We start from the raw sequence: 57,671 nt of genomic DNA, 5'->3' as shown, positions 1-57,671 counted from the left end.
GGTGAGGAGGTCGAGCGCGACGCGCAGCGCAGAGGTGACCATGTGCGGCGCCCGGGCGGACAGTGCGGCGAGGCTGAAGCCACCGATGGAGGCATTGCGCGCGTAGAGCGAAGCGGTAGCCGGTAGCGCACCCAGTTGTGCGCCGGAGGCGTTGCCGAACAGGATGATTCGGCCGCTAGGGGCGAGCAGTTCGAGATCCTGATCCAGGAAGGCGGTGCCCTGAGGGTCCAGCACGACGTCGACGCCTCGATCGCTGAGTTCGGCGTGGACCTGGGCCGCGAAGGTGTCGCCGCGCACGAGTACGTCGGGATAGCCCGCGCGATGCGCGGCCTCGATCCGGGAAGGTGCGCCGACGACGCCGATCAGGCGCGCACCGCTGGTTGCACGTACGACGTCGGCGAAGGCGCGGCCGATCGCGCCGGCGGCGCTGTGCACCAGTACGACGTCAGCGGCGCGGACTCTCGCCAGGTGGTCGTGAAGAAGCACTGCGGTGGTCAGCACCCCGGGTGCGATGACCGCATCAGCGAGGTTCAGCCCGGCGGGAACGGATGCAGTCAACGCGGCATCAGCCGTTGCGACTTCCGCGAGGCCGCCCTCATTGGTCAGCGCGACGACCCGGTCTCCCAGGCGTGGACATGTGACGCCGGGTCCGAGCTCGACACGGTTCCGGAGACTTCGAGGCCCGGGGTGAACGGCCACCTCGGCGCATACCCCGGGTCGCCGCGCCGGGCCATGACGTCCTTGAAATTGATTCCGGCGAAGGCGACCTCGATGGACACCTGCCCCCGGCCGGGCGTCGGGCGGTCGATGTTCGCTACCCGGGTCGCGCTGGTGTCGGGAGCTGGGCGGTCGAACACGAGAGCTTGCACGGCTACCATCTCTTTCGAAGGTCGTCGAAAGTTACGACCAGAGCCTACCTTCGATGACTGTCGAAAGAGAAGTCATGCCCGTCACGCCGCGCCCCCCACTGGTCCACCCCGACATCGACGACGTAGAACTGGTCGCTGTGCTGCACGCGCTGGCCGATCCAACCCGGCTCACGATCGTGCGGACGTTGCGTGGCGAACGGGAACGCGCCTGCGGCACATTCCCCGTTCGCGTCGCGCCCTCGACGCTGAGCCACCACTTCCGAGTGCTGCGGGAAGCCGGCGTCATCCGCCAGCGTGAGGACGGCAACCGCCGTTGGGCGATGCTGCGCTTGGCCGAGCTCGACGCCCGTTTCCCCAGCCTGATCGACATCGTGCTCGCATCGGCCACCAGAGGCTGACCAGCCTTCAGACCATCCGTTCATGTCGCAGACAGGGCGTGCCTTGGCTCCGATGCCCGTCACTGTACGTATGCGGTATACCCGGCCATCGACACGTGACCGGGTCCAACCGAGAGGTGGGGCCCCAACTCGCGAACATCGCAATGGGTGAAATCTCGGTGGCGCCGAACCTCAGCGACACTCGGCGCCGAGACTCGCGGACAAAACCAACCAGGCAACCCATGGTCCGGACCCTGTCCATCCCCACCGACAAGAAGGCCACGCTCGGTCGGCTCTCCCGGCGTCCGGCTCTGTCCGCGAGCCGCCGCTCTACGCCATTCCTCGGCAGGCCGGCGAGGCAGGCTGAGGGTGGGGAGGGCATGAGCGCGGGGGCTTGATTTTGATGTCCGGAACCGACCGCGGACAGTGAAGGGCCGCGGTGATCGTTATGGACGCGCAGCGGCCAGATCACCGTGGCCCGGCCCGCGCGGGAGCATGCGATCTGTACCCCGGCGGATGCGCGTATATCAAGAATTTGATCAAGAAGTTCGACCGCAACCGAAAGCGGCCCGGAAGCGAAAACGCCCGGGCCGCTTCTGCTGAAGATCAGCTGGTTTCGCCGGCGAGGCTGAAGGAGCCGAGGCGGTTGATGGCCAGGACCGTGCAGACCACCACGAAGATCGCGCTCATCACCGCGGCCGTGGTGACGCTGACCTTCGGGTCGAGGAACGTGGCGGGCTGCATCTTGTGGGCGATGGTGATGACGTACTGCTGGATGGACAGCACCCGGGTGCCGCTGAGGAATTTGCCGAGCAGGTTTTCCCAGATCAGGATGTAGACCAGGCCGAGCAGCACCGGGCGGCGGGTGAGCAGGCTGAGCAGCAGGAACAGCGCGGTGTAGGCGAAGGAGCCGACTACCGCGGCGAGGGCCAGGGCGGCGCCCAGTTTGGCGGAGTTGGCCAGCAGGCCGGTGAGGTACAGCGGGATCGCCGACGTCACGGCGGTGGCGAGCACCGCGACGACGAACTTGGCGAGGATGATCTCGCGGCGGGCCAGGGGCTTGGTCAGGATGTGGACCAGGGTGCCGTCGTCGACCTCGGAGCCGAGGACGCCGGTGCCGACGATCAGGGCGATCACCGGGAGGACGACGCCGAAGCCGAGGCCGATGACGACCGGCGAGCCCCAGTTGGTGACGTCGAGGTCGTTGGCCCGGCAGAGCGCCGCCAGGCCGATCAGGAGCAGGGGCAGGGGCAGCAGGAGCAGGGCCCGGCGACGGCCGAAGAGGCCGCGCGCCGTGATCAGGGCGACGGTCGACATCAGGCCTCCAGCAGGTAGGAGAAGACGCTCTCCAGGGACTCGTCGGACGGCACCAGCTGGTGCAGCCGGATTCCCTCGTCGAGGGCGATACGGGGCAGGTTGCGGGTGAAGTCGCCGTAGTCGGAGGCGCGGACGGTGAGCCCGCCGTTCTCGATCTCGATGCCGGCGACGGACTTCTCGGCGATCAGGGCGACCGCGAGGCGCCGGTCGTCGGAGCTGCGCACGGCGAACACGTGCGGCCGGTTCGTCATCAGCCGGCGGATCTTGCGGTAGTCGCCGGAGGCGGCGAGCCGGCCCGCGACGATCACCTGGACCAGCCCGGCGACCTGCTCGACCTCCTCCAGGATGTGCGAGCTGAACAGGATCGTGTGCCCGGTGTCGCCGAGTGAGTGCAGCAGCTGCATCATGTGCATCCGCTGCCGCGGGTCCATGCCGTTGAACGGCTCGTCGAGCAGCAGCACCCGCGGCTCGTGGACGAGGGCGGCGGCCACCCGGGTGCGCTGGCGCATGCCCTTGGAGAAGGTGCCGATCCGGCGGTTCGCCGCGTCGGTCATCTCGACGAGCTCCAGGGCGCGGCGGGCGGCGCCGGCCGGGTCGCGCAGTTTCTGCATCTTGGCGCAGGCCAGCACGAACTGCTCGGCGGTCAGGAAGGAGTGCACCGCCTCGCGCTCGGTGACCAGGCCGAGGTCGCGGTAGACGCCCGGGTTGCGCCAGGTCGGGGTGCCGTCGATGGTGACGGTGCCCTTGGACGGGGCGAGGAAGCCGGCCATCATGTGCAGGATCGTGGTCTTGCCGGCGCCGTTCGGGCCGAGCAGGCCGGTCACGCCGGAGCCGAGCGACATGGTGATGTCGTTGACCGCCACGACGTTGCCGTACCAGCGGGACACGCCCTGCAGGTCGACCACGCCGGGGGTGGCCGCCGCGGCGGGTGCGGCGGGCGCCGTGGGCTGGGTTTCGAGGGTCACAGCGCGGCCACCTTCCGGTAGCGGGCGAGCAGGAGCAGGAGGCAGGCGGCGATCAGGCAGAGCGCCTCGATGCCGTAGATCGGGCCGAACCGCCCGAGATCGAAGTCGATGCTGGTGTCGAACAGCCAGTGGCCGACGCCCGCGATCAGGGTGTTCGGGCTGGCCAGGAACGCCAGCTGCCGGGCGTTGCTGGAGGGCAGGTTGGCCAGCACCCCGACGACCGGGGTGGTCATCAGGAAGACCGCGACGATACCGCCGGCGGCGAACGCCTGCTTGCCGGTGAACGAGGCGATGAGCAGGCCGATGCTGGTGAACAGCAGCGCCCAGAGCAGGCTGTAGCCCCAGCCGGGGAGCAGCTTGAGGACTTCGTGCCAGACCCCGGACATGCCCTTCTTGGTGGTGAAGGCGGAGCCCAGGAACATGATCAGCTGCGGGACGCCGAGCAGCAGCCAGACCGCGGTGACCATGGCCAGGAACTTGGCGAGCACGTAGTCGGCGGCGCGCAGCGGGCGGCTGAAGTACAGCGGCAGGGTGCCCGAGCGGATGTCCCGGGAGACCAGGGCCGGTGCCAGGATCGCGACGAAGAAGATGATCATCCAGCTGAGCTGGTCGTCGAGGTCGGCGTAGCCGAAACTGAACTCGGTCACCTGCGACTTGACCGCGGCGATGATGATCGCGAACAGCAGCGCCACACCGGCGACCATCCACGGAAAGATCTTGGCCTTGGCGGACCGGCCGAACCCGAACGCGGCACGCAGGCCGTGGACGTAGAGTGCCCCGATCCCGGCGGAGCGGCCCAGGCGTGGCCCGGAGTACCGCTGATAGCCGATGTCATGGATGACGCCGGTCTCAGACATCGGCGGTCTCCTTCGCGGTGAAGAGCTCGGCGACACGGTGCCGGCGCTGGTCCAGGCGGTGCAGGTTGAGTTCGAGGTCGGTCACCGCGCGCAGGATCCGGTCGTACGCCTCGTCGGAGTCCATCGGGACGAGCAGCATCCGGTTCTCCCGGGTGACCCGCAGGCCGGCCTCGGTGAGCCGGGCGGCGAGCTGGTCGGTGCCCTCGGTGACCTCGACCGCCAGCACGTCGGAGGCGGCGGTCATCGAGGAGATCCGGTCGGCACGCAGCAGTCGGCCGCCCTGGATGGCGATCAGCGAGTCGCAGATCCGCTCGACCTCGCCGAGTAGGTGCGAGCAGACCACCACGGAGATGCCGAACTCGGTGCCGATCCGGTGGATCAGGGCGAGCATGGCGTCCCGGCCGGCCGGGTCCAGGCCGTTGGTGGGTTCGTCGAGCAGCAGCAGGTCGGGGTCGTGGACCAGCGCCTGGGCCAGCTTGACCCGCTGCTTCATGCCGGTCGAGTAGCCGCCGATCTGCCGGTACCGCTCCTCGTAGAGGCCGACGTGGCGCAGCGCCTCGGAGGCGCGCTCGCGGGCCGCGGTGCGGGGCAGGCCGCTCATCCGGCCGAGGTGGGTGACGAATTCGGCGGCCGACACGTCCGGCGGCAGGCAGTCGTTCTCCGGCATGTAACCGACCCGGGCCCGCACCTTGTCGGTGTCGACGACCGGGTCGATGTCGAAGACGCGAACCGAACCGGCGCTGGGAGTGATCAGGCCGAGCATGATTTTGATGAACGTGCTCTTGCCGGCGCCGTTGGCGCCGACAAGGCCGATGACGCCGGGCTCGACCGAGACGGTCAGGTCGGACAGGGCGGTCACCCCGCCCCCGTACGTCTTGGTGAGCGCTTGAGTAGCGATGATGTTCACGGCCTCAGCCTAGAAACCCATCGCACCCGTGCGGATCCGGAAGGACCCTGAGGCCATCTCAGGGTCCCTCAGCTTGTTCACAGGTTTGTGGAGACCTCAGCGGACCGCGACCTGGAAGACCGGAAGCCGGCCCAGCTTGCGATATTCGCGCAGGGCGGCCGGGGTGCAGTCCACCGACGAGTCCTGGCCCTTCTGGTTGGCCGGTGTCTCGAAGTGCACCATCGCCTTGATCGCCGGGAAATGCCCGATCTGCTGGCCCACCTCGCGGTAGAACGCGGCCATGTGCCCGGGGTGGCGTTTGCTGAACCACACCCCCCACTCGGCGACCATCAGCGGTTTGCGGGGGTGGGCGGCGCGCACCCAGTTGTAGAAGCCGGGCCAGCGCGGCTTGAGCGCGGAGCGCCGGTTGAGCAGCTCGGCGAAGTCGCCGTGGCCGTAACCGGGGTCGCTGTACGAGTACGTGTCGAACCCGATCCAGTCGACCACCGAGTCCCCCGGGTACATGTCGGTGAACCAGCTCTTTGTGGTGTGCGGCACGTACGCCATGTGCACCAGCACGGTGACCACGTTCGTCGCGCCGTGGGCCCGCAGCCGCCGCACCACGTGCCGGAACATCGCCGCGTAGTCCTTCGCGGTGTACCCCGACCCGGGACGTTCCCGGACCTGGTCCTCGGCCTCGTGGTGGATCGCGAAGAAGAACGGCTCCCGGAAGTCGCGGTGCAGGTGCACCGCGAGCTGGTCGAGGAACGCGTCGGTACGCCGGTCGCCGCGCGCGATCGCCGCCCAGGAGGCGCTCTCCGGCTTCCAGTTGAGCAGCAGGATCCGCTTCTTGCCGGGCTGCCGGGCGATCGCGATCTCCTGCGGCGTCGGGAACAGCTGCCGGATCCCGTGGTGGTAGGCGTGGAAGATGGCCTGCTGCCGCCCGGTCTTGCGCTCGAACTCGGCGAGCGCCTCGGCCCCGTGGTCGTCGGTGCGCGCACCGGGCGCCACCCCCCACAGGATGCCGCAGGTGGGCACCAGCAGCCGGCCGGTGGTGCAGGTCCGGTGGACGGCGGCCCGGGCCGGGAAGCTCCCGGTCAGCGGGCTGTCGGCGCCGCTGAGCACGGCCTGGCGGAGCCGGGCGGAGCCGGGCGGCGCGGGGTCGGCCGCGGTGCCGGCCGTCGTGCCCGGGTGTGGGCCGGCCGGTGCGGCGGAGACCACCGGGTCGCCGGCGGGCAGCCGGCCGAGTTGCTCCACGCCGCCGGTCCAGGCCCAGGCCAGAGTGACCGCCACGGCCATCGTGAAGGCGGTGCCGAACGCGGCAGAACGTAAGGTCTGTCTCACAATCGCCCTATATTAGGGGATCCTCCGATAAAGTCCAAAAAGTCAGCAATCATCCGTTAGCGGGTATAGCGGCGGGACAGCGAGATCGTGAGCCCGCCTCGACCGGTTCGAATCGGGCTGCGAAACTGTCACCCAAGTCGGCCGGCAAGGGGATAACAACGGTGAGTGGCTCGGTACTGCCCGAAGACGTCCTCCGGGACGCACCCTCGTTCGCGCCGCGCCCGTACGAGCTGGCCGATCTCGAACTGCTGCTCTCCGGGGCGTACGCGCCGCTGACCGGATTCCTGGTCCGCGCCGACCTGGTCGCGCTGGCCCGCACCGGGCGACTGGCCGACGGCACCCCGTGGCCGGTCGCGGTGACCCTGGAGATCCCGCTCGACCTCGCCGAGCGCCTGAACCCGGCCGACCCGGCACGGCGCACCGTGGTGCTGACCGACCTGGAGGGCGCGCCGATCGCCGCGATCGAGGCGCGCGACGTCTGGCGGATCGCCGACAACCGGTACGGCGTGGGCGGCCCGGTGCAGCGGATGGGCGACGGCGGGCACGGCCCGTTCCAGCGTCTGCGCCGCTCCCCGGCCGAGGTCAAGGCGCTGCTGCCACCGGGCCGGGTGCTCGGCGTGATCGCCGACCGGCCGCTGCACCGCCCGCAGCTCGCCCAGATCGCGCACGCCGCCCGCACCCTCGCGGCCCACCTGCTGATCATGATTCCGGTGAGCGGGCACGGGCCGGACGGCCTACCGCCCGAGGCACTGGTCCGGGCGGTCTTCGCGGCCCGCGACCGGATGCCCCCGGCCACCGTGGTCGCGGTCCCGCTGATGCCGCACGGCGACGAGATGCGCGACGCGCTGCTGCGCTCCCGGGTCGCCGCGGCGTACGGCGTGACCCACGTGCTCTCCACCGGCGAGTCGCTCTCCGGAGCCGGGCTGCGGGTACTGGTGCCGCGCGAACTCGCCTACGACAACCGGGACGGCCAGTGGCGCTGGCGCGACGACATCCCGCCGCGCAACCGCCGGCTGGCGATGACCCCGGACGAGATCGACGACCTGCTGGACCGCGGTTTCCCGCTGCCCGAGTGGCACACCCCGCCGGCGGTCGCCAAGGAACTGGCCCGGGTCCGGCCGCCGCGCCGGCACCGCGGCCTGGTGCTGTTCTTCACCGGCCTGTCCGGCTCCGGCAAGTCGACGATCGCCCGCAACCTGGCCGACGCGCTGCGGGAGACCGGCGAGCGCACGGTCACCCTGCTCGACGGCGACGTGGTGCGCCGGGAGCTGACCGCCGGGCTGGGCTTCAGCAAGGCCGACCGGGACCGCAACGTGCGCCGGATCGGCTGGGTCGCCGCCGAGGTCGGCCGGCACCGCGGGATGGCGGTCGCCTGCCCGATCGCGCCGTACGAGGCGGCCCGCACCGCGGTGCGCCGGATGGCGGCCGAGGCGGGCGCCGGGTTCCTGCTCGTCCACGTGGCCACCCCGCTGGAGGTCTGCGAGCGACGGGACCGTAAGGGCCTGTACGCGCGGGCCCGGGCCGGTCAGCTGCGCGGCATGACCGGGATCGACGACCCGTACGAGGAGCCGCTGGACGCCGAACTGACCATCGACACCAGCACGATGTCGGTGGCCGAAGCGGTCGAGATGGTCCTCGGCTACCTGGTCGAGAACGGCTGGGTGGAGCCCAAGCTGAGCTGACCGGCGTCGCGCCCCTTGCCGCTGACGTCGAGAGCCGCAGAAGACCAGGGCTTCGCCTGGCCTTTCTCGGTCCTCTCGACGTCAGCGGGCGCAATGCGTGGTGGTTTCACCAACCCTGCGAGGCATGGGGTCGAGCTGACCCATCACTCGCGGCTGGGAGTGGGCGTTAGCCCTTGGGGCGAAACGCCCAAAATCCTCCTCGAAAGGCCGCGGAAACCGATGGAAGCGTCACGCCCACCGTCCTCCGATGTCGCGCACTACCTGGGCGCGGTTCGCCGGCACTGGTGGATCGCCCTGGTGGCCACGGCCGCCGGCCTGGGCGTGGGCGCCGCCGTCACGCACTCGCTCCCGCGCGTCTACGAGTCCTCGTCGTCGGTCCTGGTCCAGTCGGTCGACCAGGACGTGAACGCGCAGGGTGGCCGCACCAAGGGCGCGGTCAACCTGGACACCGAGGCCCAGCTGGTCGGTTCCGGCGCGGTCGCCGCCAAGGCCGCCGCGCTGATGCGCACCACGGTGTCGCCGCTGGAGCTGGCGCATTCGGTGTCGGTGCAGGTACCGGCGAACACCACGGTTCTGGTGATCACTTTCCAGGCGGACACCCCGATGAAGGCCCAGGCCGGTTCGCACGCGTTCGCCGAGGCCTACCTGCGCAACCGTGAGGAGACCGCACGCGGCCTGCTGGACAAGCAGATCGCCTCACTGAACCTGAAGGTCAAGCAGCTCACCACGGCGCTCACCGGGATCAACGCCAAGCTGGCCGACGCCCGGCCGGGCAGTTCCGCGGAGAGCAACCTGCAGAGTCTGCGCAGCAACTCGCAGAACCAGCTGAACAGCCTCACCGGCCGGCTCAACGAGCTGACCACCACCACGGTCGGCGCCGGCGCGATCATCAGCGACGCCCGGCTGCCGGACACCCCGTCCAGCCCGAACACGCTGCTGGACATCGCCACCGGCGGAATGATCGGGCTGCTGCTCGGGCTGGCCCTGGCGTACCTGCGGGAGCGGTTCGACCGGCGCCTGGTGACCGCGGCCGACGTGCGTGACCGCGGCCGGGTCGCGGTGCTGGCCACGCTCGACGAGCGGACCACGCCGCACTTCGACGACGTGCTGCAGCCGTACGGGCCGGGCGGCCGCGTCTTCAACCGCCTGCGCAACGAGGTGCTGGCCAGCCTCGACCCGCACGACCGGGTGATCGTGGTGACCGGGACCAGCCGCGGCTCGGCGAGCACGCTGGTCGCGGCGAACCTGGCGGCCGCCCTGGCCCGCACCGGCAGCGACGTGGTGCTGATCGGCGCGCACCTGCCGGACAGCGTGGTGGACGCCGCGCCACTGGCCCGGATGCTCGGGGTCGCCCCGGTGCCCGGCCTGTCCGAGATGCTGGCCGGCCGGGTGTCGCTGAGCCGGGTGCTGCAGCACACCGCCCGGATCCCGGCGCTGCGGGTGATCACCACCGGCGGCGCGGCGACCGCGGCCGGGCTGATCCAGTCGCAGCGGCTGCGCGACACCCTGGAGGCGCTGCGCCGGCAGGGCGGGTACGTGGTGATCGAGGCCCCGTCGACCAGCAGCAGCGCCGACGCGCAGAGCCTGGCCAGCCTCGCCGACGCGGCGATCCTCGCGGTCGAGCTGCGCCGCACCCGCCGGCCGGCCCTGGTCGACGCGACCGAGCAGCTGCAGCGGGTCGGCACCCGGCTGCTCGGCGCGGTGGTGCTGCCCCGGCTCAACGTCAAGCACACCGCCGAGCCGGCCGCCGCGCCCGCGGTGACCCTGCCGCCGACCGGCACCGAGCCGGTCGTCGAGGAGGCCACCCAGCAGCTGTCGGCACTCAAGGACCGCGGTGAGCCGGTCTCGGCCACGGTCCGGCAGCGGCCGGCCGACGGCGACACCGGCGAGCAGACCTCGGTTGTCGAAGGCTCGGGCGCCACGGACGGCGACGAGAAGTGATCACGGTCGTCCCGGCGGCGCCGCCCGCCGGACCGGCCCAGCACCGGGCCGGTAAGGACCTCAGCCTGCCGGCCTGGCCGGTGACCGGGATCCTGCTGCTCTACCCGCTCTGGTGGGCGCTCGGCCTGGGCGTGCTGATCTTCCCGCTGGTCGCCGCGCCGATGCTGTTCCTGCTGATCCGCCGCCGGGCCGCGGGCCGCCCACTGCGCCTGCCACCGGGCTTCACCTGGTGGGTGGTGTTCCTGGTCGCGGTGGTGGTGAGCATCGCCGCACTGGGCGCCGACCCGGCGCAGACCGTGGTCGAGCGGGCCGTCGGCCGGCTGCCCGCGGTGCTCTACAAGCTGGCCATGTACCTCTCGCTGACCGTGCTGCTGGTCTACGCCGGGAACCTGACCGAGCGGGAGCTGCCGCGGCGGCGGATGGTCCGGCTGCTGGCCGGCATGTTCGTGCTGACCGTGCTGGGCGGGCTGCTCGGCATGGTGGCCGGGCACTTCGAGTTCACCTCGCCGGTCGAGTGGCTGCTGCCGCAGGGGGTGCGCAGCAAGGGCTTCGTCCGGTCGCTGGTCCACCCGTACGCCGCGCAGATCATGGACATCGTCGGCGGTGACGCCCCGCGTCCGGCCGCCCCCTGGGGGTACACCAACACCTGGGGCAACAACTTCTGCCTGCTGGTGCCGTGGCTGCTGGTGGCCGCGGCGGCCGCGCGCAGCCGGGGCCGGCGCGCCGTGCTGTGGGTGTTCCTGCTGGTCTCGATCGTGCCGGCGGTCGTCTCGCTGAACCGCGGCCTGTGGATCGGCCTGGGGATCATCGGCGGGTACGCCGCGGTCCGCTACGTGCTGGCCGGCAAGTTGTGGGTGCTCGGCGTGCTGCTGGTGGCGGGCGGGGCGCTCGCGGTGGCGCTGGCGGCCACCCCGCTGGGCACCACCGTGCAGGCCCGGCTGGACAACGGCAAGTCGAACGGGGTCCGCTCGTTCCTGATCGAGCGGGCCATGGCCGGGTTCACCGGTTCGCCGGTGATCGGGTACGGGGGCACCCGCAACACCCTCGGCGGCCGCAACTCGATCACGGTCGGCGAGAGCTCGGAGTGCGAGCGCTGCGGCAACTTCACGATCGGCGGCAACGGGCAGCTGTGGCAGCTGCTGTATTCGCACGGCGCGGTGGGCACCGCGGGCTACCTGGGCTTCTTCGCGTACGGGCTGTGGCGGTTCCGCCGGGACCGGACCCCGATCGGGGTGGCCGGCAGCGCCGCGCTGGTCAGCTCGTTCTCCGCGATGCTCTGGTACAACTCGCTGGTCACCCCCCTGGCTTTCATGGTTCTGGCGTACGCGCTGCTCTGGCGCAACTGGATCGAGGGGAACGACGACAATTGAGTCCGGTCAAAACGGCGCCAGCCGAGCTCACGGCGGGCGACGCCGCACTGCGTACCCAGTATCTGACCGAGGTCATGGCGCTGCTCTATCCGCCGCCGTGCCGCCCCGCCCGCGAGGACGACGGTGCGGGCAACACGATCGTGGAATACCTGGTGGTGCCGAACGCGCACCGCCCCCGCCTGCTGGTGCCGAACACCTCCGCCGCGGTCGCCGCGGCCGCGGTCCGCCGGTACGCCGAGCCGCAGTCCCGGATGGCCCGGTTCAAGCGGGACGCCGTGGTGGCCGCGGTCCGCACCCGGACCGACCGGCTGGTCTTCCGCGACCGGATCCGGGTCTCCGGCCCGGTGTCGGCCAGCATCGACGGCTACCTCAGCGACGCGCTGCGGCGCGACCTGTCGGTCAGCGTCCACATCGGCCCGGCCCGGGCCAACCGCAAACCGGTGCTGCAGTTGCTCACCCCGGACGGCGAGACCTTCGCGTTCGGCAAGATCGGTGCCGGGCCGCTCACCCAGCGCCTGGTCAAGGCGGAGACCGCGGCGCTGAACGCGATCGGCTCCAGCGGACTGACCAAGCTGACCATCCCCCGGGTGATGCACGCCGGGCAGTGGCGCGGCATGCAGGTGCTGGTCCAGTCGGCACTGCCGGTGTGGCTGCCGCGCGCGCCGCTGACCCCGCGCCGGCTCACCGCCGCCATGCTGGACATCGCCGGATGCTGCGGCTACACCACCGGACCGCTGACCCAGAGCTCTTACTGGCACGAGCTGCGGGCCCGGCTGGCCGCGGTCTCCGACCGGGCCGAGGGCGCCGCGCTGTCCGCCGCGGTCGACCTGCTCGCCGCGCACAGCGGCGAGCACACCCTGCGCTACGGCGCCTGGCACGGCGACTGGGCCCCGTGGAACATGGCCAACCTCACCGACGCGCTGCTCGTCTGGGACTGGGAGCGGTTCGCCACCGGGGTTCCGCTCGGCTTCGACGCGGTGCATCACGAGCTGCAGAGACGGATCCAGACCAGCGGTGACGCGCGGGGTGCGGTGGAGGCCACCGTGCGCCGGGCCGACGAGCTGCTCGCGCCGTTCGGGGTGGCCGCGGTGGCCCGCGAGACGACCGCCCTGCTCTACCTGGTCGACCTGGCCGTGCGCTACCTGACCGACCGCCAGGCCGAGGCGGGCGCCCGGCTGGGCGTGCTCGGTACCTGGCTGCTGCCGGTGCTCATCCGGCGTGTTGAGGAGCTGTGATGAACGTCCGCAATCTGCCCGCGCCGATGAAGGCGGTGGTGCACCTGGGCTCCCGCTCGTACGGCCGGCTCACCGCCGACCACCGGATGCTGCCGTCCTTCCTGATCTGCGGCGGGCAGCGGTGCGGCACCACCTCGTTGTACCGGGCGCTGGCCGCACATCCGGTGGTGCTCAAGGCGGTGCTCCACAAGGGCGTGCACTACTTCGACACGTCGTACCACCGCGGGCTCGACTGGTATCGCGCGCATTTCCCGGCGCGGCGGGCGGCCGAGAAGATCGCCGAGCGGTTCGGGGTGCCGGCACAGACCTTCGAGTCCAGTCCGTACTACATGTACCACCCCCAGGCGGTGGCCCGGATCGCGCGGGACCTGCCGTACGCCAGGATCGTGGTTCTGGTGCGCGATCCGGTGGAGCGCGCCTACTCACAGCATCACCACGAGGTGGCGCGGGGTTTCGAGACCGAGCGTGACTTCGGTGCGGCGATGGCGCTGGAGCCGGCCCGCCTGCACCGGCAGGAGGAACGGCTGGCCGACGACCCGGCGTACTACAGCTTCGCGCACCAGCACCACGCCTACCGGGGGCGCGGCGAATACGCCCGGTATCTGAGCGTGATGGCGCAGCACGTCGGCCGGGAACGCATCCACGTGGTGGAGAGCGAACGGTTCTTCAGCGACCCGGAGCCGGTGTACGACGAGGTCTGCCACTTCCTCGGGCTGCCACCGCACCTGGAACGACCGGCCTTCGAGCGGCACAACGCCCGCCCCCGGCAGGCCGACATGGACCCGCAGCTGCGCCGGGAACTGGGCGCCTACTACCAGTCCCACGACGAGGCGCTGGCCGGCTGGCTGGGGCACACGCCGATCTGGCGCCGCGGGTGACGGCCGGCCCGCTGACCGACCCGGCGCCACCGCGGGCCGATCCGGGCCGGGGCACTCGCGGCGCGGCCCGTGGCGGACTCGCCAACATGGCCGGATCGGCACTGGCCGGAGGCGCCGGCGTGATCGTCACCTGGGTGGTGGCGCGTCGCCTCGGCACCGACGAGGCGGGCGCGTTCTTCTCCGCCACCGCAGCGTTCGTGCTGGCCGGCGGGCTGGCCAAGCTGGGCACCAACACCGGGCTGGTCTACTGGCCGGCCCGGTTGCGGGCCACCGGGCGTGCTCACCTGCTCGGCACCTGCCTGCGTACCGGCCTCGTCCCGGTCTTCGTGTTCTCGCTGATCCTCGCGGTGGCGGTGTGGGCCGGCGCGCCGCAGATCGCCCGGGTCACCGCGCACGACTCGGCCGGTGCGTACCTCACCGGTTTGCGGGTGTTGGCCGTCTTCATCCCGCTGCAGGCACTCACCGACGTGCTGCTGACGATCACTCGTGGGTACCGCTCGATGCGCCCCACCGTGCTGCTGGACCGGACGCTGCGCAGCGCACTGCAATTGCTCGGGGTCGGTGCGGCCGGCCTCCTGGCGGCAGCTTCGCTGCCGGTCTTCGCGCTGGCCTGGGCCGCTCCCTACCTCCCGGTGACCCTGTTTGCGGCGTACGCGGTGAGGCGGCTCTACCTGACCGGACGCCCCGCCGCGGCGGCCAGCCGACGGGCCGAACGCCGGCAGCTGCACCGGGAATTCTGGCGGTTCACCGCACCGCGCGCGCTGGCCGCCGTGGCCCAGCTCGCCCTGCAACGGGTCGACGTGCTGCTGGTCGCCGCGCTGGGCGGCCTCGGGCCGGCCGCCGTCTACGCGGTCGCCGGCCGGTTCGTGATCCTGATCCAGTTCGCCAACCAGGGCATCTCCCAGTCCGTGCAGCCCCGGCTGGCCGAGGCGCTGAGCATCGGCGACCGGGACGCCGCGAATCGCCTGTACCAGGTGGCCACCGGCTGGCTGGTGCTGATCACCTGGCCGGTCAGCCTGCTCGTCATCCTGTTCGCGCCGTACTACCTCCGTGTCTTCGGCGCCGGGTACACGGCCGGCACCCCGGTGGTCCGGCTGCTCGCGGCGGCCATGCTGGTCGCCACCGGCTGCGGCATGGTCGACATGGTCTTGTCGATGGCCGGGCGCACCTCGCTGAACCTCGGCAACGTGCTGATCGCCCTGGTCGTCACGATCGGCCTGGACGTGGTGCTGATCCCCCGGTACGGCGCGATGGGGGCCGCCGTGGGCCTGGCCGGCGCGATCGTCGCCAACAATCTGCTGCCGCTGATCCAGGTGTTCCGCGGCGCCCGCCTGCATCCGTTCGGCCCGGGCACCCGGGCCGCCGCGCTGCTCTCGACCGGCTGCTTCGGCCTGCTGCCCCGGGCGGTGACCGCCCTGCTCGGGGACGGCCCGGCCGGACTGGCGCCGGCCGTCGCGGCAGCCGTGCCGGCCTTCGCCGCCGGCGCCTGGCTGCTCCGGGGCCGGCTCGAACTCGGCGCGTTCACCCGACGAAAGACCCAGGAGGCGAGTTGACCAGCGATTACACCGAGGTGTTCCAGGACACCGAGGCGGTCGAGAAGTACGAGTCGATCACGTACGCGCCGGACAGTTACGCGTCCCGCATCAACGACCGGCAGCGCGACTACCTGCGTGCCCTGGTCCGCCGCGAATTCGAGGGTCAGCACCCGCCGGTCCAGCACGACTTCGCCTGCGGCACCGGGCGGGCCATCCGCACCCTGCACGGCCTGGTCCGGGAAGCGCACGGATACGACACGTCGGCCGAGATGATGACGAAAGCGGCCGAGGTCGGCTCCCGCGCGTACTGGCACCGGGTGTCGATCGACGGACCGGTCCCGGCGCCGGTCGCGGCCGGCTTCCCGGCCATCGTGACCATCTTCCGGCTGCTGCTCAACGTGGACGACACGGTCCGCGACCGGGCGCTCGCCTTCGCCGCGAAAGCCCTGCCGCACCGCGGCTCCGGCCTGCTCGTCGTCGAGAATCACGGCAACGCCGGCTCCGTCCGGCACCTGCGGGCCCGGCGGCACCAGGGCGAACGCTGGTTCGCCGAGCTCTCCCACGAGGAGGTCGCGGCGCTGCTCGACCGGCACGGCTTCGAGATCGTCGAACGGCGCGGCTTCTCCATGCTCACCCCGTCCCTGCACGACAACCGGCTGGCCCGGCTCGCCGACGCGGCCGCCCGGCGGCTGCCCGGCACCGACGGTTACGCGGTGAACGTGCTGTACACGGCGCGGCGGGTCCATGCGTAGGGCCGGGCTCGGCGGGGTGCTCGTCGGCGTACTCCTCATCCTGTCCGCCTGCAGTGGCAGCCACCGCGGGAATCCCGCGCCGCCGCCGTCGCCGGACCTGACCGCGCGGCCGCCGGCCATCGCGGTGCAGGACGGTCCGTTCGCCGCCGGACCGTTCACGCCTCCGGCGACGGGGGCGTACGTCGGCGCCTGGATCAAGCCGGACCAGCTCACCCACATCGGGCGCCTGGAAGCGGTCGACACGTTGGAGGCGTCGCTGGGTCGCCGGCTCGACATCCTGAACACGTATCGTCGCTTCGACCAGATGGTCGGGACCGAATCCGATCAGGAGTTCCTGGCTCAGGGGCAGTCGCTGATGATCAGCTGGGCGACCGGCGACAACCGGTCCATCCTGGACGGCGAACACGACCGGCTGATCCGGCAGCAGGCCGAGGCGATCCGGAGGATCGGGCGGCCGGTGCTGCTCCGGATGCGCTGGGAGATGGACCGGCCCAACCTGCGGGCCACCATGTGGTCCGGCGCCGACTACATCGCGGCGTGGAAGTACGTGCGGGCGATCTTCCAGCGGGAGCACGCGGACAACGTGTCCTGGGTGTGGTGCCCGACCGCCGAAGGCTTCCAGCGCGGGGATGCCCAGCAGTTCTACCCGGGCGACGATCAGGTGGACTGGACCTGCGTGGACGTTTACGCCGGCGCCGACTTCCAGCCGATCGGGCAACTCATGGGGCCCTTCCTGCAGTGGGCGGCACAACGGCCGAAACCGATCATCATCGGGGAGTTCGGGGTGGCGAAAGCCTGGGGATCCGCGAACCGGGCGGCGTGGCTGCGCGACGCGGAACGCACCTTCAAGGCGAACCGGCAGATCAAAGCGGTCGCCTATTTCGAGTCGGACCCGACGGGGAACGGGCCCAACCAGCAGTTCCAGCTGAGCGGGGACAAGGCGGCTTTCAAGGCGTTCCACGCGCTCGCCAAGGATCCCTACTTCAACGTCGGGCGCTGAGGGGTTTTCGGGACCGCTCTCCGGCCGCGGCTTGCTCTCCGGCCGCGGCCTGCTCTCCGGCCGCGGCATCAACTCCGGATGGGCTCCAGGAACTCCAGCCGGTTTCCGTGGCCGTCGGCGGAGTAGAGGCGGTGGTGGCCCGGGAAGTGCGGATCCCGCTCGACCGGGTGGCCGGCCGAGGTCAGGACCTCGGCCAGGGCGTCGAGATCGCGGACGAGGACGCCGGGGTGAGCCTTGGTGGCCGGGGCGAAATCGGGGACCGGGCTGAGGTGGACCTCCCAGCCGCCGGCGCGGAACCAGCAACCGCCCCGGGCGGCCAGGACCGGGGGCTTGACGATCTCGGCCATGCCGAGGACGCCGCTGTAGAAGGCGCGGGCCACCGGTTCGCCGCCGGGCGGGATCAGGAGCTGGACGTGGTGCAGGTCGTCGATGCGGAAGGTCATGCGAAGACTTTAACAGTACGCTCGTACTGCTAACGAGTCCCGGAAAAGTGTCGTACATGTGTTCCATAGTGAGGCTCAGTGGTGCCGGCCCCGTCCGGCGCCCCGCTGTCCGTCAGCACCGAGCCAGGGGGCCCCGCGATGTCCGACTTCTTCCGTGAGCAGACCGAGATCATCCAGCAGTTCGGCTGGGCCGTGGTGCATGTGGTGCCCACCGACGAGGAAGCGGCCGACGACGTGGCGCCGTTCGCCTACACGGTCGGGCTGACCGCCGACAGCCACCCGGAGCTGATCATCGCCGGGCTGCCGCCCGACCTGGCCCACCAGCTGCTCAACGAGCTGGCCGGGCGGGTGCACGAGGAGGGCGCCCGGTTCCGGCACGGGCGACGGGTGACCGATCTGATCGTCGAGCAGGACGTGGTGCTGCTGAACGGGTCGCCGACCGCGGAACTGTGGCCGGGCGCCGCCCTCGCGCGGTATGGGCGGCGGGTCCGCCTGCAACAGCTGGTCTGGCCCGACCCGGGAAACCGGTTCCCCTGGCAGGCGGGGTATTCGGATGCCGACCACGCCCAGCCGCTGATCGACGCGCCGCCGGCCACGATGGTCCGTTGCGGTTCGCCGCGCGGGTTGGCCGGCCCGCGCGGGCGGCGTTCCGTCACCCGCCGCGGCCCGATCCCCTGACGCACGACCGCGGGCGGTCGGTCCTTCCGGGCGGTCCCGGGCGGGGGTCCCGGGCGGTCCCGGGCGGGGGTCCCGGGCGGTCCCGGGCGGGGGTCCCGGGCGGGCGACTACGGGCGAGCGGGGCCGTCGGGCGACTCCCGGCGAGCGGGGCCGTCGGGCGACTCCCGGCGAGCGGGGCCGTCGGGCGACTCCCGGCGAGCGGGGCCGTCGGGCGACTCCCGGCGAGCGGGGCCGTCGGGCGACTCCCGGCGAGCGGGGCCGTCGCGGACGGGCGACCTCGGGCGGGCGGTGCAGGCGCTCCGGGATGGCGGGTCAGGCGCGGCGGGAGCGGCGGCGAGCTCGGGCCCGGGCCAGGAGGCGGAGGGCATATGGAGCGTCGTGGCGCAGATAGCGGCGGGCCAGGCGGCGAGGTTCGGTGGTGAGGCGGTGGGCCCATTCGAGGCCGGTGCGTTGCATCCAGCGCGGGGCGCGGTGGATGTCGCCGGCGACGAAGTTGATGGCGGCGCCGCAACCGACGAACCAGGTGGCCGGGAGGTCGCGGCGGAGGCGTTCGATGACCTGTTCCTGCCTGGGGAAACCCAGGCCGACGAAGACCAGGTCCGGCTGGGCGGCGGTGACCCGGGCGCAGACCTCGGCGTAGGTGTTCTCGTCGTCGTCGAAACCGAAAGGGGGGCTGAGCGCGCCGGCGATCCGCAGGCCGGGGTTCGCGGTGGCGAGGCGCACCGCGGCCCGGACCGCGCCGGACGCCCGCACGTCCCGGACCGTGACGCCGGTGGCGGGCGCGGACCCCCGGCCGCCGACGATCGGGGCTTCCGCGGCCGGGTCGGCCGGCACGATATCGCCCGACGTCGGCGCGGCAGGCGGGCGCCGAGTGACGGACTCGGCGACCGGGACATTCGCCGTCCAGGTTTCGCCGGAGAGGGAGTTCCAGACCAGCGTTTCGGTGGCGGGGGCGGCAGCGGTCCCCGGAGCCGAGAAGTCGCGGTCCGGGGCGCCGGAAGGCGCGCGATCGCAAAGGACGGCAAACGGGCGGCCCGGGGCAGTGGACGATGCGCGGTCGGGGGTGGCGGAAAACGAACGGTCGCCGGGGGCGGCGGACGCGCGGTCCGGGGTGGTGAACGAGGCCGGGTCGCGGAGAGCGGCGAGCGCGCGGTCCGGGGAGGACGAGGCCGGGCCGGGGAGGGCGTGCAGGGTTCGCGGGGTGGGGGTGCCGCCGAGGATGAAGATGGAGCGGGTGTCGCGGCCCAGGCCCTCGGAGAGGGTCCAGATCAGGCTGCTGCCGGCCACCCGCTCGGGCAGGGGGACGCCGCCGAGGCGGCTGGCCCAGATCAGGGGCATGCCGTCGGCCACGATCAGGTCGGCGTCGTCGAGGTGGCGGCGGGCGGCCGGGTCTTCGGCGGCGCGGCGCAGGATGTCGACGTTCGGGGTGATGATGCGGCCGCCGCGGCCGTGCGAGAGGGCGTCGCGGACGACCGCCACCACCTCGTCCTCGGTGATCCGGTCGATGCCGGTGCCACCCAGGTGCACGCGGTCGAAAGCCTCGATAACCACCTGACGCCTCCTTTTGCCTGCTTCACTCGTTACCAGAGCGAAACGATTGAAGGCGGGCCAAAGTGGCACAAGTGCTATTTCTGGGCGGATTAGGGCGAAGCGGCACGACGCTCGTGGAACGCCTGCTCGGTGAGCTGCCCGGGGTCTGCGCGCTCGGTGAGGTCGTCCACCTGTGGCAGCGCGATCTACGCGACGACGAACGCTGCGGGTGCGGGGAGCGGTTCTCCGGCTGCGACTTCTGGAAACGGGTGGGCAAGCACGCCTTCGACGGCTGGAACAACGTCGACGTGGACCGGGTGCACGCGTTGCGGGACGCGGTGGAGCGAACCCGGCACATCCCGCGGCTGGCCGCGACCACCCACCCGGGCGCCGCGGTGCGGGAGTACGCCGGCTACTACGCCAAGGTGTACGCCGCGGCCGCCGAGGTGTCCGGCGCCGACCTGGTCGTCGACTCGTCCAAGCATTCCGCCCTGGCGCACGTGCTGCGCGCGGCCGGCCAGGTGGATCTGCGGGTGCTGCACGTGGTCCGGGACGCGCGCGGCGTCGCGTACTCCTGGACCAAGCGGGTGGCCCGCCCGGAGACCGACGGCGCGCAGGAGATGACCCGCTACTCCCCCGGCCGGTCGGCGCTGCTCTGGAACGCGCACAACGCCGCTTTCGGGCTGCTGGCCCGCCGCGGTGTGCCGGTCCGCCGGATCCGCTACGAGGAGTTCCTGGCCGACCCGCGGGCCGCGCTGATCCGGCTGGCCGATTTCGCCGGGCTCACCCTGCACCCCGAGGACCTGGACTTCCTGCGCCCGGGGCACGCCGACCTGCGGGCCGGGCACAGCGCGGCCGGCAACCCGATGCGGTTCACCGTGGGCCGGCTGCCGCTGCGGCACGACGACGCGTGGGTCCGCGCCCTGCCGACCGTGCAGCGCCGCCTGGTCGGCGCGGTGTGCGCGCCGATGCTCCGCGCGTACGGCTACCCCCTGAACCCGCAGGAGTCACGATGAACTGGCCGTCGGTCGGGGTCGTCATCCCCACTCGGAACCGCCCCGAGCTGGTCCGACGGTCGATCGCCGCGGTGCGCGCCCAGAAATATCCGGGTGAGCTTCGGGTGGTCGTCGTCTACGACCAGACCGAGCCGGATTACCTGCTGGCGCAGACCGACGGCGTACCGGTGCTGGTGTTGACGAATTGGCGGGCCGCCGGCCTGGCCGGCGCCCGGAACACCGGGGTGCTGGCCCTGGACACCGAGCTGGTGGCGTTCTGTGACGACGACGACCGCTGGCTGCCGGACAAGCTGCGTCGCCAGGTGGCCGCGCTGCTGGCCGAGCCGGACGCCGAATTCGCCACCTGCGCCATCGAGGTGGAGTTCGAGGGGCACACCACGCCGCGGCTGGCCGGCCGGAGCCGGGTGACGGTCGACGACCTGGCCCGGTCCCGGATGGCGATGCTGCATTCGTCATCGTTCCTGATCCGCCGGGAGGCGCTGGCCGAGGACGCGGTGGGCCTGGTCGCCGAGGATGCGCCGGGCAGCCAGAACGAGGATTGGGATCTTCTGCTCAGGGCGGCGCGCCGCTCGCCGATCGTGCATCTGGACGAGCCGTTGGTGCAGGTGCTGTGGGGCCGGAGTTCGCACTACGCGTACGAGTACGCCACCAAGATCTCCTCGCTGCGCTGGATGATGCAGCGGCACCCGGAGATCAGTGGCTGCCGCCCGGGGGCCGCCCGGGTGTACGGACAGCTCGCCTGCTGGTCGGCGGCGACCGGAAACCGCAGCCAGGCCTGGCAGTTCAGCAAGGAGGCGGTGCGGGCGAACTGGAAGGAACCCCGGACCGCGATCGCGCTGGCCGCGATGACCGGAGCGGTGAAGGTGGAGAATGTGCTTTCAGCGCTGCACAAGCGAGGACGTGGTATCTGAAGTCACTCTTTCGCGCACACCCGAGCAGGCGGTACTGTTCAAGTGTGTTTGAATTAGTGCGGAACCCACGGCAGAAGATGGTGGATTGCTGATGTTGGCCCAGCAACGCCAAGCCGCGATCCTCGACCGGGTCCGCGCCACCGGCGGCGTCCGGGTCAGCGAGCTCGCCACCGAGTACGGCGTCTCCGACATGACCATCCGCCGCGACCTGGAAGCCCTGGCCGACCGCGGGCTGCTCGCGAAGGTACACGGCGGTGCGACCACGGTCAGCCCCGGTTCCGCACACGAGCCGGGCTTCGCCGCCAAGTCGGTCCGCCAGCGCGACGAGAAAGCCGCGATCGCGGCCCGGGGCGCCGCCCTGGTCTCGCCCGGCGACGCGATCGCCCTCTCGGCCGGCACCACCACCGCGGTGCTCGCGCAGCGGCTGGTCGACGTGCCGTCGCTGACCGTGGTGACCAACTCGATCCCGGTCGCCGACGTCTTCTACCGCGCCGGCCGGCCCGACCAGACCGTGGTGTTGACCGGCGGCACCCGCACCCCGTCCGACGCGCTCGTCGGCCCGGTCGCGGTGGCCGCGATCGGCACCCTGCACCTGGACATGCTGTTCCTCGGCGTGCACGGGATGAGTGAGCGGGCCGGCTACACCACCCCCAACCTGATGGAGGCGGATGTCAACCGCGCCCTGGTCGAGGCGGCCGAGCGTCTGGTCGTGCTCGCCGACAGCACCAAGTGGGGCACGGTCGGCATCTCGTCGATCGTCCCGCTGGAGCGGGCCGACGTGCTGATCACCGACGACGGCCTGGACACCGCCACCCGCACCCTGCTCACCGAAACCGTTCCTGAACTCGTGGTGGTGAACCCCCAGTGACGTTCTTCCGCTCGACCGTCGCACTCTCCGACGGGCGCGAGCTCATCTACTTCGACGAGAAGGCCGATTCCAGCCGCTCGGCGTTCCCGGACACCCGCGAGCTGCCACCACCGCCGCCGGCGTCCCAGTTGCGGTACGACCCGCTGGTCGACGAGTGGGTGGCGGTCGCCGCGCACCGGCAGACCCGCACCTTCCTGCCGCCGTCCGACGCCTGCCCGCTGTGCCCGAGCTCGTCGCGGTTCGCCAGCGAGGTCCCGGCGCCGGACTACGACGTCGTGGTTTTCGAGAACCAGTTCCCGTCGTTCAGCTACCGCGAGGTGCCGGGCGGCGACATCACCGAGCTGACCGACATGGTGCCGGTCAAGCCGGGGCTGGGCCGCTGCGAGGTGGTCTGCTTCACCAGCGACCACAACAGCTCGTTCGGTGCGCTGCCGCCGGCCCGGGTGCGCACCGTGATCGACGCGCTGGCCGACCGGACCACCGAGATGTCCGCGCTGCCGGGCGTCGCCCAGGTCTTCCCGTTCGAGAACCGGGGCGTCGAGATCGGGGTGACACTGCACCACCCGCACGGGCAGATCTACGCGTACCCGATGGTGCCGCCGCGCACCGCCGCCATGCTGCGGGCCGCCGCCAAGCACGCGGAGCGGACCGGCGGGCGCAACCTTTACGCCGACGTTCTCGCCGCCGAGCAGGAGGCGAAGGTCCGGGTGGTCGCCGCCAACGAGCTGTGGACGGCGTACGTGCCGGCCGCCGCCCGCTGGCCGTTCGAGGTGCAGATCGCCCCGCACCGACAGGTCCCCGACCTGCCCGCGCTCACCGACGAGGAACGCGACGCGCTCGCCCCGCTCTACCTCGATGTGCTGCGCCGGTTCGACGGATTGTTCGGCAAGCCGATGCCCTACATCTCGGCCTGGCACCAGGCCGTCGTCGGCGAGGGCCGCGACCTCGGCTACCTGCACCTGCAGATCTTCAGCATCCGCCGGGCCGCCGACAAACTGAAGTTCCTGGCCGGCTCGGAGTCGGCGATGGGCGCCTTCGTCAGCGACGTCGTCCCGGAGAAGGCCGCGCAGCTGCTGCGCGACGCCGGCTGACCCCGGCCCTTCACCGCGGCCCGCCACCACGGCCTCAGCGCGGCCTGCCACCGCGGCTTCTCACCGCGGCCCGCCACCACGGCCTCAGCGCGGCCTGCCCCACCGCGGCTTCTCACCGCGGCCTGCCACCGCGGCTTCTCACCGCGGCCCGTTCCTCCGAACGGGCCGCGCTTGCATTTCCGCAGACCGCAGACGCCGAAGTAGGAACGCCAGACAACCCAGCGGAGGTCGCGGACGCTGAGACGCGAAGGGAGAGCCAGGGCGGCCACGGGCGGCGAGCCGCGAACCGAAGAGCCAGTGGGGCATGGACACGGAGATGTGATCCGAAGAGCCGGCGGGGGTTCGGGCGCCGGACGGGAACGGTGGGGGTGCGGGTGGCGAAAAAGGGACCAGCGGGGGCCCGGGACAAGGCCCCCGCTGAAGGGGACGGCGAGCGGCGTACCCAAGTCCGCCACCCGCACCACTCAGAGAAACGAGGCCACATACCCCGCGGTTACGATCCGAAACATCCGATTTGCGAAGTTTTTCGTCCGCTTAACGAGCACTCAAAACCAACCGCTCATTTAGTACGTCGCCAGCCGCATCCGTCCGGCCCCATCTTGGCTCGTCGCACACCGCAGCCAGGCGCCAGCACCGCGGGCACGGCGGGCACGGCGAGGCAGCGGGCACGGCGAGGGCAGCGGGCAGGGGCAGCCGGCACGGCGGGGGCAGCGGGCAGGGGCAGCCGGCACGGCGGGGGCAGCGGGCACGGCGAGGCAGCGGGCAGGGGCAGCCGGCACGGCGGGGGCAGCGGGCACGGCGAGGCAGCGGGCAGGGGCAGCCGGCACGGCGAGGGCAGCGGGCAGCGGGCAGCGGCACGGCGGGCTTGGACAACGCGTACCGCCACATTGGATTTGATCTTGGAAATGGATCGGGGGAAGAGGCTCGGCCGGCCCCCTCCCCCACGGAAGTGCGGTGATGCTGTGATGCTGTGGTGCGAAATCAGGCGAGCTTACGCGCCAGGTTCTCGTCGAGCGCGTTCATGAACTCGTCGGTCGACAGCCACGGCGCGTCCTTGCTGATCAGCAGCGCGAGGTCCTTGGTCATCTGACCGCCCTCGACGGTCTCGATGCAGACCTGCTCCAGAGCCTCGGCGAACTGGGTGACCTCCGGCGTCCCATCCAGCTTGCCGCGGTGCTTGAGCCCGCCCGTCCACGCGAAGATCGACGCGATCGGGTTGGTCGACGTCTTCTCGCCCTTCTGCCACTGCCGGTAGTGCCGGGTGACCGTGCCGTGCGCCGCCTCGGCCTCGACGGTCTGGCCGTCCGGGGTCATCAGCACCGACGTCATCAGGCCGAGCGAGCCGAAGCCCTGCGCGACCGTGTCCGACTGCACGTCACCGTCGTAGTTCTTGCACGCCCAGACGTAGCCGCCCTCCCACTTGAGCGCGGCCGCGACCATGTCGTCGATCAGCCGGTGCTCGTAGGTGATCCCGGCCTCCTTGAACTGGTCGGCGAACTCGGTCTCGAAGATCTCCGCGAACAGGTCCTTGAAGCGGCCGTCGTACGCCTTCAGGATGGTGTTCTTGGTGGACAGGTAGACCGGGTAGTTGCGGGCCAGGCCGTAGCGCAGCGAGGCGCGCGCGAAGTCGCGGATCGACTCGTCGAAGTTGTACATGGCCATGCCGACGCCGCCGGCCGGGAAGTCGGCCACGTGCATCTCGATCGGCGCGGAACCGTCCTCCGGGGTGAAGGTGACGGTCATCTTGCCCTTGCTGGGCGCCACGAAGTCGCTGGCCTTGTACTGGTCGCCGTGGGCGTGACGGCCGATGACGATCGGCTTGGTCCAGCCGGGTACCAGCCGGGGCACGTTCTTCATGATGATCGGCTCACGGAAGACGACGCCGCCGAGGATGTTGCGGATCGTGCCGTTCGGCGACCGCCACATCTTCTTCAGGCCGAACTCCTGCACCCGCGCCTCGTCCGGGGTGATGGTGGCGCACTTGACGCCGACGCCGTGCCGCTTGATCGCGTTCGCCGCGTCGATCGTCACCTGGTCGTCGGTCTCGTCCCGGTACTGGATGCCGAGGTCGTAGTACTCGAGGTTGACGTCGAGGTAGGGCTGGATCAGCTGCTCCCGGATCTGCTTCCAGATGATCCGGGTCATCTCGTCGCCGTCGATCTCCACGACCGGGTTCTTGACCTTGATTTTCGCCATCGGCCGGCGCTCCTCTCCCGAAAACACGCTTAGCAGTACGAGCGTACTGCCCACTCGCGGGACCGCGCCGCGCGCCCCCGAACTGGTGATCTGCCTCTACCATCCCAGGCGCGAGCACCGCTCAGCTGACGATCGCACCATAGGCCCTGGTGAAGTGCACGGCCTGGGCCAGGTTCAGTTTCGCCCCGGTCACGTCGACGCCGCGCAGCGGTGCGCCGTCCAGGTCGGCGCCGCGCAGGTCGGCCCCCTTCAGCACGGCACCGGCCAGCCGCACGTTCGACAGGTCAGCGCCGCGCAGGTCGGTCCTGGTGAGATCCGCCCCACTCAGGTCGGCCTCGCGGAGCCGGACCGCGCCGAACCTGACACCGGACAGGTTCTGCCCTTGCAGGCTGACGAAACCCCAGTCGCCGCCGTGCACGGTGAGGGGCCGCAGCCCGCAGTCGTCGAAGGTGCTGCCGGTCAGCTTGCAGTCGTCGAAGGTGGTGCCGAAGAACGAGCAGCGACGCAGCGTGGACTGCAGGAGCGCGGTCCGCTCGAAGACCGCCGCGTTGAAGCGGCAGTTGCCGAACTCACACCGCTCGAAGGTGCACGCGGTGAAGGTGGACTCGCTCCAGTCGACGTCATGGAACACACAGTCCTCGAAGTGGACCCGTTCCCGCTCGTCGAGCGCCCAGTCCGCACCGGAGAACCGCTCACCGGCGACGTGCCGTGCTTCGTTCATCCGCCCACCCTGCCAGAAGAAGGCGGTGCCGGGCAGCGCACCCGGGTCCGGCCGAGCGACCGCCCGCCTACTCCGCCAGGCCGCGGTTCCGCATCTGCTGGAGGTGATCCAGAATCTCCGCGAAATTCGAGGACCGCTTCGGGGCAGCCGCCACGATGCAATCCAGCGGAGTCGTCTCGAAGCGGCTCACCGCGATCGAGCCGAACGAGGGCAGCTCGGCCGGATCGACCGCTTCGACGACGTGCCGGCGCAGCAGGAACTGGGTCTCCGGATCCCGCCGGACCAGCTCGCCCGGCACATAGTGCAGTTGTGCGGAGGTGAACTCGGCCGCCGAGATGTCCAGCGCCCAGTCCACGTCCCGGTAGAACCGCTGGATCGCGATCATGAACGCCTCGCGCACCTCGGCGGGCAGCGACGGATTCGGCGGCATGATGAACCATCTGCCCACCCGGCCCCGCAGGGTGACGTGCCGCAACGCGCACCCGTGGAGATTGAGCGAACCGCTCATGGTCACCCCGTCGACCAGCACGTCCTCCAACCGGACGCCCTGGATCGACGATTGCCTGCACACGCAACGGGTCAGCCTCGCGTCCCGGACCACCAGATTCAGGCCCGGATCGTCGAACTGCGCCAGGCTGGAACCGTCGAACTCGCACCGGACCAGGTGGAAGCCCGCCAGCGTCCGATGACTGCCGATGCTCTTGACCCTCGAGAAGTCCCGCTTCTCGATCAGCTCAGCGTCACTCACCATCGGCCTCGACCACCATCTTCCTGGCCGAGCGCACAGCCGGCCGCACTGCCGCGATCGGGGTGGACAGCGAGAGGCCGGGACGCCGTCGCCCCCGGCCTCTCGGCTGCGGTGTCAGTGGAAGAAGTGCCGCGTGCCGGTGAAGTAGACGGTCAGGCCGGCCTTCTCGGCGGCCTCGATCACCAGGTTGTCGCGGATCGAGCCGCCGGGCTGGACGACCGCCTTGACGCCGGCCTCGATCAGCACCTCCAGGCCGTCCGGGAACGGGAAGTACGCGTCCGAGGAGGCGACGCTGCCGGCCGCCCGCTCGGCGCCGGCCCGGGCCACCGACAGTTTCGCCGAGTCGACCCGGTTGACCTGGCCCATCCCGATGCCGACCGCGGCGCCGTCCTTGGCCAGCAGGATCGCGTTGCTCTTCACGCCGCGGATCGCCCGCCACGCGAAGACCAGATCGCGCAGCACCTCGGGCGACGCCGGGGCACCGGTGGCCAGGGTCCAGCCGGACGGGTCGTCGCCGGTCGCGTCGATCCGGTCGGCCGCCTGCACCAGCATGCCGCCGCCGACCTGCTTCACCTCGGCCGGCGGCGGGTTCCACGCCGGGGCGACCAGGATGCGCAGGTTCTTCTTCTCGCGCAGGATCTCCAGGGCCTCGGGCGCGAAGGCCGGCGCCACGATCACCTCGGTGAAGATCTCCGCGACCTGGCGGGCCAGCTCGGCGGACACCTCCTGGTTGACCGCGATCACACCGCCGAACGCGGAGACCGGGTCACACTCGTGCGCCTTGCGGTGCGCCTCGGCCACGTCCGCGCCGATCGCGACGCCGCACGGGTTGGCGTGCTTGATGATCGCCACGGCCGGCTCGGTGAAGTCGTTGGCACTGCGCCACGCGGCGTCCGCGTCGACGTAGTTGTTGTACGACATCTCCTTGCCGTGCAGCTGCTCGGCCTGGGCGAGGCCGGCGGGCGCGGCGGGGTCGAGGTAGAGGGCGGCCTGCTGGTGCGGGTTCTCCCCGTACCGCAGGGTGTCCTGCTTGCGCAGAGCGATCCCGGCGAAGTCCGGCCAGTCCGCGGGCGCCAGGGTGCTGGCCGTCCAGTTCGCCACCGCGATGTCGTACTCCGCGATGTTGATGAACGCCGTGGAGGCCAGCGCTTTGCGCTGGTTCAGCGTGAACCCGCCGTCGCGCAGCGCGGAGAGGATCGACGGGTAGCCCGCGGTGGAGACCACCACCGCGACCGACGCGTGATTCTTCGCCGCGGCCCGCACCATCGCCGGGCCACCAATGTCGATCTTGGCGATGCACTCCTCCTCGCCGGCCCCGGAGGCGACCGTCTCGGAGAACGGGTAGAGACTGCTGACCAACAGGTCGAACGGCTCGATCCCGTGCTCGGCCAGCTCCGCCGCATGGCTCTCCAGCCGCAGGTCGGCGAGCAGACCGGCGTGCACCTTCGGGTGCAGCGTCTTCACCCGGTCGCTGAGGATCTCCGGGAAGCCGGTCAGATCCTCGACCCGGGTCACCGGCACGCCGGACTTCTCCACGGTCGACGCGGTCGAGCCGGTCGAGACGATCTCGACGCCGGCCGCGTGCAGCGCCTGGGCGAGCTCGACGATGCCCGCCTTGTCCCACACGCTCAGCAGCGCCCGCTTGATCGGACGGCGGCCCTCATCGGTGCTCACGGAATCCGTACCTTCCTGTTCTCAATGGTCCAGCCCTCCCGGACCAGGCGGCCGACGAAGTCGACCAGCTGGGCCCGCTCGGCCACCTTGATCCGCTCGGTCAGCGTCTCCTCCGTGTCGTCGTCGAGCACGGGGACGCTGACCTGGGCGATGATCGGTCCGGTGTCGACGCCGGCGTCGACGAAGAAGAGCGTCGCCCCGGCCAGCTTCACGCCGTAGGCGAGCGCGTCGCGTGGCCCGTGGATACCGGGGAACGACGGCAGCAGCGCGTTGTGGGTGTTGATGTAGCGGTCGCCGAACGCGTCCAGGAACTGCTTGCCGACCAGTTTCAGGAACCCGGCCGAGATGACCAGGTCGGGCCGGTGCGCGGCGACGTGCGCGGTGAGCGCCGCGTCCCAGTCGTCGCGGGTCGGATACGCCTTGACCGCGTCGACGAAGGTGGGGACACCGGCCGCGGCGGCGTGGTCGAGACCGGCGATGCCGTCCCGGTCGGCGCCGACCGCGACCACCTCGGCGCCATACGCCGGGTCGCGGGTGGCTTCGAGCAGGGCTTGCAGGTTGCTGCCCGATCCGGAGATCAGGACGACCAGGCGGGCGGGCGCGGGCGCAGTCACCTGAGCACCCTATCCGGGCAGCTCAGGTCAACCGAAATCGGGCGGTTACCGCCGGCCGTTCGGACGACGCTTCGGGCGCGGCTCGCGGAAGATGCGGGCCGCCGACGCTCCCAGGATCACCGAGATCGCCGCGACGATCGCCGCGACCAGGCCCACCGACCAGGCTGCCGGGCCGATCTGAGCCAGCCGGCCGTCCCCCACCGGGCCGCCGGAGAGCGCGGCGAGCACGCCCAGCACCACGCCGGCCACCGGACCGGCCAGCAGACCCGCGCCGAGCAGCAGCGACCAGGCCGGTTCCGGGGCGTCCGCGCCGGAACCCGGCCCGGGCCGCCAGGCGTGCGCCCGGCCGTACCGCAGCCGCTGGGTGAGCACCCAGCCGGCCACCGCGCCGGCGATCACCGGCAGGGCGAGCAGCAGCGCGCCGGCGCCGCCCACCGGACCGTTCGGCAGGCCGGCCAGCAGCGGCAGGGTGGGCAGGTCGTGCACGGTGAGCTGGGTGAGCCGGATCACCGAGCCGGTGCCGAGCGCGAAGCCCGGCCCGAGCAGATAGGCGGTGGACCAGATCGCCGCGTTCCCCGCGTAGGCGACGCTGACCAGGGTGATTCCGGCCTGTCCGGCGACCCCGGTGTGATAGGCCGAGATGATTTTGGCGGCATCGCCGCCGCCCAGGGCCACCGACAGGCCGCCGACCGCGGCGCCCGCCCCGACCATCAGGAACGCCGCGACCAGGCCGGTCCGCACCCCGTGCCGCACCACGACCGGGACCCGCCGGGCCAACGTGGTCACCGCGTCGCTGCCGCGCAGCGCACCGATCAGCGCCCCGGCCACGCCGAGGGCGAGAAAATCGGACGCGGCGCGGGCGGTGGAGACATCCGTGCCGCGACCGTCGATCAGGTGGGCGGTCAAGGCGCCGATTGCCGCGTACGTCCCACCGACGCACGCCGCGACCAGCAGCGCCGCGCCGACCCCGCCGGAGTGCCGGGCCCCGATCGCCCGGGTCACGTGCAGCCCGGCCCGGCCGAGCCGCCACAGCACCAGCACGGTGAGCAGCAGCGGGGCCAGCCCGAGTGACCCGATCGAGGTGCCGATCGGCACCCCGTGGCCGAGCAGCCAGGCGGCCGCCCCGGCCTTGGCCGCGCCGGCCAGCCCACCCTGGCCCTCCAGGGTGCGGGCCAGCCCGAGCGCCGCGGCGACCGGAAGGTAGCTGAGCAGGGCCGCCCAGATCGTGGCGAAGGCGACCGCGACCGGGAGCGGGGCCCGCCCGGCACGATCCGGCGGGCGGCGCTGCACCGGCACCCGGACGGTCTCCCGGCGGCCGAGCATCGCCTCGTCCACCACGACGGTGTCCCGGGTGCCCGGCGTCGGCTCGTCGCGCTGATCGGCGTCGATCGGCGGGGCCTCGGTGTCCCGCACGACAGACTGCAGCGCCTCGGCGACCGCGAACGGGTCCTCCGAGCCGCCGGGACGGTCGGTTGTGCTGGGCATCGCGACCTACCTTGTCACGCCGTGGCACTCACGGCGATGCAGATACGACGGCGCGCCGCCGATCGGGTCGTATCGACCCGGCCCGCGGCGCGCCGTTGCTGCCGAATCGATGGTCAGCTCATGATCTCGCGCATGAGCCGCGCGGTCTCGCTCGGCGTCTTGCCGACCTTGACGCCGGCCGCCTCGAGCGCCGCCTTCTTCGCGTCGGCGGTGCCGGCCGAGCCGGAGATGATCGCGCCGGCGTGGCCCATGGTCTTGCCGGGCGGGGCGGTGAAGCCGGCGATGTAGCCGACCACCGGCTTGGTCACGTTCGCCTTGATGAACTCGGCGGCCCGCTCCTCGGCGTCGCCACCGATCTCACCGATCATGACGATCGCGTCGGTGTCCGGGTCGTCCTGGAACGCCTTCAGCGCGTCGATGTGGGTGGTCCCGATCACCGGGTCGCCGCCGATCCCGACCGCGGTCGAGAAACCGAAGTCGCGCAGCTCGTACATCAGCTGGTAGGTCAGCGTGCCGCTCTTGCTGACCAGGCCGATCCGGCCCTGCGGGGTGATGTCGGCCGGGATGATGCCGGCGTTCGAGGCGCCCGGCGAGGCGATGCCCGGGCAGTTCGGGCCGATGATCCGGGTCTTCTCACCCTTGCTGACGTTGTACGCCCAGAAGGCGGCCGAGTCCTGCACCGGGACGCCCTCGGTGATCACCACGGCGAGCGGGATCTCGGCGTCGATCGCCTCGACCACCGCGGCCTTGGTGAACGCCGGCGGCACGAAGATGACCGACACGTCGGCGCCGGTCTCCTTGATCGCCTCGGCGACGGTGGCGAACACCGGCAGCTCGGTGCCGTCGAAGTCCACCTTGGTGCCGGCCTTGCGCGGGTTCACCCCGCCGACCACGTTGGTGCCGGCGGCGAGCATCCGGCGGGTGTGCTTGGAGCCCTCCGAGCCGGTGATGCCCTGGACGATGACCTTGGAGTCCTTGGTGAGCCAGATAGCCATTAGTTCACTTCCCCGCAGCCGCGAGCTCGGCGGCGCGCGCGGCCGCTCCGTCCATCGTGTCGACCCGCTCGACCAGCGGGTTGTTGGCGCCGTCGAGGATGGCGCGGCCGGCCTCGGCGTTGTTGCCGTCGAGGCGTACGACGAGCGGCTTGGTCACCGTCTCGCCGCGCTCGGCCAGCAGGGCGAGAGCCTGGATGATGCCGTTGGCCACCGCGTCACAGGCGGTGATACCGCCGAAGACGTTCACGAAGACCGACTTGACCGCCGGGTCGCCGAGAACGATCTCCAGGCCGTTCGCCATCACCTGGGCGCTGGCGCCGCCGCCGATGTCGAGGAAGTTCGCCGGCTTGACGTTGCCGTGCTTCTCCCCGGCGTAGGCGACCACGTCGAGGGTCGACATGACCAGGCCCGCACCGTTGCCGATGATGCCGACCTCGCCGTCGAGCTTGACGTAGTTGAGGTTCTTCGCCTTGGCCGCCTGCTCGATCGGGTCGACCGCGGACTTGTCCTCGAGCGCCTCGTGGTCGGGGTGCCGGAAGCCGGCGTTCTCGTCCAGGGTGACCTTGGCGTCCAGCGCCAGCACCCGGCCGTCGCCGACCTTGGCCAGCGGGTTGACCTCGACCAGCAGCGCGTCCTCGGCGACGAACGCCTGCCACAGCTTCACCGCGATGTCGACCACCTGGTCGGCGACGTCGGCCGGGAACTTGGCGGCGGTGACGATCTCGCGCGCCTTCGCCTCGTCGACACCCTTGCTCGCGTCGATCGCGACCTTGGCGACCCGCTCCGGGTCCTCCTCGGCGACCGTCTCGATCTCCATGCCGCCGGCGACGCTGGCGATGCAGAGGAAGGTGCGGTTCGCCCGGTCCAGCAGGTAGGAGAAGTAGTACTCCTCCTTGATGTCGGCCGTCTCGGCCAGCATCACCTTGTGGACCGTGTGGCCCTTGATGTCCATGCCCAGGATGTCGGTCGCACGGGCCTCCGCCTCGTCCGCACCGTCAGCCAGCTTGACGCCGCCGGCCTTGCCCCGGCCGCCGACCTTGACCTGCGCCTTGACGACGACCTTGCCACCGAGTCGCTCGGCGATCGCCCGGGCCTCCTGCGGGGTCTCGGCGACACCGCCGCCCAGCACGGGCAGCCCGTGCCGTTCGAACAGGTCGCGCCCCTGATACTCGAACAGGTCCACGTGTCTCCTTTCGCTCGCGACGCCAAGCGCCGGCAAGCCGCACCGTTGCGTCCCGACCTGTTGTATGCGCGGCGCGTCGCAGTGGCGCCGCCAGCGTGAGGAATCGTCGGCCATCCGGAAATGGCCGTCATCCGCAGACTAGCGACCGAATCGGGCCCTGTGCCCGCGCGGGTAGACGGTGTGCAAGACCACACACTGGAGGGACGAAATCGCAGCTCCGGGACGGTCGGGGCGGCTGTGTACGGCAGTGGCCCCCGGGACCGCTCGCGAGAGTGTTCGAAAAAAGTCACGACACCGTGCGTAACCCGCGAGAGAAGGCCCTCGTTGAGTGTGATGTCGGCGGGGTGCTACTCGGGCCCGCGGACAAGAAAGCGGCCGATGCCCTGTCGGTCGAGGGGTGGCGGCGGGGCATCGCGCATAGAGGGGCCGGACGTGTGAGGGGTGCGTCCGGCCTCTCCCTATGCTCTAGAGCTGGCCGGCGGGCTGGGTCCCGACATTGGCGCGAACCCATTCGATGATGGATGCGGTTGTGGCACCCGGCGTGAATACCTTGGCTACACCGAGTGATTCCAATTCCGTGATGTCGTCCTCCGGAATGATGCCGCCACCGAATACCACGATGTCGGCGGCGTCGCGCTCGGCGAGCAGTTCCACCACCCGGCGGAACAGCGTCATGTGCGCCCCGGACAGGACCGACAGGCCGACCGCGTCGGCGTCCTCCTGAATCGCGGTCTCGACGATCTGCTCGGGCGTCTGGTGCAGCCCGGTGTACACGACCTCCATGCCGGCGTCGCGGAGCGCGCGCGCCACCACCTTGGCCCCCCGGTCGTGCCCGTCCAGCCCCGGCTTCGCGACGACGACCCTGATCCGTGCTTGCATGCCAACCCCTCTTCGGTGTCCACCTGAACGAACGGTAACCCGCCGCGGCGGGCCTCGGGTAGCAGCCTGGGCCAGGACACGGCCCAGGAATGGTTACCCCGGTCACATTACTTTCCGCTAAATAGGAGATCACGCACGGTCGCTAATCCCCTCCTAAGGAAAGCTAGCCAATTCGGACAATAGCTGATCAATACCGGCGTGGAACTGTCACGAAAATGGCGCTGCGACTTGTGACCGGGCTGCCGTTTCGTTACCGTGGCCACGGCTCTCGCACAGGTTCACCCCACCGCGAGGACCCGGCCAACACTCGTTAACCGCTTGACGGCGGGTTTCGAGGGTGCCGCCGCAATGCCACCGACGGAGGGTTGTTCGTGCGCCAGCGCTTGTCGTCTGAGCCCGATCGCTATCGCGGCCGGCGTCGCGTGCCCACCCCTCCACGCAGCCGCTACGCCGCCGTCGGCGCGGCCGCCTTCGTCGGAGCCGGGATCGTCGCCATCGGCGCCGCGTCCAACCTGCCCGACTCCAAAACGGTCAACCCGGACGTGCTGTCCAGCCTCGACCAGGCGCAGACCCAGGTCGCCGCGGACGCCCTGCAGAACCGCGCCGGCACCCACGCCTCCCGCAGCGAGAACCGGGACGCCGCCGCCAAGGCGACGACCAAGCTCTCCGACGACGAGGTTGCCGACGCCTACCTGCTGCCGCTCGACGACTACGAGTTCACCGCCCCGTTCGGTGTCCGGTTCGGCAAGCTGCACGCCGGCATCGACCTGGCCGCCCCCGACGGCACGCCGTACAAGGCGATCCACGCCGGCGAGGTGACCGCGGCGGGCTACAACGGCGGCTACGGCTACTCGATCACCGTCAAGCAGAGCGACGGCACCGAGGTCATCTACGCCCACTCCCGGCGCCTGCTGGTGAAAAAGGGTGACACGGTCAAGGCCGGCCAGGTGATCGGCGAGGTCGGCAACACCGGCTACTCCTACGGGACGCACCTGCACCTGGAGATCCACGTCGGCGGTACGCCGGTCGACCCGATCTCCTTCCTCAAGCCGCACGGGGTGGACATCCAGCTCCAGCTCGAATCCGTGTACGCCGCCCAGGCCGCGTCCCTCGCCGCCTCCTGAGGCCGCTTCCCGCGCGACCTGCCCGGCCGGTTGCTACCTGCCCTGTCCGCTTGCTTCCCGCCCGGCCTCCCGGCTGCTTGCCACCGGCCTGTCCCGTTGCCTCCCGCCCGGCCTCCCGACTGCTTGCCACCGGCCTGTCCCGTCGCCTCCCGCCCGGCCTCCCCGGTTGCGACTCGGTTGAATCGGTTGCCGACTCCCTCAGTGCCCCCGGCCCCGGGCCGACAGAACCGTGACAACAGCGATCACGGTTCGTCGGGAGGAACCCTCGCGTGGGGCAGACAGCGACACCGGGCAGCACCGGACGGCACCGCCAGGAACGCCTGCACCGGCACCGCGCCCCCGCCTTCCCGGCCCTGTTCGCCACCCGCGGCCGCTCCGCCGTCTCACTCACCGCGCTGACCGCCACCCTGGCCACCGGGATCGGCGTGGCCGGTGCGGCCGCCTCGGCCGCCCCCGTGCACCAGCACGCCACCTCCGGCGGGCACACCGCCGCGCACCCGTACGCCGCGCTGCCGATCGTCCCGCCACCCGGTGACGACGCCCCGGCCAAGACCCACCCGGAGCTCCAGCACACCGGCGACGAGGTCAGCGTGGGCCGCCCCGCGCCCGATCCGGTCAAGCGGGCGGAAAAGCCGGTCGCCGTGGCCGCGGCCACCGGCACCTGGGTCGACCCGAACCCGACCGCCCGGGTCACCTCCTGCTTCGGCGAACGCTGGGGCCGCCTGCACGCCGGCGTCGACCTGGCCGCCCCGGACGGCACCCCGATCGTCGCGGCCGGCGCCGGCGTCGTGGTCCGCGCCGGCGTCGCCGAGGGCTACGGCAACGCGGTGCTGATCGACCACGGCAACGGGTGGCTCACCCATTACGGCCACCTGTCCCGCATCACGGTGGCCGTCGGCCAGGTGGTGCGGGCCGGCGAGCAGATCGGCAACGAGGGCTCGACCGGCCACTCGACCGGTCCACACCTGCACTTCGAGGTGCACGAGGGTTACTACAAGAACCCGGTCGAACCCACCGCCTGGATGCACCGGCACGGGGTGGACATCGCCGGCTGCGACACCTTCTAGATCTTTTCGATCGGGGCGTGCCGCAGGATCAGCCACATCACCTGGTCGCCGAAGTCGATCTGGGCGCGGGCGCCCGGCCCGTGTCCCTCGACCGCTACCACCCGGCCCAGGCCGTACCGCTGATGGTTGACCCGGTCGCCGGCCTCCACCTTCGGTGCCTGCTTGAGCTCGCTGGCGGTGGACAGCCGGCTGGCGTCGATGCCGAGCCGCTCGGCGATCCGCTGCGCTTTCGGGGTGCCGCCGGCGAAGCCGCCGCCGCGCTGCCGGTCGCCGCCGCCGCGGCCGCCCACCCCGCCCCCGGTGCCGGACCACGACGTGTACGACCCGCCGGTGCGCTCCCAGCGGACCAGCTCGGCCGGCAGCTCGTCGGTGAACCTCGACGGCGGGTTGTACTGCGGCTGGCCCCAGGCCGACCGGGTGACCGCCCGGGACAGGTAGAGCCGCTGCCGGGCCCGGGTGATCCCGACGTAGGCCAGCCGGCGCTCCTCCTCCAGCTCGGAGTTGTCGGACATGGCGCGCATGTGCGGGAAGACGCCGTCCTCCAGCCCGGTCAGGAAGACCACCGGGAACTCCAGGCCCTTGGCGGTGTGCAGTGTCATCAGGGTGACCACACCCTGGTGGTCGGGGTCGTCGGAGGGGATCTGGTCGGCGTCGGCGACCAGCGCCACCTGCTCCAGGAAGCCGGCCAGGGACGCGACCGGCGCCTCCGGATCGTCCTCGCCGGCCTGGGTCTCCACCCGCTCGGTGTACTCCCGGGCGACGCTGACCAGCTCCTGCAAGTTCTCCACCCGGCCCTGGTCCTGCGGGTCGAGGCTCTCCTCCAGCTCGGTGAGCAGGCCGGAGCGCTGCAGCACCGCCTCCAGCACCGCCTCCGGCGCTTCGGTCAGCGACATCTCCCGCAGGTCGTCGAGGATCTGCACGAAGTCGGCGATGCTGTTGGCCGCGCGGGTGGAGATGCCCGGGGCGGTCCGCGCGTGACGCAGTGCCTGGCCGAACGAGATCCGGTCCCGGTTCGACAGCGCCTCGACGCAGGCCTCGGCGCGATCGCCGATCCCCCGCTTCGGGGTGTTCAATACCCGGCGGATGCTGACCGTGTCGTCCTCGTTGACGATCGCGCGCAGGTAGGCCAGCGCGTCGCGGACCTCCTTACGCTCGTAGAAGCGCACCCCGCCGACCACCTTGTAGGGCAGACCGACCCGGATGAACACCTCCTCGAAGACGCGGGACTGGTTGTTGGTGCGGTAGAAGACGGCGACGTCGCCGGGGCGCACCTCGTGCCGGTCGGACAGCCGGTCGATCTCCCGGGCCACCCAGTCGGCCTCGGCGTGCTCGGTGTCCGCGACGTAGCCGACGATCTGCTCGCCGGCGCCCTGGTCGCTCCAGAGCCGTTTCGGTTTGCGCGAGGTGTTCCGGTCGATCACCGCGTTGGCCGCGGACAGGATGGTCTGGGTGGAGCGGTAGTTCTGCTCCAGCAGGATGGTGCGGGCGGACGGGTAGTCCCGCTCGAACTCCAGGATGTTGCGGATCGTGGCGCCGCGGAACGCGTAGATCGACTGGTCGGCGTCACCGACCACGCAGAGCTCGGACGGGTCCTGATCGTCGCGGCCGACCAGCTCGCGGATCAGCATGTACTGCGCGACGTTGGTGTCCTGGTACTCGTCGACCAGCACGTGCCGGAAGCGGCGGCGGTAGGCCTCGGCGACCAGCGGGTGCGACTGGAACAGGTGCACGGTGGCCATGATGATGTCGTCGAAGTCCAGCGCGTGCGCCTCCTTGAGGCGGCGCTGATACAACTCGTACGCCTCGGCGACGGCCCGTTCGTTCGGCCCCTTCGCCTTGGCCTTGAACTCCTCCGGGTCGACCAGCTCGTTCTTCAGGTTCGACACCTGGGCGGCCAGGCCACGCGCGGTGTAGCGCTTCGGGTCGAGATCGAGCTCGCGGGCGACCATCTGCATCAGCCGGCGCGAGTCGTCCGCGTCGTAGATGGAGAAGGTGCTCTTCAGCCCGGCGTGCTCATGCTCGGCGCGCAGGATCCGGACGCAGGCCGAGTGGAACGTCGACACCCACATCAGCCGGGCGCGCGGACCGATCAGGTGGGCGACCCGCTCCTTCATCTCGCCGGCCGCCTTGTTGGTGAACGTGATCGCGATGATCTCGCCGGGGTGCACGTCCCGCGCGGCCAGCAGGTAGGCGATCCGGTGGGTGAGGACCCGGGTCTTGCCGGAGCCGGCGCCGGCCACGATCAGCAGGGGGCCGCCGGCGTGGGTCACCGCGTCGCGCTGCGGGCCGTTCAGCCCCTCGAGCAGCGCCTCCGGGTCGACCCGCCGACGCGGCCGCTCGGGCTGCCGGACGGCCGGCGCGACGGGCCGCAGCGTCGCGGCCACCGGGGCCGGCGGGGCGGCGGCGGCAGCCGTCTCGGGCAGCGGGAACAGGGCGTCATCGGAAGGTTCAGAGGAAGGTCGCATCGCGGGAGCCAGTGTATGCCGACCCCCCGACAGGAAATCGCACCGGAACGGCACCGCATCGGCGTTCAGCAATCTAGTTGACACCTCGAAGCGGTGGCGCCGGAACCGCCGATCCACCAGGCTGATCACGAGGTTGAACGTCCACTGACGATGAGGGATCGACTATCATGACTTCTCCGCTGCGGCGGCGGGTGGCCGTTCCGGCCGTCGCGCTGGCCGTCGTCGGCGCGCTCTCCACGGCGCCCGCCCAGTCGGCCGCCGCCGCGCCGCCCGCCGAGTTCGTCCCGGTGTCCGCGTCGTACGGCGCCTCACCCGGCACCCCCGTGGTGAAGGGCCGGATTCTCAGCTACAACGACTTCCACGGCGCGATCGACCCGCCGACCGGCGGCGGTGCGGTGGTCAACGCCGGCGGCACCAGCACCCCGGCCGGCGGTGTGGAACACCTCGCCACCTATCTGAAGAGGCTGCGCGCCGAGGCGGCGGCGCAGGGCCGGCAGACCATCACGGCCGGCGCGGGCGACCTGATCGGGGCCAGCCCGCTGGTCAGCGCCGCGTTCCACGACGAGCCGACGATCGAGCTGATGAACACGGTCGGCCTGCAGGTGAGCTCGGTCGGCAACCACGAGTTCGACGAGGGCGTCGCCGAGCTGATCCGGATGCAGCGCGGTGGGTGCCACCCGGTCGACGGCTGCCAGGACGGCGACGGCTTCGGCGGGGCGAAATTCCACTACCTCGCGGCCAACACCATCGACAACAGGACCGGGCTGCCGATCCTGCCGCCGATCGACATCAAGTACGTGGGTGGCGTGCCGGTCGGCTTCATCGGCCTCACCCTGGAGGGCACCGCCGGCATCGTGAACCCGGCCGGCATCAAGAACGTGCACTTCACCGACGAGATCGTCACCGCCAACAGGTGGAGCAACATCCTCAAGCTGTTCGGGGTCAAGGCCCAGGTGCTGCTCCTGCACGAGGGCGGCGCGCAGGCGACCGTGACGCCCACCGCGGGCGTCTCGGACTGCACCGGCTTCACCGGCGCGGTGGTGCCGATCGTGGCCGGGCTCAACCCGGACATCAGCATCGTGGTCTCCGGGCACACCCACCGGTTCTACAGCTGCAAGCTGCCCAACAAGGCGGGTACCGACACCGTGGTCACCAGCGCCGGCACCAACGGTCAGCTGATCACCGACATCGATTACTCGCTGGACAAGCGGACCGGGAAGTTCACCGAGATCACCGCGAAGAACGTGATCGTGGAGAACGGCGTCCCGGACGGCAACGGCGGCTGGAAGAAGGACGCGACCGGCGTCTACCTGAAGAACCCGGACACCGTCGACCCGGCCGCCAAGAAGGTCGCCGACAAGTACCGGGTCGCGGTGGCCCCGCTGGCCAACAAGGTGATCGGCACCATCTCCGGTGACATCCCGCGCAGCAACAACGCGGCCGGCGAGAGCCCGCTCGGCGACGTGATCGCCGACGCCCAGCTCACCTACACCACCGCGGCCACAGCGCAGATCGCGCTGATGAACCCGGGCGGCATCCGGGCCGACCTGGACGCCGACCAGTCCTCCGGCGGCGAGGCGTACGGCCAGGTCACCTACGGCGAGGCGTTCACCGTCCAGCCGTTCAACAACCTGGTCACCACCGAGCCGCTCACCGGCGCCCAGCTCAAGGAGGCGCTGGAGCAGCAGTTCGCCGGCTACGCCAAGCAGACCACCACCAAGATCCTGCAGGTCTCGGCCGGCTTCACCTACACCTGGAGCGCGTCCGCCCCGCTCGGCTCGAAGGTCAGCAATCTGGCGCTGAACGGCACGCCGATCGACCCGGCCGCCACCTACCGGGTCACCATGAACAACTTCCTGGCCAACGGCGGCGACGGCTTCACCAACCTGGTCGTCGACCCGGCCAAGGTGGTCACCGCGCCCGGCTTCGACATCGACGCGCTCACCGCCTACCTGGCCACCGGCACCGTCCAGCCCGGCCCGGCCAACCGGATCACCACCACCCCCTGACCGTCGCGGATCCGGCCCGGCCTTCCCGCCGGGCCGGTCTTCGGGCAGTTCACCACCCTTGCGCGGTACGTCGTCAGCACCCCCGCCACGCACCATTCCCAACGTTCGGGCGGTTTCCTTGCGGCGGCATCCGGGAGCGGGGCATACTCGGCTCGTGATCCAGCAGGCGCGATTTTTTTACTACGGCCCCGGAAGTCCGGCAGCCGTGGGTCGCCCCTGATCGACAGACCTACTTCAAGCCCCGGGCTTCCACGGCCCGGGGCTTGTTGCTTCCCGGGCCGGGCCGTCCGGGCGATCATCCGAGGAGCACGACATGACCGCCGACGTGATGAACCCGTCCACCGACGCCGCCCGCCCCACCACGCCACCGTCCACCGACGCCGCCCGCCCCACCACGCCGCCGACCCCCGACGCCGCCCCGCCCGCGTCCACACCGGCGGCCGCGACCGACAAGGCGGCTGCCGCGGCGATCGCCCTGGACGCGTCGACCGGCGCCGGCCGCCCGCTGGCCGCCGACGAGATCCGCGCCCTGCGCGAACGGATCGACGAGATCGACCAGGCCATCATCGACCTCTGGCAGGAGCGTTCCCGCCTCTCCCAGGAGGTCGGCAAAACCCGGATGGCCTCCGGCGGCACCCGCCTGGTCCTCGCCCGCGAACGCGAGATCGTCGACCGCTTCCGCGCCGCCCTGGGCCCGGACGGCACCCAGGTCGCCCTCCTCCTGCTCCGCTCCGGCCGCGGCCCGCTGTAACCTGGCTCCGCTTCGCTACGCGGGCAAAACGCCTGGTAACCGGTGAGTTGACAGCCGATTTCTCGTCGCCGCAAAACCGGCGGCGGGAAATCGTCTGCCAACTCACCGGCGGCGTTTTACGGCGGCCAAAATCGTCGTGCCCGGGAGCGGCGGGAGCAGCGATCAGTTATGGGCCGGAGTGCACGACATCTGCTTCATGAATTTGATCTTTACCTGCGTCGGTGACCTTGAATTGGCTGCGCTGATCCGCCGACGAGCGGCAAGCAGAAGGCCGGGCCGAAAGATCGGCCCGGCCTCGCTCTGTAGCAACCGAAGACGCCCTGGCTTGCTTTGGTAGCAGCCGGAAGACGCCCAACTCTATCGATATCGGTCAGCGGCCTCTGACGACATCCCGGATTTCGGCGAAGTGGCAGGCGCTGGGGTGCGGGGACCGCTCGCGGATCTGGAGGAGCGGCTCCTGCTGGGCGCAGATGTCCTGCGCCTTCCAGCAGCGGGTGCGGAAACGGCATCCCGAGGGCGGGTTGGCCGGCGAGGGCACGTCGCCCTCCAGCACGATCTGGTCGCGGTGGCCGCGCAGGCGCGGGTCCGGGACCGGGACGGCGGAGAGCAGCGCCTGCGTGTACGGGTGCGTGGGCTGCTCGTAGATCGCCTGGTCGTGGCCCGTCTCGATGACCTTGCCGAGGTACATGACGGCGACCCGGTCGGAGATGTGCCGGACGACCGAGAGGTCGTGGGCGATGAAGATGTACGACAGGCCGAACTCGTTCTGCAGCCGCTCCAGCAGGTTGATCACCTGGGCCTGGATGGACACGTCGAGCGCCGACACCGGCTCGTCGCAGACGATGATCTCCGGCTTGAGGGCGAGCGCCCGGGCGATGCCGATGCGCTGGCGCTGGCCGCCGGAGAACTGGTGCGGGTAGCGGTTGATGTGGTCGGGGTTGAGGCCGACCGTGTCCAGCAGGTCCTGCACCGCGCGCTGGCGGCCGCCCTTCGGGACCACGTCGGGGTGGATCTCGAACGGCTCGCCGATGATGTCGCCGACCGTCATGCGCGGGTTCAGCGACGTGTACGGGTCCTGCAGCACCATCTGGATGTTGCGGCGGGCCCGGCGCAGTGCGGCGCCTTTCAACCTGACCATGTCCTCGCCGCGGACGTTGATCGAGCCGGCGGTCGGGGTTTCCAGGCCGACCAGCAGTTTCGCCAGGGTCGACTTGCCGCAGCCGGACTCGCCGACGACGCCCAGGGTTTCGCCGCGACGCAGGTGCAGGTCGACACCGTCGACCGCCCGGACCGCGCCGACCTTGCTCTTGAAAACGATGCCCTGGGTGATCGGGAAGTGCTTGACCAGGCCCTTGGCTTCGAGGACGACGTCACTCACCGATGACCTCCCGGAAGAAGTGGCAGCGCGCCGTGCGGTGCGGCTGGACCGAAACCTGGTACGGCGGCGGTGGCGGGTCCTGACGGCAGGCGTCCCGCGCGTACGCGCACCGGGGGTTGAAGGCGCACCCCTTGGGCACGTCGGTCAGCGCCGGCGGCAGGCCGCGGATGACGCTGAGCTGCTGTCCCTTCATGTCGAGCCGGGGAATCGACTCGAGCAGGGCCTTGGTGTACGGGTGGGCCGGACGCGCGTAGATGTCGTAGACCGGCGCCTCCTCGACGACCTTGCCCGCGTACATCACCGAGATCCGGTCGGCCACGTCCGCGACCACGCCCATGTCGTGCGTGATCAGGATCAGGCCCATGTTGCGCTGCCGCTGCAGGTCGGCGAGCAGGCCCATGATCTGCGCCTGCACGGTGACATCGAGCGCCGTGGTGGGCTCGTCGGCGATCAGCACCTCCGGGTCGAGCGCCAGCGCCATGGCGATCATGACGCGCTGCCGCATGCCGCCGGAGAACTGGTGCGGGTAGTCGTCGACCCGGGTCCGCGCGCCGGGGATCTTGACCTGGTCGAGCAGGTCGATCGAACGGCGCTTGGCCTCGGCCCGCGAGATCCCGCGGTGCTTGCGGAACAGCTCGCCCAGCTGGAAACCGACCGTGTAGACCGGGTTCAGTGCGGAGAGCGCGTCTTGGAAGATCATCGCGATCCGGTTGGCCCGGACCTTGCGCCGCTGGTCCTCCGGCAGCTTCTGCAGGTCGACGCCGCGGTACTTGATCTGGCCCTGGGTGACGTACCCCGGCGGGGTGTCCAGGATGCCCATGATCGCCTGAGCGGTCACCGACTTGCCGCAGCCGGACTCGCCGAGGATCGCCAGCGTCTCGCCCGGGGAGAGCCAGAAGTTGGCGCCGTTGACGGCCTTGGCCACACCGTAGTTCGTTCGGAACTCGACGTGCAGGTCGTTCACTTCGAGCAGGGGTGCGCGAGGGTCGACGCCCGGTAGGACGTCCATCTGCGCCTTGATATCCGTCACAGTGTCTCCTTTGGCATGCCCTCGTGGCCCTCACCTGCGAGGTAGCAGGCAGCCACCGGGAGCTGCCGTTCGGTGCAGTCGGTCATGCCGGTGTCACCGCAACTTCGGGTCGAAAGCGTCACGCACGGCGTCGCCGAGCATGATGAAGGCGAGCACGGTCACGCCGAGGAAGGCGGCCGGCCACACCAGGGGCCACGGCTCGATCCGGGCGAACCCGCTGGCGTCGGAGATCATGATGCCCCAGCTGATGGCACTGCCCTTGAGCCCGACCCCGAGGAAGGACAGGGTCGCCTCGCTGGAGATGTTGATGCCGAGCAGCAGGGTGAGCAGCACGATGTAGGACGCGATGGAGTTCGGCAGAATGTGCCGGAAGACCAGCCGGCCCGGGGTCGCCCCGAGCATCCGGGCGGCCGCCACGTAGTCCTGGTTCTTCGACGAGATGACCGCGGAGCGCATCACCCGCGCGCCCGACGTCCAGGCCAGCAGGCCCAGGGTGAGGGTCACCGCCATGATGCCGTCACTGCCCGCACCGGCGGAGAGCCGGCGGGACAGCACGATGCCGGCGAGCAGGAACGGCACGCCCAGCATGATGTCGACGAAGCGGGACAGGATCGCGTCCACCCAGCCGCCGTAGTAGCCGGTGGCCAGGCCGAAGACGAGGCCGATGACACCGGCCAGCAGAGTGGAGAGCACACCGACGATGATCGAGTTGCGAGCACCGTAAACGGTCTTGGCGTAGACGTTGCAGCCCTGGAAGTCGAACCCGAACGGGGCACCGCTCCTCGGGCCCTTGAACTGGTTGGGAAGGACGCAGTAACGCGGGTCGGCGGAGGTGAACAGCGTCGGGAAAGCCGCCATCACCAGGATCGCCACCACCAGCACGACGGCGACCCAGAAGATCTTGCGCTTGCGCAGATCGTCCCAGGCGTCGGCGGCGAGGCTGCGCGGCTTGTCCTTCTTGACCGGGCCGTGCGGAACGTTCGGCTGACCGCCCGGCGCCTCGGCCGCGGTCACGGTGTTCAGGTCACTCATAACGGATCCTCGGGTCGAGGGCGGCGTACAGCAGGTCGACGAGCAGGTTGATGAACAGGAACAGGATCACCAAGATGCTCACGAAACCGACCACGAGCGGGCCGTCCTCGGTCCGGATCGCCCGGGCGAGGTTGAAGCCGACCCCGGGGATGTTGAAGACGTGCTCGGTCACGATGGCGCCGGCCATCAGCGTGCCCAGGTCGACGCCGATCAGCGTGATCACCGGGATCAGCGAGTTGCGCAGCACGTGCACCCAGATGACCCGCATCCGGGTCAGGCCCTTGGCCCGCGCGGTACGGACGTAGTCGGCGCGCAGGTTCTCCACGACCGAGGTCCGGGTGACCCGCATCTCGGGGGCGACCACGATGCAGGCGAGCACGATGGCCGGCAAAAGCAGTTGCGTGAAAGTCGCGTCACGTGTTGCGGTAGCCGTGAACCAGTGCAACTGCATAGCGAACACGAGCTGGAACAGCGGCGCGATCACCACGATCGGCATGGCCAGCAGGATCAGGGTGAGCAGCAGCGAGGAGTTGTCGAAGATGCCGCCCCGCTTGATCGCGGAGTACACGCCGGCGGTGATCGAGAAGACGGCGGCCATCACGATGGCGATCACGGCGAGCCGGAGGGTGACCGGCCACGCATCGGCCATCATCTGGCTGATCTTCCGGCCGGTCAGGGACATGCCGAGGTCCCCGGTGAGCAGGCCCTTGATGTAGTACCAGTACTGCCCGAAGAATCCTTCGTCGAGATGGTATCGCTGAGTGAGCGCCAGGCGCTGACTCGCAGTGATCGGACGTTCGCCGACCAGCGCCTGGATGGGGTCGGTCTGGTTGGCGAACACCAGGGCGAAGAGCAGGAAGGTGGACCCGAAAAAGGTCAACACCATCTGCAGTAAGCGCCGCACGATGTAGCGGAACATGTGGGATTAGCCTCTTCCGCGGAAGAGCGCCGGCCTCGTGAGCACGGCGACGGGGTGAGGGTGGGTAACGCAGTGGTGGCGCCACGGTTTCACATTCTCCGTGACGCCACCACCGGTCAAGCGGTCGAAACTACTTCACGACCTCGATCTTGCTGAGGTCGACGCGCGAGTACAGGTCGACGTTCACGTTCGAGACCTTCTCGGAGTGGCCGAACACGTTCTGCTGCGTGTAGATCGGCATGACCGGCAGGTCCTTGCCGAGGATGTCCTCAGCCGCCTGCCACTTCTTCACGGCATCGTCCGTGGTGGGCGCCGCAGAACCCTCCTTGACCAGGTTGTCGAAGGTCGGGTTGCTGTAGCCGTAGTAGTTCGAGGAACCGCCCGTGCTGTACAGCGGGCCGAGGTAGTCCTCCATCAGCGGGTAGTCCATGACCCAGCCGAGCCGGATGAGGCCGATCGGGGTCTTGGCCTCCGCCTTCTTCAGCAGGTCGGCGAACTTCGGCTCACCGACGCCGGTGCAGTTCACACCCAGGGACGCCTTGATCTGGTTGCACAGCGCGTCGATCCAGGGCTTGTGGCCACCGTCGGCGTTGTACGTGATCTTGATGTCCTTCGGACCGTTGGCCGCGGTGTAGAGCTCCTTGGCCTTGGTCGGGTTGTATGTGCAGTTCTCGCCACAGGTGTTGTCGCGGTAACCGGGAACGACCGGGGAGACGAAGGAGGTCGCCGGAACCCGGGAGCCGAGGAAGATCTGGTCGCTGATCTCCTGGCGGTTGATCGCCATGGACAGCGCCTGGCGGACCCGGACGTCCGAGAACTCCTTCTCGAAGGTCGGGAAGCCGATGTAGCCGAACCCGGACATCGGGCTCTTCTTGAACCGGTCACCCAGGTCGGCCGAGGCCTTGGCCAGGCTTTCGATCGGGATGGTGGTCTGCACGTCGACGTGGCCGTCGGTCAGATCGGCGTACTCCGCGTTGAGGTCCTGGTAGACCTTCCAGGTGATGCCGTCGATCTTCGGCACCGCGCCCTTGTAATCGGCGACCTTCTCGACCACGAGCTGGGAGTCGTGCTCCCACTTGCCCTTCAGCTTGAAGGGGCCGTTGCCGATCAGGGCGTCCTCGAAGCCGTCGGCCAGCTTGCCCTCGGAGGCCCAGGCGGCCTTCGGCAGCGGCAGGAAGCAGTCATAGGCCATGACCGTTTCCCAGCCGGCGAACGGCGCGTCGAGGGTGATGGTGAAGGTCGAGTCGTCGACCTTCTTCAGACCGGTCAGGGTCTTCGCCTTGGGGTCCGGCGCCTTCTTCGGGCCGGCGCCGTCCGGGTCGACCGACTGCAGGTCGCCGTAACCGGCGATGTGCTGGAAGAAGGACGACGCGTTCTGGCCGTTCGGCCCGTAGGCGCCGTAGTTCCACGCGTTGATGTAGTTGTCCGAGGTGACCGGCTCACCGTTGCTGAAGGTGTAGCCGGACTTCAGCTTCACGGTCCAGGTGGTGTTGGTCTTGTCGGGCGTGATCGACTCGGCGGCGACCAGGGTCGGCTCGTTCTTGTCGTCGAATTTGACCAGCGGGGTGAACAGCGACTGCAGAACCTCGGAGCCGCTCGAGTCCGTGGTGTTCGACGGAATCAGGTGCTCCGGCTCGGAGATACCGATAACGACCGTATTCGAAGTGGTCGACTGGTCATCAGACCCGCCGCCACCGCAACCGGCGGCCAACAAGGCGATGGCGGTCGCACCGACCGCCATCTTCCAAGGGCTTTTCCCAGGCATGGGAGTGCCTCCTTCAGGGGCGCTCACGAGGGGTTGTGTGAGTAGCTGCCACTGTGACACAGGGGCACTGAAACCAAAGAGCGCCGTTATCAAGCCGATATTAGCCGTTTACGTCCGTACGCACGCTCAAAGATCGTTCTTTTGGCTGATTCGGCTGGTCTGAGCTGCGAGTACTCCCTGTAGTGCCTGAACGTACACCGAGCGCAGCCGATCGTGTGATTTTCGGTGACGCTCGGTGGACATAACGTCAGACGAGTCGCCGATCAGCCGCCCACCGTGACAACTCGTAGCGGTTGCTCATCTGGAGTTTGCGCAGCACGTTGGAGACATGGGTCTCGACCGTCTTGATCGAGATGAACAGCTCCTTGGCGATCTCCTTGTACGCGTACCCCCGGGCCAGCAGCCGCAGCACCTCGCGCTCGCGGTTGGTCAGCTGGTCCAGCTCCGGGTCGGCGACCGGCACGTCCGGCCGGGAGGCGAACGCGTCCAGCACGAACCCGGCCAGCCGCGGGCTGAACACCGCGTCGCCGTCGGCCACCCGGCGCACCGCGGCGGCCAGCTCGTCCGGTGAGATCGTCTTGGTGACGTAGCCCCGGGCGCCGGCCCGGATCAGGCCGATCACGTCCTCGGCCGCGTCCGACACCGACAGCGCCAGGAACTTGACCTGCGGATGGGTGCGCCGGACCGACTCCAGCACGGCCCGGCCGCCGCCGTCCGGCATGTGCACGTCGAGCAGCACCACGTCAGGCTGGATCTGACCGATCCGGCTGATCGCCTCGGCCACCGTGCTGGCCTCGCCGACCACCTCGACGTGCCGGCCCAGCTCGGCGCGCACCCCGGCGCGGAACATCGCGTGGTCGTCCACCAGGAAGACGGTCAGCCGGCCGGCCGACTGCGTCACGGGCTCGGTCATCTCGACGACTCCTTACCGGCGGTCACGCTCTCCCGGGAGACCGGGAGCGTGAGACGCACCTCCGTACCGTTGCCGGGGGCGCTGCGGATCTCCGCGCGCCCGCCGTGGCGCTGCATGCGCCCGATGATCGAACCACGGACGCCGTGCCGTGTCTCCGCCACACCGCCCAGGTCGAAGCCGGCGCCCCGGTCCCGGACGAAGACGCTCAACTCGTCCGGCTCCACCTCGGCGTAGAGCGACACCGTCTGCACCCCGGCGTGCCGGGCCGCGTTGACCAGCGCCTCACGGGCCGCGGCGACCAGGGCCGCCACCTTCTCGTCGCACTGGGTGTCGCCGACCACCACGGTCTCGACGCTGATCGCGTAGGTGTCCTCCACCTCGGCGGCGGCCTGCTCCAGCGCCGCGGAGAACCGCTCGGTCGGCGAGGCGGTCGGCTTGTAGAGCCAGTTGCGCAGGCTGCGCTCCTGACCCCGGGCCAGCCGCTGGACCTCCTTGATGTCCGCCGAGTTGCGCTGGATCAGGGCCAGCGTGTGCAGCACCTGGTCGTGGATCATCGCGGCCACCTCGGCCCGCTCCTGCTCGCGGATCCGGCCCTCGCGCTCGGCGCGCAGCTGGCCGAACGTGCGCCAGACCAGCGGGGCGACCACCACGCCGACGCCGAGCAGGCCGACCAGCGCGAAGATCATGCCGTTGAAGACCGAGGAGAGCGAGTCGGCCGGCGAGTAGATCGCGACCACGCCGATCACGCCGACCGCGACCAGCACCCCGCCGCCGACGAAGCGCAGCATGAACGAGCGCCGGTCCGTCTCGCCGATGATCGCCGCCATCCAGCCGGACGGCGCGTTCGCGTCGGCCCACTGCTCGCGGCGGCTCGGGTCGGACTGGTGCCAGATCACCCCGGCGCCGACCGCGACCACCGCGATCATCCAGCCCACCGTGGTGCCCACCTGGTCGCCGAAGACCAGGGTCTGCAGCAGCACCACGCCCAGCCCGATCGCGGCGAACGGGAGCAGCGCGCCCAGGTCGCGGCGGGCCGGTTTCTCGTCGAGGCGGGCCTCCTGCGGCAGCACCGCCCAGTAGGCCGCGTAGAGCAGCAGGCCCAGCGCGTTGAATCCGAGCAGCACGACCAGGCTGATCCGCACGGCCAGCACCGGCACGCCCAGGTGGCGCGCCAGCCCGGCGGCGACACCGGCCACGATCCGGTGCTCGCGAGGGCGGTACAGCCGGCGGATCGGCGGCGGTGCGGCGGTAGCGGTCACCCCCCGATCGTCACACGTGCGGCAAGCCCTGGCCACGGGGAAGTCCCCCGGTGTCGGGCGCCGGGATCTCAGGGTGGCCTCAGGGTCGGTTCCTGAGGCGGCTCGGGCCGCGTGGGCCGCAGGATCGGAAGCATGAACGACGAAGCTGCCGAACCCCGTACCCCGGGTACCGGTCCTGAGGGCGGGCCGGCACCTTCCGCCACCACCCCACCGCAGGCGAACGTGCCGCCGTGGCTCACCGCGGCGCAGGCCGCCTTCGCCCGCCAGCAGCTGGTCCGCCCCCGCGAGGGCCGCTACATCGCCGGCGTCTGCGGCGCCCTGGCCCGGCGCACCGGCACCGACCCGGTGCTGTGGCGGGTGCTGCTCGCGGTGCTCGGCGTGCTGGGCGGCGCCGGGGTGCTGTTCTATCTGATCGGCTGGCTGGTCATCCCGTCCGAGGGGGACACCGCCTCGCCGGTCGAGTCACTGCTCGGCAAGGGTCACTCCGGGATGTCGCCGCTGAGCGTGGTGGTGCTCGGCGGGGCCGCACTGCTGACCTTCTCGTTCGTGGTCAGTGACGGCGCCCGGGCCAGCATGCTGGCGGCGGCCGTGCTGGTGGGTGCGTTCCTGCTGATCAAAAGAGGCGCGCCGGCCGGCACCTTCGCCGCACCGCCGGCACCGGCCGGGCCGCCCGCGTCGCCCGGCGCCGAGGAGCCGACGATGGCGTTCACCTCGCCGACCCCGGCCGCACCGGCCGGCGAACCGGTGACCCCGCCCGCGCCGGCGGCGTACGAGCCGCCACGCTGGACCCCGCCGACGGAGTCCGGGTACCGCCCGCCGTTCGCCCCGCACGGCCCGTTCGCGAGCGCCGGCGCCTACCCGCCGCCCGCGCCGGCCACCCCGCCGCCGCCGAAACCGCCCAAGCCGCCGAAGCAGCGCTCGATCCTGGGCCGGCTGACGTTCTTCGCGATCATCGTGGTGATGGGCCTGCTCGCGGTGCTCGACATGGCCGGAGTGAACGTCGCGGTGTCGGCGTACTTCGCGGCCGCTCTGACCACCATCGGCCTGGGCCTGCTGGTCGGCACCTGGTTCGGCCGGGCCCGCGGCCTGATCTTCCTGGCCTTCCTGACCACCATCGGTCTGCTGATCAGCACGGGCACCGAGCGGTGGGGCAGCGAGTTCCGGGACAGCGTGTACCGTCCGGCCAACCTCGCCGAGGTCGCCGACTCCTACGAGTTCACGCTCGGCAACGTCACCCTCGACCTGCGCGGCGTCGACTTCACCGGCGCCGACCAGGCCACCACGGTCCGGATGAGCGTGGGCCAGCTCCGGGTGCTGCTGCCGGACCGGGTCGACACCACCGCGCAGGTGCACGTCGGCGGCCGGACGGTGCTGTTCGGCCAGGAGTACAGCGGCGACGACGCCTCGTCGCGATCGGTCACCGACCTCGGCCGGGACGGCGCCGGCGGCGGCAAGCTCGCCCTCGACCTGCACCTCGAAACCGGAAACCTGGAGGTGATCCGATGAAACCGCACCGGATGGACGGCGTGTCCCTCACCTTCGGCCTGATCTCCCTGGTGATCGCGGCCTGGTGGGCGGTCTCCCAGGTGGTCACCCTGCACCTGCCGGCGCTCGGCTGGACGGTGGCCGGCGGCCTGATCCTGTTCGGCGTGATCGGTCTGCTCGGGGCGATCACTTCCGGACGCCGCGAGCCGGTGGCCCCGGTCCTGGCCGAGGCCGTACCGGCGTCGGTCCCGGGCGATCTGCCGCCCGAGGTGCACGCCTCGATCGTCCAGGAGCTGATGGACGACCCGGCCGCCCGGTTCCCCCGCGAAGAACGTGAAACGGATAAGTGACCCACTTGCCCCGCCCACGGACCGGCGTCCGAGGGCGGGGCAATATGCTCGCGGAATGACCCAGTTTCCCGCCGTGTCCGCCACGCCCGTCCCGGCCGTGGGAGCCCGGGCCGCCCGCGCCCTGACCGCCGAGTTCGCCCGGCAGAACGCGGCCACCACCGCCCTGCTGATCGGTGCCGACCATGCCTCCGCCGTGGTGGCCGCCGCCGTCGAGGCGCTCCTGCCGGGCGACACCCTCGTCCTGGTGGCCGGTGAGCACAGCAGCGCCGACCTGCTCCGCGGCCACATCACCGGCCTGGGCAGCTGGGTCGCCGACCGGGTGCGCATCCTGGAGTCGTTGGACGAGGCGCAGCCGGCCGACGTGGTCATCGTCGGGGAGCCGCTCACCGGCACCGCCGACGACACCCGCGGCCTGATCGACAAACTCGCGAAATACCTGACCGACGGCGCCGTGCTCAGCGTCGCCACCCCGGCGGGCCCGGGCCGCACGATGGGCGCCGCGGCCGAGCTGTTCCGCCAGGGTTCACTCTTCGGGGTCGGCTCCGACCTGGTGGTCCGCAACCAGCCGCCGCTGCGCGTGCACAAGCTGCGGTTCACCCCGGCCGAGGTGGGCGCCGCCGCGACCGTCGCCCCGGCCTACCGGACGGCCAGCGTCCCGCTGACCCGCACCATGCACATCGACTCGAACGGGGTGGCCGCCGCCGGCATCGCGCTCGGTCTGGCCGCGCTGGCCCGCCGGACCCGGCCGAAGTCGAAGCTGTGGCTGATCCCGGCGCTGGCCGCGGCGCCGGTCGCGGCGTTCTTCCGGGACCCGGAGCGGGACGTGCCGTCCGACCCGGCCTCGGTCGTGGCCGCCGCCGACGGCAAGATCCTGTCGGTGGAGCGGATGCACGACGACCGGTTCGGCCCGGGTGAGTTCCTGCGGATCGCGGTCTTCCTGTCGGTCTTCGACGTGCACGTGAACCGGTCGCCGGTGGCCGGGCGGGTCGCCGACTACTTCGTCGAGGAGGGCGGCTTCGCGAACGCCGCCACCGCGGCCGCCGAGCACAACGTCGCGGCGTACACGGTGCTCGACACCGAGCACGGGACCGTCGTGGTGGCGCAGCGGACCGGGCTGATCGCCCGCCGGATCGTGCAGCGCACCCCGGTCGGCACGCTGGTGGCCAAGGGCGAGCGGTTCGGGCTGATCCGGTTCGGCTCACGCACCGACGTCTACCTGCCGGCGGACCGGGCGGAGGCGCTGGTCAGCGTCGACGAGCGGGTCGTCGGTGGCGCCACGGTGATCGCCCGCTGGAAGTAGCCGGACACGAAAAGGCCGCCCCTCCCGGTCGGAAGGGGCGGCCTTTTCGACGATCAGGCGCGCTTGGCGCGCACCCAGAGGACCGGGCCGCTGACCAGGTAGGTCGCGACGACCAGGACGAACGTCATCTTCGGCTCGACCAGCGCGCCGACCACCGGCAGCAGCCACAGCCACGGCGGCAGCTTCACGATCCGGGCGAGCTTCGCGTACGGGAAGCTGGACACCATCGCGAAGGCCAGCAGCGCGACGCCGGCCAGCAGCGCCATGCCGGGCAGCGGCAGGCCGATCAGCACGGCGAGCGCGAGGACCGCCGCCGCCATCGTGGTCGGGACGCCGCAGAAGAAGCGCCCGTCCTTCGGCGAGACGTTGAAGCGGGCCAGCCGGACCGCGGCGCAGCCCGCGACCAGGGCGCAGGCCAGCGCTGCGGCCGGCTGCGGGACGGTGCCGAGCAGCGAGGCGTAGACCACGACCGGCGCGGCCAGGCCGAACGAGCACATGTCGGCGAGCGAGTCCATCTGCGCGCCGAACGGGCTGGCGACGCCGAGCTTACGAGCCAGCGCGCCGTCCAGGCCGTCGAAGGCGACGCAGGCGACCAGGCAGCCGGCGGCCCACCGGGGCTGGTCGGCCATGGCCAGGAAGATGGCCAGCAGGCCGAGCCCGAGACTGCTCAGGGTGCAGGCGTTGACCAGCGCGAAACGCGCCCGGCGAGCCATCGTCGGCTCGCCCGGCAGCAGCGGGATGGTCGCCGGGACGGACTCGTCCACGGGGAAGGCGGCGGGGGTGTCCAGGGGAACTCCGGGGGCGGGAATGGTGCGGCTCAGCCCCGGTTCCGGCGAGGTGTAGAGCACCTCGGCACGGGTCGCGGTGGCGGCCCGGCTCGTCTCGGCGGCGCGGCGACCCACCCGAACCAGCAGGGCCTGCCGGGCGAGAGTCCCGCCACGGCGCAAACGGCCAGCCCAACGGCGGCCGGCGGGACGGGGGCTATCCGTCGTTCGACGCCGGCGCCAAGGGGTACGCGGCACGTGGTTCCTCCATGGAGATCGTGGTCACCGGCGTCGTCCTTGAAGCCAGGCGAAATTGCGGGTTACACCATCGCACAGCGGCGCGGCCTTGGCGAGAGGCCTTTTGGTCGCGCTGAGCTATCTCTGAAACTGCTCAACACCGGTGCCGCTCCCCGTGTTCCTGTAACGATTTTAGCCCGCCTCAGCCAGTGCTTCCCGGGCCAGTTCGGTCAGCGGCAGCCCGGCGACCTCACCGGGGGTGAACCAGGACGCCCGGTCGGTGGATCCACCTGCGGCTTCGCTGACCACCGGAGTGACCGGTTCCTCCACTCTTACGCGATATACGACGCGAATCACATGCCAGTCGAGCGGAACACCTTCCGGTCCGAGCGCCGCCGGGTCGTATCGATGACCGACAGTCAGTAGGCCGTCGATCCGGCCGCGCTGCGAGGTCTCTTCATAAAGTTCACGAAGTAAACCTTCCTCGGGGGTTTCGCCGTAGTCGGTGCCGCCACCGGGAAGATGCCAGGAACCGCCGCCGGGGTAACCCTGCGTGATCCGGGCCAGCAGGATCCGTCCGGCTGGATCAGTCACCAGCCCGTACGCCCCGAACCGCTGCACGCGGTCACCACGGTGCACCGGCTCGTCGTCGAGCGGCACCACCGCGGGGGCGTCGAAGGACACCCCGAGGGCGCCGGCGGTGAACGGCAGCAGTGGGCGGGCGGCCACCTCGGCGGGCGGCACCCACTCGGCCAGGTCGCTGGTGCCGCCGGTCTCCGGGCGCAGATCGCCGCCGGTGACGGCCACGTCGTAGAGGATCCGGTCGGTGTGCTCCACCAGATCGTCGAACGGGAACGCGACCACGTCGGCGACCACGCCGCGCACCCCGGTGACGGCCACCGTCAGGCCGGTCTCCTCGGCGAACTCGCGGACCACGGCGTCGGCCGGCGCCTCGCCGTGGTCCACCCCGCCGCCGGGCAGCGACCAGACGCCCGGGAAGGCGCTGAGATCGGAGCCGCGGGTGAGCAGGACCCCGCCGTCGGCGGCCCGGCACACCCCGTACGCCGCGGTTCGTCTGATCTTCACTGTGCCTAGATTAGCCCGGCCGCCCGCAGCGCATCGGCGGTGACTTCGGTGAGCTGGTCGGCGGCGAGCGCGGCAACCTCGCGCAGCGGCATCCAGCCGGCCTCGGAGGTGGACCCGCCGACGTCGTGGATCACCACCTCGGTCGGCGCGTCGACGACCACCCGGTAGAACGCGCGGACCCCGTGCCAGTCGATCGGGTAGCCCTCCGGCCCGAGCGAGGCGGCGTCCCGGTGGCTGGCCACCCCGAGCAGCTCGATCAGCCGGCCCTGCTGGCCGGTCTCCTCGACCAGCTCACGGATCAGCGCCGGGCCGGGCTGCTCGCCGTAGTCGGTGCCGCCGCCGGGCAGGTGCCAACAGCCGGCGCCGGGATACCCGGGCGCGATCCGGGTCAGCAGGAGATTGTCGTACGGGTCGGTGGCGATCGCGTACGCCGCGAACCGCTGCGCCCGGTGCAGCCCGTCCGGCCCCTGGTAGGCGTAGAAGGACGGGAAGGTCGGCGGCACGTCGGGGCGCAGGTCGGCCGAGGCGGCCGGGAGTCCCAGCGCCTCCGCGGCGAACGGGCGCAGCTTGAGCCGCGCCGCCTCCTCCAGGGTGTGCCAGCGCGCCAGGTCGGTGGGGTGGCCGACCCGGTCGATCAGGGTGCCGCCGCGCACCGACACGGTGTAGATCAGCCGGTCGGTGTGGATGGTGACGCCACGGTGCGGCAGTGAGCGCATGTCGGCCAGGACGTCACGCAGCCCGGTCACCGCGACGGAGAGGCCGGTCTCCGCCGCGGTCTCGCGGACGACGGTGTGATTGGGATCTTCGCCGTGGTCCACGGCGCCGCCGGGCAGCGACCAGATGCCGGGCGTCCCGGATTTGGCCGAGGCCCGGACCAGAAGCACGCGGCCTTCGTCGTCGGTCGCGACGGCGTAGGCGGCGATCCTGCGGAGCGGTTCCAGTGCGGGGGTCACGAAGCGGCATTCTGCCCGGATTATGTTACTAATCGAGGGCGTCTGTCGGGTTCCTGACAGTTGAATCGCGCTGCGTAACCGCAGCTCAGGGCGGATTTAGCCGCCCTGGGCGATTGATCCACTACTGGGCGTCACTCCCACTCGATGGTGCCCGGCGGCTTGCTCGTGACGTCCAGCACCACCCGGTTGACCTCGCGGACCTCGTTGGTGATCCGGTTCGAGATCTTGGCGATCAGGTCGTAGGGCAGGCGCGACCAGTCCGCCGTCATCGCGTCCTCGGAGGAGACCGGGCGCAGCACCACCGGGTGGCCGTAGGTGCGGCCGTCACCCTGCACGCCCACGCTGCGCACGTCGGCCAGCAGCACCACCGGGAACTGCCACACGTCGCGGTCGAGGCCGGCCGCGGTCAGCTCCTCGCGGGCGATCAGGTCGGCCTGGCGCAGCAGGTCCAGCCGTTCCCGGTCGACCGCACCGATGATCCGGATGGCCAGACCCGGGCCGGGGAACGGGTGCCGCTGCACCATCGCCTCGGGCAGCCCGAGCTCGGCACCGAGCGCGCGCACCTCGTCCTTGAACAGCGTGCGCAACGGCTCGATCAGCGCGAACTGCAGGTCGTCGGGGAGCCCGCCGACGTTGTGGTGCGACTTGATGTTCGCCGTGCCGGTGCCGCCGCCGGACTCCACCACGTCCGGGTAGAGGGTGCCCTGCACCAGGAACTCGATGTGCCGCTCGGCGTCCAGGTCGCGGGCCGCCGCCTCGAACGTCCGGATGAACTCGCGGCCGATGATCTTCCGCTTCTGCTCCGGGTCGGTGACGTCCTTGAGGTGGCCGAGGAACTGCTCCTCGGCGTCGACGACGACCAGCCGGATGCCGGTGGCCGCGACGTAGTCCTTCTCCACCTGCTCGCGCTCGCCGGCGCGCAGCAGGCCGTGGTCGACGAAGACGCAGGTGAGCTGGTCACCGATGGCCTTGTGGACCAGGGCCGCGGCGACCGCCGAGTCGACGCCGCCGGAGAGGCCGCAGATGACCTGTTTGTCCCCCACGTGCTGACGGATCAGGGCGACCTGGTCCTCGATGATGTTGCCCGGGGTCCAGGTGGGCTCGATGCCGGCGATGTCGTACAGGAAGCGCTTGAGCATCTCCTGGCCCTGCTCGGTGTGCGCCACCTCGGGGTGGAACTGCACGCCGGCACGCCGGGCGGTGAGGTCCTCGAACGCGGCGACCGGAGCGCCGGGCGTGGACGCGGTGACCATGAAGCCGGACGGGGCGACCGAGACGCTGTCCCCGTGGCTCATCCAGACCGGCAGGTCGGCCGGCAGGTCGCGGAGCAGCGAGCCGCCCTGCGCGGTGAGCAGGGTCCGCCCGTACTCCCGGGAGCCGGTGTGCGCGACCGTGCCGCCGAGCGCCTGAGCCATCGCCTGGAAGCCGTAGCAGATGCCGAAGACCGGCACGTCGCTGTCGAACAGGCCGGCGTCGAGCGTGGGCGCGCCCGGCTCGTAGACGCTGGACGGGCCGCCGGACAGGATGATCGCGGCGGGATTCTTCGCCAGCATCTCGGCGACCGGCATCGAGCTCGGCACGATCTCCGAGTAGACACGGGCCTCACGGACCCGGCGGGCGATCAACTGGGCGTACTGGGCGCCGAAGTCGACGACGAGGACGGGACGCGGGGTACTCACCCCGCGAGTTTACCGACGGCCCTGCACACGGCCATTGAGCACCCTCGCCGGGCTGCTCTAGGGTC

51 protein-coding genes (1 of these 51 cut by a window edge) are annotated in these 57,671 nt (G+C 70.9%); 21 read left to right on the top strand and 30 right to left on the bottom strand.

The window, feature by feature from the left end; genetic code table 11:
* A protein-coding gene (locus ACSP50_RS04125; RefSeq protein ID WP_014687893.1) for a zinc-binding dehydrogenase crosses the window boundary here: on the bottom strand, positions 1 to 501 show its 5' portion. The gene continues 129 nt to the left of window position 1, outside the view; only the first 501 of its 630 coding nucleotides appear in the window; the start codon lies at positions 499 to 501; its stop codon lies beyond the left edge, outside the window.
* Positions 502 to 602: 101 nt separating this feature from the next.
* Positions 603 to 869: an alcohol dehydrogenase catalytic domain-containing protein gene (locus tag ACSP50_RS04120; RefSeq protein WP_157432761.1), complete on the bottom strand. Its 267-nt coding sequence runs from the start codon at positions 867 to 869 to the stop codon at positions 603 to 605.
* 53 nt (positions 870 to 922) lie between these two features.
* Here ACSP50_RS04120 and ACSP50_RS04115 point away from each other — a divergent pair, with 53 nt between their 5' ends.
* Positions 923 to 1,267: a helix-turn-helix transcriptional regulator gene (locus ACSP50_RS04115; RefSeq protein WP_231956862.1), complete on the top strand. Its 345-nt coding sequence runs from the start codon at positions 923 to 925 to the stop codon at positions 1,265 to 1,267.
* Between the two features lie 585 nt (positions 1,268 to 1,852).
* Here the strand turns inward: ACSP50_RS04115 and ACSP50_RS04110 are convergent.
* From ACSP50_RS04110 to ACSP50_RS04090, 5 genes are all read right to left on the bottom strand, one after another.
* Complete coding sequence (locus ACSP50_RS04110; RefSeq protein WP_014687890.1) at positions 1,853 to 2,563, bottom strand: ABC transporter permease subunit; 711 nt, start codon at positions 2,561 to 2,563, stop codon at positions 1,853 to 1,855.
* Positions 2,563 to 3,468, bottom strand: coding sequence for an ABC transporter ATP-binding protein (locus ACSP50_RS04105; protein WP_085945624.1), 906 nt, complete (start codon positions 3,466 to 3,468; stop codon positions 2,563 to 2,565). The genes ACSP50_RS04110 and ACSP50_RS04105 overlap by 1 nt, the downstream gene beginning before the upstream one ends.
* A gap of 56 nt (positions 3,469 to 3,524) precedes the next feature.
* Positions 3,525 to 4,385 (bottom strand): ABC transporter permease, encoded by an 861-nt coding sequence (locus tag ACSP50_RS04100; RefSeq protein ID WP_014687888.1) that lies wholly within the window; start codon positions 4,383 to 4,385, stop codon positions 3,525 to 3,527.
* Positions 4,378 to 5,292, bottom strand: a complete 915-nt coding sequence (locus ACSP50_RS04095; protein WP_014687887.1) for an ABC transporter ATP-binding protein — start codon at positions 5,290 to 5,292, stop codon at positions 4,378 to 4,380. Before ACSP50_RS04095 ends, ACSP50_RS04100 begins: the two co-directional genes overlap by 8 nt.
* 96 nt (positions 5,293 to 5,388) lie before the next feature.
* Entirely contained in the window at positions 5,389 to 6,570 is a 1,182-nt protein-coding gene (locus ACSP50_RS04090) for a glycosyl hydrolase (protein WP_052311871.1), read from the bottom strand.
* Positions 6,571 to 6,776: 206 nt separating this feature from the next.
* Here ACSP50_RS04090 and cysC point away from each other — a divergent pair, with 206 nt between their 5' ends.
* The 8 genes from cysC (at position 6,777) to ACSP50_RS04050 (ending at position 17,008) form a co-directional block, all read left to right on the top strand.
* Positions 6,777 to 8,297, top strand: a complete 1,521-nt coding sequence (gene cysC / locus ACSP50_RS04085; RefSeq protein WP_014687885.1) for an adenylyl-sulfate kinase — start codon at positions 6,777 to 6,779, stop codon at positions 8,295 to 8,297.
* Positions 8,298 to 8,516: 219 nt separating this feature from the next.
* The gene (locus ACSP50_RS04080; RefSeq protein ID WP_014687884.1) at positions 8,517 to 10,238 is read left to right on the top strand and encodes a Wzz/FepE/Etk N-terminal domain-containing protein; all 1,722 of its coding nucleotides are present in this window, start codon (positions 8,517 to 8,519) and stop codon (positions 10,236 to 10,238) included.
* A complete protein-coding gene (locus ACSP50_RS04075) occupies positions 10,235 to 11,608 on the top strand; it encodes a hypothetical protein (RefSeq protein ID WP_014687883.1) in 1,374 nt (457 codons plus the stop codon). The genes ACSP50_RS04080 and ACSP50_RS04075 overlap by 4 nt, the downstream gene beginning before the upstream one ends.
* Entirely contained in the window at positions 11,605 to 12,843 is a 1,239-nt protein-coding gene (locus ACSP50_RS04070; protein WP_014687882.1) for a hypothetical protein, read from the top strand. Before ACSP50_RS04075 ends, ACSP50_RS04070 begins: the two co-directional genes overlap by 4 nt.
* Complete coding sequence (locus ACSP50_RS04065) at positions 12,843 to 13,721, top strand: sulfotransferase domain-containing protein (protein ID WP_014687881.1); 879 nt, start codon at positions 12,843 to 12,845, stop codon at positions 13,719 to 13,721. Before ACSP50_RS04070 ends, ACSP50_RS04065 begins: the two co-directional genes overlap by 1 nt.
* Complete coding sequence (locus ACSP50_RS04060; protein ID WP_231956861.1) at positions 13,718 to 15,274, top strand: lipopolysaccharide biosynthesis protein; 1,557 nt, start codon at positions 13,718 to 13,720, stop codon at positions 15,272 to 15,274. Before ACSP50_RS04065 ends, ACSP50_RS04060 begins: the two co-directional genes overlap by 4 nt.
* Complete coding sequence (locus ACSP50_RS04055) at positions 15,271 to 16,008, top strand: SAM-dependent methyltransferase (RefSeq protein WP_014687879.1); 738 nt, start codon at positions 15,271 to 15,273, stop codon at positions 16,006 to 16,008. Before ACSP50_RS04060 ends, ACSP50_RS04055 begins: the two co-directional genes overlap by 4 nt.
* On the top strand, positions 16,001 to 17,008 hold the full coding sequence (locus ACSP50_RS04050; protein ID WP_014687878.1) for a glycosyl hydrolase: 1,008 nt from the start codon (positions 16,001 to 16,003) through the stop codon (positions 17,006 to 17,008). The genes ACSP50_RS04055 and ACSP50_RS04050 overlap by 8 nt, the downstream gene beginning before the upstream one ends.
* A 68-nt stretch (positions 17,009 to 17,076) precedes the next feature.
* Here ACSP50_RS04050 and ACSP50_RS04045 read toward each other — a convergent pair whose 3' ends face one another.
* Complete coding sequence (locus ACSP50_RS04045; protein ID WP_014687877.1) at positions 17,077 to 17,451, bottom strand: VOC family protein; 375 nt, start codon at positions 17,449 to 17,451, stop codon at positions 17,077 to 17,079.
* Positions 17,452 to 17,589: 138 nt separating this feature from the next.
* Here ACSP50_RS04045 and ACSP50_RS04040 point away from each other — a divergent pair, with 138 nt between their 5' ends.
* On the top strand, positions 17,590 to 18,129 hold the full coding sequence (locus ACSP50_RS04040) for a DUF4262 domain-containing protein (protein ID WP_080128189.1): 540 nt from the start codon (positions 17,590 to 17,592) through the stop codon (positions 18,127 to 18,129).
* Between the two features lie 312 nt (positions 18,130 to 18,441).
* On the opposite strand, the gene ACSP50_RS43705 is transcribed toward ACSP50_RS04040, so the two are convergent.
* Complete coding sequence (locus tag ACSP50_RS43705; RefSeq protein WP_014687875.1) at positions 18,442 to 19,680, bottom strand: WecB/TagA/CpsF family glycosyltransferase; 1,239 nt, start codon at positions 19,678 to 19,680, stop codon at positions 18,442 to 18,444.
* Between the two features lie 62 nt (positions 19,681 to 19,742).
* Here ACSP50_RS43705 and ACSP50_RS04025 point away from each other — a divergent pair, with 62 nt between their 5' ends.
* The 4 genes from ACSP50_RS04025 (at position 19,743) to galT (ending at position 23,545) form a co-directional block, all read left to right on the top strand.
* On the top strand, positions 19,743 to 20,675 hold the full coding sequence (locus ACSP50_RS04025) for a sulfotransferase (protein ID WP_014687874.1): 933 nt from the start codon (positions 19,743 to 19,745) through the stop codon (positions 20,673 to 20,675).
* Entirely contained in the window at positions 20,672 to 21,586 is a 915-nt protein-coding gene (locus ACSP50_RS04020; RefSeq protein WP_014687873.1) for a glycosyltransferase family A protein, read from the top strand. The genes ACSP50_RS04025 and ACSP50_RS04020 overlap by 4 nt, the downstream gene beginning before the upstream one ends.
* A 91-nt stretch (positions 21,587 to 21,677) precedes the next feature.
* Complete coding sequence (locus ACSP50_RS04015) at positions 21,678 to 22,454, top strand: DeoR/GlpR family DNA-binding transcription regulator (RefSeq protein ID WP_014687872.1); 777 nt, start codon at positions 21,678 to 21,680, stop codon at positions 22,452 to 22,454.
* Positions 22,451 to 23,545 (top strand): galactose-1-phosphate uridylyltransferase, encoded by a 1,095-nt coding sequence (gene galT, locus ACSP50_RS04010; protein WP_014687871.1) that lies wholly within the window; start codon positions 22,451 to 22,453, stop codon positions 23,543 to 23,545. The genes ACSP50_RS04015 and galT overlap by 4 nt, the downstream gene beginning before the upstream one ends.
* A 981-nt stretch (positions 23,546 to 24,526) precedes the next feature.
* Here the strand turns inward: galT and ACSP50_RS04000 are convergent.
* From ACSP50_RS04000 to ACSP50_RS03960, 9 genes are all read right to left on the bottom strand, one after another.
* Positions 24,527 to 25,741, bottom strand: a complete 1,215-nt coding sequence (locus tag ACSP50_RS04000; protein ID WP_014687870.1) for an NADP-dependent isocitrate dehydrogenase — start codon at positions 25,739 to 25,741, stop codon at positions 24,527 to 24,529.
* 121 nt (positions 25,742 to 25,862) lie between these two features.
* Positions 25,863 to 26,462, bottom strand: a complete 600-nt coding sequence (locus ACSP50_RS03995) for a pentapeptide repeat-containing protein (protein WP_014687869.1) — start codon at positions 26,460 to 26,462, stop codon at positions 25,863 to 25,865.
* Positions 26,463 to 26,529: 67 nt separating this feature from the next.
* The gene (locus ACSP50_RS03990) at positions 26,530 to 27,213 is read right to left on the bottom strand and encodes a hypothetical protein (RefSeq protein WP_014687868.1); all 684 of its coding nucleotides are present in this window, start codon (positions 27,211 to 27,213) and stop codon (positions 26,530 to 26,532) included.
* 111 nt (positions 27,214 to 27,324) lie between these two features.
* Positions 27,325 to 28,884, bottom strand: coding sequence for a bifunctional phosphoribosylaminoimidazolecarboxamide formyltransferase/IMP cyclohydrolase (gene purH, locus ACSP50_RS03985; protein WP_014687867.1), 1,560 nt, complete (start codon positions 28,882 to 28,884; stop codon positions 27,325 to 27,327).
* Entirely contained in the window at positions 28,881 to 29,498 is a 618-nt protein-coding gene (gene purN / locus ACSP50_RS03980) for a phosphoribosylglycinamide formyltransferase (RefSeq protein ID WP_014687866.1), read from the bottom strand. Before purN ends, purH begins: the two co-directional genes overlap by 4 nt.
* 45 nt (positions 29,499 to 29,543) lie before the next feature.
* Positions 29,544 to 30,983 carry a DUF6350 family protein gene (locus ACSP50_RS03975; RefSeq protein ID WP_014687865.1) on the bottom strand — a complete coding sequence of 480 codons (1,440 nt, stop codon included), beginning with the start codon at positions 30,981 to 30,983 and terminating at the stop codon, positions 29,544 to 29,546.
* A 113-nt stretch (positions 30,984 to 31,096) separates the two neighbouring features.
* Positions 31,097 to 31,978 (bottom strand): succinate--CoA ligase subunit alpha, encoded by an 882-nt coding sequence (sucD, locus tag ACSP50_RS03970; RefSeq protein WP_014687864.1) that lies wholly within the window; start codon positions 31,976 to 31,978, stop codon positions 31,097 to 31,099.
* A 4-nt stretch (positions 31,979 to 31,982) separates the two neighbouring features.
* The gene (gene sucC / locus ACSP50_RS03965; RefSeq protein ID WP_014687863.1) at positions 31,983 to 33,161 is read right to left on the bottom strand and encodes an ADP-forming succinate--CoA ligase subunit beta; all 1,179 of its coding nucleotides are present in this window, start codon (positions 33,159 to 33,161) and stop codon (positions 31,983 to 31,985) included.
* Positions 33,162 to 33,626: 465 nt separating this feature from the next.
* Positions 33,627 to 34,040 (bottom strand): cobalamin B12-binding domain-containing protein, encoded by a 414-nt coding sequence (locus ACSP50_RS03960; protein ID WP_014687862.1) that lies wholly within the window; start codon positions 34,038 to 34,040, stop codon positions 33,627 to 33,629.
* A 371-nt stretch (positions 34,041 to 34,411) separates the two neighbouring features.
* Between ACSP50_RS03960 and ACSP50_RS03955 the strand changes: the two genes are divergently transcribed.
* Both ACSP50_RS03955 and ACSP50_RS03950 read left to right on the top strand, forming a co-directional pair.
* On the top strand, positions 34,412 to 35,164 hold the full coding sequence (locus tag ACSP50_RS03955; protein WP_014687861.1) for a M23 family metallopeptidase: 753 nt from the start codon (positions 34,412 to 34,414) through the stop codon (positions 35,162 to 35,164).
* A gap of 269 nt (positions 35,165 to 35,433) precedes the next feature.
* Positions 35,434 to 36,231 carry a M23 family metallopeptidase gene (locus tag ACSP50_RS03950; RefSeq protein ID WP_014687860.1) on the top strand — a complete coding sequence of 266 codons (798 nt, stop codon included), beginning with the start codon at positions 35,434 to 35,436 and terminating at the stop codon, positions 36,229 to 36,231.
* Here the strand turns inward: ACSP50_RS03950 and pcrA are convergent.
* A complete protein-coding gene (gene pcrA / locus ACSP50_RS03945) occupies positions 36,228 to 38,696 on the bottom strand; it encodes a DNA helicase PcrA (protein ID WP_231956859.1) in 2,469 nt (822 codons plus the stop codon). The two genes, ACSP50_RS03950 and pcrA, sit on opposite strands and share 4 nt — an antisense overlap.
* A gap of 167 nt (positions 38,697 to 38,863) precedes the next feature.
* On the opposite strand from pcrA, the gene ACSP50_RS03940 reads away from it, so the two are divergent.
* Positions 38,864 to 40,705: a bifunctional UDP-sugar hydrolase/5'-nucleotidase gene (locus tag ACSP50_RS03940; protein ID WP_014687858.1), complete on the top strand. Its 1,842-nt coding sequence runs from the start codon at positions 38,864 to 38,866 to the stop codon at positions 40,703 to 40,705.
* A gap of 469 nt (positions 40,706 to 41,174) precedes the next feature.
* On the top strand, positions 41,175 to 41,456 hold the full coding sequence (locus tag ACSP50_RS03935) for a chorismate mutase (protein ID WP_052311870.1): 282 nt from the start codon (positions 41,175 to 41,177) through the stop codon (positions 41,454 to 41,456).
* Between the two features lie 370 nt (positions 41,457 to 41,826).
* Here ACSP50_RS03935 and ACSP50_RS03930 read toward each other — a convergent pair whose 3' ends face one another.
* The 7 genes from ACSP50_RS03930 to ACSP50_RS03900 all read right to left on the bottom strand — a co-directional run bounded on the left by ACSP50_RS03930 (position 41,827) and on the right by ACSP50_RS03900 (position 49,752).
* Entirely contained in the window at positions 41,827 to 42,834 is a 1,008-nt protein-coding gene (locus ACSP50_RS03930) for an ABC transporter ATP-binding protein (protein WP_014687856.1), read from the bottom strand.
* Positions 42,827 to 43,843 (bottom strand): ABC transporter ATP-binding protein, encoded by a 1,017-nt coding sequence (locus tag ACSP50_RS03925; protein WP_043510804.1) that lies wholly within the window; start codon positions 43,841 to 43,843, stop codon positions 42,827 to 42,829. The genes ACSP50_RS03930 and ACSP50_RS03925 overlap by 8 nt, the downstream gene beginning before the upstream one ends.
* Positions 43,844 to 43,957: 114 nt before the next feature.
* The gene (locus tag ACSP50_RS03920; protein ID WP_014687854.1) at positions 43,958 to 44,896 is read right to left on the bottom strand and encodes an ABC transporter permease; all 939 of its coding nucleotides are present in this window, start codon (positions 44,894 to 44,896) and stop codon (positions 43,958 to 43,960) included.
* Positions 44,889 to 45,815 (bottom strand): ABC transporter permease, encoded by a 927-nt coding sequence (locus ACSP50_RS03915; RefSeq protein ID WP_014687853.1) that lies wholly within the window; start codon positions 45,813 to 45,815, stop codon positions 44,889 to 44,891. Before ACSP50_RS03915 ends, ACSP50_RS03920 begins: the two co-directional genes overlap by 8 nt.
* Positions 45,816 to 45,945: 130 nt before the next feature.
* On the bottom strand, positions 45,946 to 47,580 hold the full coding sequence (locus ACSP50_RS03910) for an ABC transporter substrate-binding protein (protein ID WP_014687852.1): 1,635 nt from the start codon (positions 47,578 to 47,580) through the stop codon (positions 45,946 to 45,948).
* Positions 47,581 to 47,827: 247 nt separating this feature from the next.
* Positions 47,828 to 48,493 (bottom strand): response regulator transcription factor, encoded by a 666-nt coding sequence (locus ACSP50_RS03905; RefSeq protein WP_014687851.1) that lies wholly within the window; start codon positions 48,491 to 48,493, stop codon positions 47,828 to 47,830.
* Positions 48,490 to 49,752 carry an ATP-binding protein gene (locus ACSP50_RS03900; RefSeq protein ID WP_231956858.1) on the bottom strand — a complete coding sequence of 421 codons (1,263 nt, stop codon included), beginning with the start codon at positions 49,750 to 49,752 and terminating at the stop codon, positions 48,490 to 48,492. The genes ACSP50_RS03905 and ACSP50_RS03900 overlap by 4 nt, the downstream gene beginning before the upstream one ends.
* Before the next feature lie 132 nt (positions 49,753 to 49,884).
* Here ACSP50_RS03900 and ACSP50_RS03895 point away from each other — a divergent pair, with 132 nt between their 5' ends.
* Genes ACSP50_RS03895 through ACSP50_RS03885 form a run of 3 tightly spaced genes read left to right on the top strand, consistent with a single transcriptional unit; the run spans position 49,885 to position 52,887 of the window.
* Positions 49,885 to 51,258, top strand: a complete 1,374-nt coding sequence (locus tag ACSP50_RS03895; protein WP_014687849.1) for a PspC domain-containing protein — start codon at positions 49,885 to 49,887, stop codon at positions 51,256 to 51,258.
* Entirely contained in the window at positions 51,255 to 51,587 is a 333-nt protein-coding gene (locus ACSP50_RS03890; protein WP_014687848.1) for a hypothetical protein, read from the top strand. Before ACSP50_RS03895 ends, ACSP50_RS03890 begins: the two co-directional genes overlap by 4 nt.
* 55 nt (positions 51,588 to 51,642) lie before the next feature.
* Positions 51,643 to 52,887, top strand: coding sequence for a phosphatidylserine decarboxylase (locus ACSP50_RS03885; RefSeq protein ID WP_014687847.1), 1,245 nt, complete (start codon positions 51,643 to 51,645; stop codon positions 52,885 to 52,887).
* Positions 52,888 to 52,940: 53 nt separating this feature from the next.
* Here ACSP50_RS03885 and ACSP50_RS03880 read toward each other — a convergent pair whose 3' ends face one another.
* The 4 genes from ACSP50_RS03880 to guaA form a co-directional block, all read right to left on the bottom strand.
* The gene (locus tag ACSP50_RS03880; protein WP_014687846.1) at positions 52,941 to 53,909 is read right to left on the bottom strand and encodes a phosphatidylcholine/phosphatidylserine synthase; all 969 of its coding nucleotides are present in this window, start codon (positions 53,907 to 53,909) and stop codon (positions 52,941 to 52,943) included.
* Positions 53,910 to 54,080: 171 nt separating this feature from the next.
* Positions 54,081 to 54,974, bottom strand: a complete 894-nt coding sequence (locus ACSP50_RS03875) for an NUDIX domain-containing protein (protein ID WP_043510796.1) — start codon at positions 54,972 to 54,974, stop codon at positions 54,081 to 54,083.
* Between the two features lie 5 nt (positions 54,975 to 54,979).
* On the bottom strand, positions 54,980 to 55,927 hold the full coding sequence (locus tag ACSP50_RS03870; RefSeq protein WP_014687844.1) for an NUDIX hydrolase: 948 nt from the start codon (positions 55,925 to 55,927) through the stop codon (positions 54,980 to 54,982).
* A gap of 131 nt (positions 55,928 to 56,058) precedes the next feature.
* Positions 56,059 to 57,606: a glutamine-hydrolyzing GMP synthase gene (guaA, locus tag ACSP50_RS03865; protein ID WP_014687843.1), complete on the bottom strand. Its 1,548-nt coding sequence runs from the start codon at positions 57,604 to 57,606 to the stop codon at positions 56,059 to 56,061.
* Positions 57,607 to 57,671 lie beyond the last annotated feature (65 nt).

It is taken from the genome of Actinoplanes sp. SE50/110 (assembly GCF_900119315.1).
Taxonomy (GTDB): Bacteria; Actinomycetota; Actinomycetes; order Mycobacteriales; family Micromonosporaceae; genus Actinoplanes.
Note: the sequence above shows the minus strand (reverse complement) of the source record. Positions and strands in the feature narration are given on the sequence as shown.

Coding starts and splice junctions, on each gene's coding strand:
- ACSP50_RS04115 (WP_231956862.1), top strand. CDS start 923: ATGACTGTCGAAAGAGAAGTCATGCCCGTCACGCCGCGCCCCCCACTG.
- ACSP50_RS04110 (WP_014687890.1), bottom strand. CDS start 2,563: ATGTCGACCGTCGCCCTGATCACGGCGCGCGGCCTCTTCGGCCGTCGC.
- ACSP50_RS04100 (WP_014687888.1), bottom strand. CDS start 4,385: ATGTCTGAGACCGGCGTCATCCATGACATCGGCTATCAGCGGTACTCC.
- ACSP50_RS04090 (WP_052311871.1), bottom strand. CDS start 6,570: ATGGCCGTGGCGGTCACTCTGGCCTGGGCCTGGACCGGCGGCGTGGAG.
- ACSP50_RS04080 (WP_014687884.1), top strand. CDS start 8,517: ATGGAAGCGTCACGCCCACCGTCCTCCGATGTCGCGCACTACCTGGGC.
- ACSP50_RS04065 (WP_014687881.1), top strand. CDS start 12,843: ATGAACGTCCGCAATCTGCCCGCGCCGATGAAGGCGGTGGTGCACCTG.
- ACSP50_RS04050 (WP_014687878.1), top strand. CDS start 16,001: ATGCGTAGGGCCGGGCTCGGCGGGGTGCTCGTCGGCGTACTCCTCATC.
- ACSP50_RS04045 (WP_014687877.1), bottom strand. CDS start 17,451: ATGACCTTCCGCATCGACGACCTGCACCACGTCCAGCTCCTGATCCCG.
- ACSP50_RS04040 (WP_080128189.1), top strand. CDS start 17,590: ATGTCCGACTTCTTCCGTGAGCAGACCGAGATCATCCAGCAGTTCGGC.
- ACSP50_RS04020 (WP_014687873.1), top strand. CDS start 20,672: ATGAACTGGCCGTCGGTCGGGGTCGTCATCCCCACTCGGAACCGCCCC.
- ACSP50_RS04015 (WP_014687872.1), top strand. CDS start 21,678: ATGTTGGCCCAGCAACGCCAAGCCGCGATCCTCGACCGGGTCCGCGCC.
- ACSP50_RS04000 (WP_014687870.1), bottom strand. CDS start 25,741: ATGGCGAAAATCAAGGTCAAGAACCCGGTCGTGGAGATCGACGGCGAC.
- ACSP50_RS03995 (WP_014687869.1), bottom strand. CDS start 26,462: ATGAACGAAGCACGGCACGTCGCCGGTGAGCGGTTCTCCGGTGCGGAC.
- ACSP50_RS03990 (WP_014687868.1), bottom strand. CDS start 27,213: ATGGTGAGTGACGCTGAGCTGATCGAGAAGCGGGACTTCTCGAGGGTC.
- ACSP50_RS03975 (WP_014687865.1), bottom strand. CDS start 30,983: ATGCCCAGCACAACCGACCGTCCCGGCGGCTCGGAGGACCCGTTCGCG.
- sucD (WP_014687864.1), bottom strand. CDS start 31,978: ATGGCTATCTGGCTCACCAAGGACTCCAAGGTCATCGTCCAGGGCATC.
- ACSP50_RS03960 (WP_014687862.1), bottom strand. CDS start 34,040: ATGCAAGCACGGATCAGGGTCGTCGTCGCGAAGCCGGGGCTGGACGGG.
- pcrA (WP_231956859.1), bottom strand. CDS start 38,696: ATGCGACCTTCCTCTGAACCTTCCGATGACGCCCTGTTCCCGCTGCCC.
- ACSP50_RS03940 (WP_014687858.1), top strand. CDS start 38,864: ATGACTTCTCCGCTGCGGCGGCGGGTGGCCGTTCCGGCCGTCGCGCTG.
- ACSP50_RS03925 (WP_043510804.1), bottom strand. CDS start 43,843: ATGGACGTCCTACCGGGCGTCGACCCTCGCGCACCCCTGCTCGAAGTG.
- ACSP50_RS03920 (WP_014687854.1), bottom strand. CDS start 44,896: ATGAGTGACCTGAACACCGTGACCGCGGCCGAGGCGCCGGGCGGTCAG.
- ACSP50_RS03915 (WP_014687853.1), bottom strand. CDS start 45,815: ATGTTCCGCTACATCGTGCGGCGCTTACTGCAGATGGTGTTGACCTTT.
- ACSP50_RS03910 (WP_014687852.1), bottom strand. CDS start 47,580: ATGCCTGGGAAAAGCCCTTGGAAGATGGCGGTCGGTGCGACCGCCATC.
- ACSP50_RS03905 (WP_014687851.1), bottom strand. CDS start 48,493: ATGACCGAGCCCGTGACGCAGTCGGCCGGCCGGCTGACCGTCTTCCTG.
- ACSP50_RS03895 (WP_014687849.1), top strand. CDS start 49,885: ATGAACGACGAAGCTGCCGAACCCCGTACCCCGGGTACCGGTCCTGAG.
- ACSP50_RS03890 (WP_014687848.1), top strand. CDS start 51,255: ATGAAACCGCACCGGATGGACGGCGTGTCCCTCACCTTCGGCCTGATC.
- ACSP50_RS03885 (WP_014687847.1), top strand. CDS start 51,643: ATGACCCAGTTTCCCGCCGTGTCCGCCACGCCCGTCCCGGCCGTGGGA.